Raw genomic sequence first — 57671 nt, 5'->3', positions numbered from 1 at the left:
ATAATATAAAAACGTACCGATTAAGGAAACCAGGCAACCACCAGCATCATTACTGCCCAAGCCGAATAATTTATCTCCTTCAATGGCTGCATCGTAAGGATCACGGGTATAACCAGAATTTGGCTTTACCGTATCATGATGGGAATTGAGCAACAGTGTTGGTTTCTTCGCATCAAAATGTTTGTTATATGCCCAAACATTATTCATTTTGCGGTGGGTTTTAACGCCCCGCTCATCCAAAAACTGCGCAATTAAATTAGCCGTTCTATCTTCTTCTTTACTAAAAGACTGGATACGAATCAATTGACGCAATAAATCCAGACTTTCCTTTTGTATATTTTCTAATGACATAGTATCAAGTAATGAGTATCAGGCATCAAGACAATTTTCATCTTAACATGCATGATACTTTTTATTTTGCTTTCAGCTTTAGTCTTTCTGCTTTTAGCTTTCCTTGGTATATAAATTCCCGGCTTTTAAGGCCGAAAGTTTAATTCCCTTTATTAATGATGAGCTAAAACCATTGTGTTCCATTTCGTTTAAACCGGCAATGGTACAACCTTTCGGCGAAGTTACTTTATCTATTTCTGATTCCGGGTGTGTACCATGCAATAAAAGTAAATCGGCCGCTCCTTTTGCCGTTTGAACAGCCATTTTAAGTGCTTCATCGGCATGGAAACCAATTTCTACGCCACCCTGCGATGCTGCCCGGATCGCCCTTAAAAAAAAGGCAATCCCACAGGCACAAAGTGCGGTAGCAGAAGTCATTAAATCTTCGTTTATTTTAACTACCGAGCCTACCGTTTCGAACATTTTGGTCACATCCGCAATATTTTCAGCCGAGGCATTATCACTGGCCATGCAAGTCATCGATTGTCCGATGGCAATTGCCGTGTTTGGCATTACACGAATCACTTCTACATCCTCACCCAGTTTCGCTCGAACCGCAGCACAGCTGACACCGGAAATTACAGAAATAACCAAATGTTTAGCCGAATCTATCGGCGCATTGATTTCATCTAAAACGGTGTTTAACTGTTGCGGCAAAACGGCGAGGATGACAACATCAGCTTTGGAAACAGCCTCTTTATTATTATTGCTCACTACAAATCCAGATTCGGCGAAAGATTTTAAATGATCAATATTTCTACGGGTAAGTGTAATATCGCCCGCTTGAGCAAAGTCGGCCTTTACCAAACCTTTGGCTAAAGATAAACCTATATTTCCGCTACCAATGATGGCTATTTTTTTTGTCATGATTCTTAATTTTCCTGCGGGTTGATTACACAGTGATTTGATTACACAGATTTATATATTTTTTGAAAAGCAATTTCAGCAATTCTATTGATGTTCAGTCCTGCTATTCGTTACAAGTCCCGATGAAAAATCGGGAGCTTTCCACTACTATCAGGTTTAAATGGCAAAAGCAGAATTCATCGGTTTCTTTTACTTTCTAATCCCAGAACCTTCAGCCTTTCTTCTCTACCTTTACTTCAGCATTTTGGTGCCAAACGTTCCATCAGCCAGTTCTGCTAATTCATCGGCTTTGCCAATATAAACGGCAGAAACACCTTTTTTAATGGCCTCGAAAGCATTGTGTAATTTTGGAATCATTCCGCCCTGCACAGTTCCATCAGCTTTAAGTCCTTCAAATTCATCTGCTTTGATTTCTCTAACTACAGAATCATCATCATTTACATCTTTCAACACACCTTTTTTCTCGAAGCAATATACCAAACGCGTTTCGTATAAAGCAGACATGGCTACCGCAACCGATGATGCAATGGTATCAGCGTTGGTATTTAACAGTTGGGTTTCTCCATCATGTGTAATGGCACATAAAACAGGAACCAATCCGGCTTGCAATAATTTACTTAAGGTTTCGGCAGAGACAGATTTTTCATCCAAATCACCTACAAAACCATAATCGATCTCTTTCACAGGACGTTTTTTTGCCTGAATGATATTTCCGTCCGCACCGGTTAAACCAATGGCATTGCTACCCTTGGCCTGCAACTGGGCAACCATATTTTTATTAATTAATCCTGCATAAACCATGGTAACAATTCGCAAGGTTTCAATATCGGTAATCCGGCGACCATCCACCATTTTCGCTTCGATGCCTAAACTTTCGCCCAGTTCTGTTGCGATTTTGCCACCACCATGAACCAGGATTTTATCGCCTGGCAAAGCGGTAAAATCCAGCAAAAACTGATGTAAGTTTGCGGAGTGATCGATGACGTTTCCACCAATTTTGATGATGGTCAGTTGCTTATTGTTCATTTCTATAAAAAATTTCAGAAAGTTGATGCAATTTTTCTGCGAGCAGTTTTTTATCAATCAACTTGGTTTCATAATCGGCAATGAGTGCTGGTTCTCTTCAATGCCTTTTGTTTTTGACAGTATTAACAGATGATGTGTCCAGTTTATTTTTAATAATATCCTTTTGCAAAAAGTAAAAATACTGCTTTCTAATTGTGTCACCACTGGTGACACTTTTAAGTTATGATCAGCTTGCAATTTTGTCAACAGTGTCGAAACAATTTGCTCATCGCTATACACTTCATAAAATTGTTTCATTCTATAAAGTCCGCGGCGGTTAAATCCCTTTAAGAGCGGTTGCTTTTCGGCGATATAATCTGCCAGATCATTTACTGTTCCATCACCCCAATTTCCAGCCAACACTTTTTCAGAAACAATTTTTCCAATATTAAAATACAACATTACCAACTCGGCGTTTGCCTTACTGTAGGCCCTGTTCCGTGCATCGTTGATCATGATAATCACCTGATGGAAATCGGATAAAGTACTTGTAATTGGCTTAGCCATGTATAAAAATAATTATAATTTTTATGATCGTAAGCTGTCTTCCTGATAAGTTGCAGGTTATAGGCCTTCAAATCGTAACAGATTATTTCAATTCTTCCAGCATCGATTTAATTACAGCTTGTGCGGCCCATAAACGGTTACCAGCTTCGTGAATGACTAATGAATTTGGTCCATCTAAGATTTCAGATGATAATTCCAAATCTCTGCGAACAGGTAAACAATGCATCACTTTCGCATCATTGGTGAATTTTAACTTTTCATTGTCCATCATCCAGCCTTCAGGATAATTTAATACTTGACCATATTCCTGATAGCTGCTCCAGTTTTTTACATATACATAATCTGCTCCGGCCAATGCCGCCTCTATATTATACTGAATATCGGCACCTTTGGTAAAATCTGCTGAAAGTTCATACCCTTCAGGTTGAGCAATGGTAAAATCGATCATTTCTTCTTCCTGTGCCTGACACATCCATTCAGCAAAAGAATTTGGCACAGCCTGTGGCAAGGCCTTTACATGAGGTGCCCAGGCTAAAACGACCTTTGGTTTACGTCCATCAGGTTTGTTCGTCCAGGTCTCGTGAATGGTAATGATATCAGCAAAGCTCTGTAGAGGATGGCGTGTAGCACTTTCTAAACTTACCACAGGAACTCCACAATATTTCACGAATTTATTAAAGAAATCTTCGCTATAATCTTCTTCACGATTATTTAGTTTAGGGAAAGATCGCAAGCCTAGAATATCGCAATATTGACCCATTACGGCAGCAGCTTCGCGGATGTGCTCCACGGTTGAGCCATTCATCACCACACCGTCCTGTGTTTCTAAAGCCCAGCCTTCTTTATCCAGATTCATCACCATCACATTCATCCCTAAATTTAAAGCAGCCTTTTGGGTACTTAAACGGGTGCGCAGACTTGGGTTCATGAAAACCAAACCCAGGGTCTTGTTTTTACCTAAATCCTGATGCGCATAAGGATTTGCCTTTAAGGCAAGCGCATCATTTACAAACTGCTTGATGCTTGGAACATCGTGCACGGAAGTGAAAAGTTTCATTTTAAAACGTTGTAAGTAGTAAGTTATACGTTATAAGTTTCGTATTCCTCATCCAAAATAATTTATAAATAGAGTCCTGTGTACTTAAAACGTACTACTTAGAACTTAAAACTAAAGCAAACGCTTCCAAAAATTCATCAGCATGTGCCTTGGTTAAATTCAAAGCCGGCAATAAGCGAATTACATTCGGCTTTGCTTCGCCGGTAAAAATATAGTGGGTGAATAATAACTCTTTTTTAACATGGGCAAGCTCGGCTGGCAATTCAATACCAATCATTAATCCACGACCGCGAACTTCAACTACCTGTTCAATTTTTTTTAATTCTGTAATTAAGTAATTTCCGATTTCTTCGGCGTTTTTCATGAGGTTATCTTGCTCCATCACCTCTAAAACGGCTAATGCTGCTGCACAGGCCAGGTGATTACCACCAAAAGTGGTACCTAATTCTCCATGCCATGGTTTAAACTTAGGGGCAATTGAAATTCCTGCTACCGGAAATCCATTACCCATTCCTTTGGCCATGGTGTAAACATCGGCTTCAACCCCGGCATAATCGTGTGAATAAAATAAACCAGTTCTGCCATAACCACACTGAACGGAATCGGCAATGTAAACCGAATTGTATTCATCACAAAGCGCACGGATTTTCTGCAAGAAACTTTTTGAAGCTTCCTTAATTCCACCTACACCCTGAATACCTTCAATAATTACGGCCGAAATTTCATTGCCTTGCGCTTTGAAAGTTTCTTCTAAAGCAACCTCGTTATTAAAAGGTAAAAAGATTACGTTTTCCGTCTGGTTAACCGGCGCAACAATTTTCGGATTATCAGTTACCGATACGGCCAATGATGTACGTCCGTGGAAAGCACCGGTGAAAGCAATCACTTTCTTTCTGCCGTTGTAAAATGAGGCTAATTTTAGCGCATTTTCGTTGGCTTCTGCTCCTGAATTTACCAAAAACAATTGGTAATCTTTCTTACCAGAAAGCTGACCCAATTTTTCTGCCAGCTGTACCTGTAAAGGAATTTTAACTGAATTGGAGTAAAAACCAACTTTGTTTAACTGCTCGGTTAAGCGATTAACATAATGCGGATGGGTGTGACCAATGGAAATCACGGCATGGCCACCATATAGATCTAAATATTTTTGTTCATTAGCATCCCAAACATTGCTGCCGGCTGCTTTGGTAATTTCTATATCGTTAAGAGGATAAACGTCGAATAAGTTCATTGTTTGAGTTATGAGTTGTACGTTTTAAGTTATAGGTTTTGGTGCTTAGTTCTAACTTTCAAAATTAAACTGATAAGCATTGCCTTAACTTCATTAATACTATTTGATAAAATTGTAAATTGTTCTTCAGCTAGGTAGTCTAAATCTTTAGATAAAATCAAAAAGTATTCAGTCTCATTTGCTGAACCTAGAGAAATATTTAAAAAATTTGCCAAATCTGCCTGTGAATTTTTCCCACAGCCTTCGGCAATATTAGCTGGTATTGATGCCGATGCCCGCCGGAGTTGATTGGTAAGACTATACACTTCTTCTTTTGGGAAGCTCGCACTAATCTTATAAATACTAAGTGTAAGCTGGTGGGCTTTATCCCATACTTTTAAATCTTTAAAATTTTGCATACACTTATTACTTAAAACTTATAACGTATCACTAAAAATAGGCCGCTTTCAATTTAAGCCCTGCTGTTTCTTCCAGTCCGAACATTAGGTTCATATTCTGAACCGCTTGTCCGCTGGCACCTTTTAAGAGGTTATCAATAATGCTGATGATAAATAATTTATCGCCGTGTTTCTCTACGTGGACCAGCGCTTTATTGGTATTAACAACCTGTTTTAAATCGATATTTCGCCGGCTTACATGCGTGAAAGGATGGCTACTGTAATATTCTTCAAAAATGCGTTGTGCTTCTTCCAAAGTTAAATCACTTTCCAGATACATGGAAGCTAAAATACCTCTGGTAAATGCACCACGTTGCGGAATAAAACTCAAAAGATCTGTTAGTGATGGCTGCAACTGCAACAAACTTTCACCAATCTCATTCAGGTGTTGATGCTCAAAAGCTTTGTAGATAGATAAATTATTATTTCTCCAGCTAAAGTGTGAAGTAGCATTTAAGCCTTGACCAGCGCCTGTTGAACCCGTAGTTGCATTGATATGAACTTCACTATTGATTAAACCTTTTGCAGCCAGAGGTAATAAACCTAACTGGATACAAGTGGCAAAACAGCCAGGATTTGCAATGTTTTTGGCAGATTTTATTGCTTCGCGATTAAGTTCGGGTAAACCGTATGTGAAGTCTTTAGTCGGGAGCCCGGAGTCTGGATTCGAAAAAATGGTATTTGCAGTTAATCTGAAATCCTGAGATAGATCAATGATTTTAATGCTTTCCTTGATTGGATTGGCTGCTAAAAACTTTTTTGCATCACCATGGCCAACACATAAAAACAATACGTCAATATCTTGTGGAATATCACTTACAAATTTTAGATCTGTATCTCCGATTAAATCAGTGTGTACATCAGAAACTAGGTTTCCGGCATTGCTGGTACTATTGACGAAAGCAATCTCAACATTTGGGTGGTTAACCAGAATACGAAGCATTTCACCACCAGTGTAACCCGCACCGCCAATTATTCCTGCTTTTATTTTCATATTTAAAAAGGTTTAGGGTTTGAGGCCTAAGGTTTAAGGTTTAAATGCTAATGTAGCCTTAAACCCTCTGCCTTGCGCCTTTGAGGCTACGCCTCGTTATTAACTTTATGCCAGATCATGACCTGGTTACCAAAGATTTTAGAGAAGCCTTTCACATCTTCTCCGCTCCAGGCATTGTTCATTTCGCCGTAGCTGCCAAATTTATTGCTCATTAAATCGTGGTTCGATTCGATACCAATAATCTGGAAACGGTAAGGCAACAACTCCACAAATACTTTGCCGCTTACTACCTTTTGCGTATCGGTTAAGAAAGCTTCAATATTCCGCATGATTGGATCGTGGAACTGACCTTCATGTAACCAATTGCCGTAAAAAGATGACAATTGCTCTTTCCAGCTTAACTGCCATTTGGTTAAAGTGTGTTTCTCTAAAGTGTGGTGAGCTTTAATAATTAATACCGGTGCCGCAGCTTCGAAACCCACACGGCCTTTAATCCCGATGATGGTATCGCCAACATGTATATCGCGACCAATTCCAAAGGGTTGAGCAATGGCCTGTAATTTTTGAATCGCGCTTACAGGTGCCAATGTTTCACCATCAATGGCAACCAGTTCACCTTTTTCGAAAGTTAATTCAATTTTGCGTGCTTCAGTTTCTGAAACCTGCGTTGGCCAGGCACTTTCGGGTAAAGTTTCGTGAGAGGTTAAAGTTTCCTTTCCACCTACAGAAGTGCCCCATAAACCTTTATTAATGGAATATCTGGCTTTTTCTGCACTGTATTCCACACCATGTTCTGCTAAATATTCTATTTCCGCTTCACGGGATAATTTTAAATCTCTAATGGGTGTAATGATTTCAACTCCAGGGATCAGGATATTAAAAATCATATCAAAACGTACCTGGTCATTACCTGCACCGGTACTTCCGTGCGCCACATAATCTGCACCCACTTTTTTAACATAGTTGGCAATTGCCGTAGCCTGACTTACACGTTCGGCACTTACGGAAAGCGGGTAAGTTGCATTTTTCAATACATTACCAAAAATCAGGTATTTAATGCAGTCGTTGTAATAACTTTCTGTTTCATCTACTACGGCATGTGAAGCAACACCTAAAGCATAAGCTCTTTTCTCAATCTCCTGCAATTCTTCCTCAGAAAAACCACCGGTATTTACAATAACTGAATGAACTTCCAAGCCACGATCCTGTGCTAAATAAATACAACAAAATGAGGTATCAAGACCTCCGCTAAAAGCTAAAACAACTTTCTTTTTCATTATTTATGAAATAATAGGGTAAATAAAAACATCAAGGCCTTGAACCCGGATTTGGGTTTCGGTTTTACAACTAAACGTTGCTTGATGCGCATGAAGCGCTCATATAATTTAGGTTTCTTTTGTAATTCTTCTGCAAATCTTTTGGCCGCATCATGTTTCTGCGTAGCAGGATCATATAACATGGCCGTGCACATGCAGTTTTTACGTTCCTTCATTTTCAGAATCTCAAAGTTCACGCAACTCTGACAGCCTTTCCAGAATTCCTCATCCTGTGTTAACTCAGAATAGGTAACCGGTTCGTAGCCCAGGTCGGAATTAATTTTCATTACGGCCAAACCTGTGGTTAACCCGAAAATTTTTGCTTTGGGATACAAACTTCTGGAAAGGTCAAAAACCTTTTCCTTAATGGCGTGCGCTAAACCTGCCTTCCTGAATTTAGGAGAAACAATTAACCCGGAGTTTGCCACAAACTGACCATGGCTCCACGTTTCTATATAGCAAAAGCCGGCCCATGTACCATCTTTATGGAAAGCGATCACGGCCTTGCCTTCGATCATTTTACCAGCAACATAGTCTGGAGAACGCTTGGCGATACCGGTGCCACGTGCTTTTGCAGACTCAGCCATCTCAGTTACAATTTCTTCTGCAAATACACGATGTTCAGGAAGTGCAACCTGCACTATAAATTCGTTAATATCCATTCGTTTTCTAACGAAAAATTATAAGTATTCTTGTTAATTGGGTTTTTAGAGAGGATCAATTCCTCATAACGTTTAGTGGAGGTACTAAATACGTGGCGTGAAATTTTGCCGGCTTGTGGGATAATAAAATACAGGCTGAAAACGATTAATAAACAAACTCTTTCCAAACGCCAGTTGCGCGGAGAAAGCAGAAAGTTTATGTAAAAATTGTTTAATCATTTCAGGCGTATTAAAACGGCTATAACTCTATTGAGGTGCAAAGGTTTAAATAATAATCGAGTTACACAATATTTTTTGAATTTTTTACAATAATTGTAAAAATTAAAGCCCCTGAGTTGGGGCCTTAATTTTATTTTTTTGTTAATCCGACTGAAACCCTTGTTCCATCTACGAAAAAATTTAGTTTTTTAGGTGAGGTGCCTGCAGGCAAGCTAAATTTCCATACGGCTTCTGATGAAGCCTCCGGCTCAGGTTCGGTATTACCGCTCTCTTTATTTCCGGGAACCGCTGTACCATTATCCAATTCAAGTCTGGCATCAGCGGCAGAAACAGAGAAATATTTCTTAGCATCAAGGGTACTTTTATTGGTAACCTGCAGTTTAACAGTAAGTTCAGCACCTGTAGATTTACCATCCGCATCCTGCAATTCTACTGCAGTTGCTTCAGTTACCTTAACCAATGCTTCCTTGCTTTTGCCTAAAACAGCACTATCAGGTGTGATACTAAAGCTACTGCCTGCCGGTGCATTTTCTTGCTTCTCCGGTACAGTTACAACCGTTTCTGTCTTGGTAATGGTGGTATCAGCAGGTTTGTCCTTTTGAGAACTTCCACATGAAGCCATCACCAGTGTACTTAAGCAGATGCAGATTAATTTTGAGCTGTTTTTAATCATTTTAATAAATTTAGTGGTTAAACAAAATTATAATTGACATTTAATATTAAGATTACTAAATAGTTAAGTAAACCTCAGTTGAACAACTAATCATTTATTTTGTTTTTGAAAGAAGCGAGCAATAAACTGCCTCAACATTTAATTTTACTAAATTTATTTTTACGGTTATTTAATTAGAAACCCCACTCATACAGAAAGGCAATTCCATATGAAATTGCCTTTCTGTTTAATTGAATTTACATACTATTTTTTTGTTACATCAGGAAATTTCACCTGTATTACATATGTTCCTTCAAGCTTTAATTGCCATGACCACCGGGGATTTACAGAGAATGTTCCGAGGGATGCAGGAAAACCATCAACGGTGACAAAGTTACTTGGTATCCTGTAATACATTAAAAAGCCCCAATCTGTTGTTGGCGTAACATATTTGGTCAGTGGGAAAGGCGCTACCTCAAAATCACAAATCATGGCTGTATCAGTCTTTATAACCGGATTAAACTTTGCATAATTTTCAAAAATCGGCCGATCTCCTCTTTGTATGATTTCGCCTGCCTTAGGGTTAAAAACCTTTCCATTTTTATCAACCATTTTTAATATTGCCCTTGCACCATTATTAGAGATTTTAGTACAGGTAATAATGGGATTTTTCATAGGCGTTGCCACACCTGTAACATCGTGAAATGCATTCGAAACATTATCCGTAACCACAAATAAATCATCGCCTTCAGGGTCTACAACATTTATCGTTGCCAATTTTGGAAAAAGCTTTGTTCCGGTAACGTTTGTCATTTCAACATCAAAAACATACTTGCCCAATGGTAAATTTGCTGAAGCCCTATTGAATGTGAGTTGTCCGCTGTTTTCGTTGAAATACATGGGTAATCTTTTAACCGTTTCTCTTTTCTTGTTCAACAAATCAACAGTCACATCCTTTTCTGCATCGAAACTGGTACCCTCTTTAAACACCAGAATTTCATAGGCTTTAGAAAATTCTACCGGTGCAGGAGAACCGTCTTCTTTTCTGAGGTTTACCATTTTATAGGTAAATGGCGGTGTAGAGCCATCTGCATTAATCCTGTCAGACTGAAAAAGTATCAGGCCTCGTTTAGCATAAATATCGTTGTCTTTATAGCGAATGGCATTACTTTGAAAACCTTTCTCAATTTTTGAGCAGGAATAAATACTCAGTAAAAACAGTATGCCTAAAATATATTTAATTTTCATGATTGAATATTTTATGGTTTAATTCCCTAACGATTGTCCATTAAAAAACAACCTATGATTTCCGTTTAAAACATGAACAATTCCTGTTTTTGTGATAATTCCGGAGGTCTGTACGTCTACCGCTTTGTCTTTTTGGTTATCCGGTATAGCATTCAGATCAGGTTCCGTATCATCGCGCGTACCTATCACTTTGGTATAGGTAACATAATCTATGTAATTCAAATACTGGGTATATTCCAAAGTAGATCGTCTAAACTTAATTAAATATTGGACATTTGGAATGGCACCTAACAAGCTATTGTACAGCTTCCCGGCAAGGCTAATCTGATCCCTGTTTATTTTACCTGCAAACAGGTAAGTTTTTAATGAATCACTAAGTTCCTGAGCCGGAATATCTTTGATTCCGAAATCAAAATTTTCTTTACCGAGTTGAAGGCTCTTTTGATATTTTTTCGCTTTTACATAATCTGCTATTCCATAATTTGTGGTAGCAAAGAAGGTAGCATCGCCATTTACAGCATCTTTCAAACCCGCCTTATCAATCACTTTCACCAATGAATCAAAATTACGATTGGATTTTAGGTAGTCATAAGTGGTCATATCAACAAAAGGACTACTCTGCCCCCCATCTCTTTTATAGTCGTCTTTTTTACATGCCGACATGGCCAGTAAAACAATCGACATATATATTAAAATAGTATTTTTCATGATTTTTAATATAAAAATTAATTATTTACACCTTACCCAACCAATATGTAGTTTGCTTTAAGAATGGATTGTTCCTAAACAAAGCGGGATCTACAGGCCAGTAAAAACCTTCTTTTTTAAATCTGTCTTCCGGTAGCCAGTCTACGATGAACCCATACCTTCTGGTGCGTAGCAAATCATAAAACAGGTGTCCTTCGAGATACATTTCCCGTCCGCGTTCGATAATGTATTCATCCATGACATCGCTTACAGACAAGCCGTTATCTACCAACACAGGATTGGGATCATTCCTTCTTCTGAATGTATTGATAATTGAAGTAGCCGTGGCGGCATCTCCCTTATACAGTGCGATTTCAGCTTTTAGCAATCTCATATCACCTAACCTGAAGATTATGATGTTATTGCTTAAATATGGATTTAACTTTTGCCCCGGATTTCTGTATGTCACATTGGAATATTTCAGACACACTGGCTTATCCGGCAGGGTTACATCAAAGCCTTTGGTGTATCTGATATCAGTAGTTGTAGAAAAATGATCTTTCAGATACCTGGGCACCACAAAGTACCTTGGATTATTACCGTTTCCTTTTACATAGCTTTCGTTTAAAAAGCCCCCACCTATTGAACTATTAGAACCTTCCAACGTATTCTCGCTTATATTAATTTCAAAAATACCTTCTGAAGAACGACCTATAAAAGTATTCTTATAATTGGCCGTATCAGTTAAAGTATAGCCACCACGATTGATTAGTGTGTTAATCGTAGTATCTGCGCTATTTACATCAACCAGGTTGGGCGTGTCTGAACTAACATTGGACATGGTGGCCCGCCATAAATACAAATGGGCTAAAAGTGCATATGCAGCTCCTTTGTTAGCTGTAACTTTCGCATCGCCACTGTTTTCATAAGTCCAGGTCAGCAAATTAATGGCTTTATGACAATCATCTTCAATAAGTTTCATTACCTCTGCCTTTGGCTTTCTGGGAAGTTGAGGTGCATTAAGTGGATCTTCATATGCTTCGGTAACAATTGGCAGATCGCCCCAAACCCTTACCATCATAAAATAACTTAATGCCCTTAAAAAATAAGCCTGGCCTAAAGTGTTATTTCTAAATGCAACAGCATCATTTTCCGCCGATAATTGGGCGTCGGTCATCGCCGCTACTTTTAACAATATGGTGTTCGACATCGCTATACTTTTATAGTAAAGCGTGTAATTGGCTAATGAGTTTAGGTTATACTGAAAGGTAAAATCGCCGGTTTGTATCCCCTCAAGCCCATCCCCACTATACTGAATGGTAAAATAATTTTTAGCAATTGCATCTCCATACATGTAATAGCGGTTATTTTTATTCGTAATTGCACCACGGAACAATGCGTAATTACCCGCCATGGCACTCCTTACATCTTTAGAAGTTTTCCAGAAAGTTTGCTCATATGGTGCATCTTTTGGTTCTTCATAAAGGAATTTTTTACAGGCACTGGTACTCAAGATCAAGGTTAGAGCACATAATATGCTGAGTTTTGTACGTAAATTTTTCATGTGAATGGTATTAAAATTGAACTTGAAGGCCTAATGTATATTTTCTAGGGATTGGGTATCCATTTCCATTATACTCGCCATATCCGTTTACAGCCTCCGCATCAGGCAGTTTTTTAGATTGCTGGAACATATGAACATTGTCAACTACCGCAAATATTTTAAGCTGGCTCAATCCCAATCTTTTTAAAGTCCTGGCATTCAGGTCGTAGCCGACATTGATGCTTCTTATCCTCAAATAACCACCCTTTTCTAAGAAAAAAGTTTGTGCCCCTGTATAATAATAGTGGTAACTACCCAAATCGTATTTAGCGTATTCAGCATTGTCGCCTGGATTTCTCCAGATATTAAGTCTGTCTAAATCAGGGGTGGAGAAATTTGCGAAATTTGATACAGCATCAATAGACGTTGAATTAGCAAAACGATCTGAATCAAATAAGTTCAGTACATCTCTTTTAAATGTAAATGTTGCAAAAATGCTCAACGAGAAATTTTTGTAGCTGAAATTATTGGTCCATCCACCTGTAAAACGCGGATTGGGATCGCCGACTGGCATTTTATCAGGATTAATTCCATCATTGAAAACATCAATAACACCATCTCCGTCAAGGTCAGCCAGATAAAATTCACCGGCTGCATAGGTACCACTCGTATTCTTGTACAATTCTCCCGTGAAAGGATTAACAGGGATATCACTTGTTCTCGAAAATACCCCATTTGTTCTATATAAGTAAAATGCGTTTATTGGGCTCCCGACAGAAAGGATATGGGATTTATCAAACCGGTCACCTCTCAATACAATGTCTCTGCCACCGTTAGGCAGGCTCATAATCTGGTTTTTGTTGTAGGATATATTAAATGAGGTATTCCATTTAATCTTTTTACTGATTGGAGTTGCGTTAAAGGTTAATTCCATACCAGAATTGCGCACAGAAAATGCATTGGTAAACGCGTTATCATAACCAGAAGTAACTGGCAAGTCTACATTAAACAATTTATCCTTTACCTCTTTATTGTACACATCAAACGAAAGTGCGTATTTTCCATTTTGGAATTCAAGATCAGTACCGATATTCCATTGCGTTGATTTTTCCCAGCTTAAATCTTTTTGTGCCACACCGTTAATAAAATTTGGAGTTATCGCTGTAACGCCGTTATATGAAGTTGCACCGGGGAGTCCATATTGAACACCATTAACAGCACCATTACCTTCAAACCCACCATTATTAACCAGGTATTTATTATACTGTACGTATGAATTCCTTAAATCTTCATTGCCGGTAGCACCGTAACTACCCCTGATTTTCACTAGTGTAAATGGATTATTAGTGATGTTTTTCATAAAATTTTCTTCGGATAATATCCAGCCTACCGATACCGAAGGGAAAACACCATATTTGTTGTTCTCGCCGAAACCAGATGAACCATCAGTCCTGAGTGTTCCGGATAACAAATATTTACTATCGTAATCATAGTTAAAACGACCATAATAGGCAATTAAACCATGTGCCCGATACTGCGACAAAGCAAAAATATTGGCTTGCTGAAATCCCGTTACCACTTGTATGTTATCAGAAGCACCACCAAATCCGGCAGCCTGTGTATTCTGATATTTATTGTATTCTATATCCTGCCCTACCACAGCACTAAAAGAATGCTTTCCAAGCGTACCATTGTAGTTTAGGTAATTAGAAGTTCTTAAACCAATACCACTGGAAGAAAAACTAGTCGCGCTGTTTCCAAAATTATTATTGAGCAGGCTACTTCTGCTGGCATCTCTCCTGGTATTGTCTGAAGTATATGAGGACTGCGAGTTTAGCGTAAAATGTTTATTAAACTCATAAGATAAATTCAAGTTGATGCCAAACTGATTACTGATGTTTTTATCGAGGTTCTCGCTGTTAGGACTTACAAAAAAATCTAGTTTCTCGGGTGACAAATTGATCAGTGACGAGGGCAGATTGCCAGCGCCAATTTTGGTTGGTTTGTTCGGATCATCTGGATCTTCATTTCCTCTCGCCCGATCAGCGCTTGAGTAGTAAAATTGTGGATTAATCATCAGCTTTTTATTCAAAGCCCTTGACGTTAAATTAATCCTCGAACTATACCTTTTAAATCCTGTTCCCTTTATAATTCCCTGCTCATTATAATAACCACCACTAAAACGGTAGGTCATTCCGTTGTCCGATCCACCGGTTATACTCAAGTTATTATCATTAATCTTACCCACCTGATAAAATAAATCCTGCCAATCTGTATTTCCGTTAAAAGCCGGATTTAAACTATCGGTAAGCAAATAGGGCAACTGTCTTCTTTGGTCGTAAGTAAGCTGACGCTGCAAAACTTCCATTTTTTGTCTGCGTTCTGTAGCGCCTATCGTTGCTTCCCTCAGATCTGGCCTTTGCACAAAACCCACATAACTACTTAAGGAAACCCTGGTTTCTCCGCTAACACCTTTTTTGGTTGTAATCAGAATTACACCATTTGCCGCTCTTGATCCATAAATAGCTGCAGCTGATGCATCTTTCAACACATCGATTGATTCAATGTCGTTCGGATTAATCCCTGCAAGATAGTTTGTACCAGTTCCTGTACCAGGTGGCACAAAGTCATCTGAAGATTGTGGCACCCCATCAACCACGTATAATGGCGTTCTTACGGTATTAAACTGATCGTAGCTCGTACTCGCTGTTGAGTTACCACGTACCGAAACAGTTGGTGACACCCCAGGCTGGCCGGTAAAATTTTGAACATTTACGCCCGAAAGTCTGCCCTGTAACAATTGGTCAAAACTTGCAGCAGGTAAATTAGCCAGCTCTTTTCCGGAAATACTGGAAATAGAGGCCGTTGATTTTTTTCTGGTAATTTTTTGATAACCAATCAGTACCACCTCATCAAGCATCTTATTGTCGTCTTGTAAAGAAAAGTTCAGTATGGCATTTGCCGTAACAGGTTTCTCTACCGTTAAGAAGCCCACAATCCTTGCCACAAGTATTGCTTTACTATTTTGTACAGTTAATACGAACTTTCCATCTCCATTTGTGGAAGTACCATTTTTTGTTCCCTTTTCCAATATAGATACCCCAGGAATGGGTTTATCGTTCTGATCTAAAACGGTTCCCTTTATTATTTGCTGGGCAAATGCCAGCCAGGGAATTAATAAATAAAAAAATGTTGCAGATAGAAATTTCAGATAGAAATGTCTTGTAAAAGTTTTTTCCATTGACGGTTAGTTAGTTATGTTTGATTTTTAATAAAAGTAATGGTATTATACCAGCGTCTTTTATTCCTTTTTACCCAACAAACACCATATTTTAACTAAAACCAATCATTAGCCTCATGCGCTAACTAAAAATATTACTCATCACCTAAAGAAACCCGTTTATAGCTCCTTATTCCGCATGATGATGTAGCTTCAAAGCCGTTTACCCATAAAACTGATGGCCTAAACATTATCATTTGAATGACTTAAACTTTGTATCAAACAGTGTTGAACATCCTCCTATTTATTTTTATTGAGCAGATTATTTCTACAGCATCCTAAAACTGTTAAAATCTGACAGTTATCATTAACATCACTTAACAAGATTTAACAATCACTGCTGATATTAAAACACAATATTTGTGCTATTGTAGCGCTTCCTAACCCGTCGCCGTTTAACCTTACACTACATTTATTAATCAAAATTTAAAAACCAATGAAAATGTTTACCCTTAAAAAACTGAGTTACTATTCCTTCTTAACCCTTATCATTTCAATGGGATTTATTTCCTGTAAAAAAACCGAAACTGTTGATCCAAACTTATCGAATTTAAGAGTAACTAACATTTCGCCTACACTGGGCACCTATAATGTATACCTGAATGAAACGCTACTGAATACCGCTGCATTACCATTTGCCGGATCAACCTCTTACACTACCAGAACCTCTGGCAACTATACCTTAAAATTTACAACGGCCACTTCAACTGAAGGTATACTCACTAAAGCCCTTAATTTAACCGCCAGTACTAATCAATCTTTTTACCTGATCAACAAACCTGCTGCATTAGAAGTGTTAGCCTTAACGGATGATTTAACTATATCCTCAACAGACAAGGCATACATTCGCTTCATCAATCTTGCTCCGGATGCTTCCGCTATGGATTTGGTAAAAACAGGCAGCACAAATAGCTATGCAACAGGCAAACCTTATAAAAGTGCCAGTGGTTTTATCGCTGTCGACCCCGGAACATTTACCCTGGATTTAAAAGAAACCAGTTCCGGAACGGTTAAAGCTGTTTCTGAAAACAGCTCCTTTGCCGCAGGATATCACTATGATGTTATTGCCGGAGGTTTGGTTTCGCCTGCCAATGATACAGAAAGACCACTTAGCTTGAGGGTAATCCAAATTAAATAAACTTTTTACCGTTGTTGGTTTTTTGGGTTTCAATCCTGTTATAACCCTGAAACCAACTTTTATCGGCTTCAGGGTTCATCATTTCCGAGTGATGAAATGTTAATCTCAGCTGAAAACAGCTTTTAAAATCTCGTTACCGGCAATTTAAAAGGCAAACATCTTTTTGAACGCTATTCTTATTTAGAATTATTACAAATTATTTGGATTATAATTATTTCTACCGTTATTTTGCAGCTGTTTAGAATTAATCCAAATAAATAAGCATGCTTAAACTTAGACTCTTCAATTTAATACTTCTACTTTTATCTTTTACTTCAGCAACTTTCGCTCAGCAAACATCAACCATCAGTGGAAAAGTAACCACTTCAGATGGTAAGCCTGCCCCTTATATTTCTGTTGGCCTTAAAGGAAAAGGGATCGGGAATACCACAGCCGAAGATGGTTCCTTTACTTTAGACCGTATTAAACCCGGCACTTACATCATTCGCACTTCAGGTGTGGGCTTAAGTTCTGAGGAAAAAAACATTACTGTAACTTCAGGTCAGCCACTCACCATAAATTTTGTACTGCGAGAAAATGCTGACCAGCTTAAAGAGGTGAACATTAGCAGTAATAAACGGAATAAATTTGCTACAAAACCAAGCAATTACGTGGCTAAGCTGCCTTTAAAAAACCTGGAAAACCCTCAGGTATATGTCACCATCAGTAAGGAATTAATGGAAGAACAAATCGCTACAGATTTTAACGCTGCCTTAAAAAATTCTCCCGGAATCGATAAACTATGGACCTCAACCGGCAGAGCTGGCGATGGTGCAGCTTATTATAACCTTCGTGGTTTTGTTACGCAGGTATCTATGATTGATGGTATTGCCGGACAAACCAACGGAGATCTTGACCCATCCAATATTGAAACGGTTGAAGTGATAAAGGGGCCAGCCGGCGCTTTATATGGCGGTGCACTCACCAGCTTTGGAGGCTTGATTAACGTAGTGACCAAAAAGCCGTTGGATACCACCGGTGGCGCTGTTTCCTATTATACCGGTAGCTTTGGTTTAAACAGGTTAACCGCCGACGTTTACAGCCCGGTGAATAAGGCTAAAAACCTACTGTTTAGGATGAACGCAGCATATAACAAGCAAAATAGCTGGCAGGATGCAGGTTTTAATAAATCAACTTTTTTTTCTCCGGCTTTAGAGTACAGGGTTAATGATAAATTAAAATTAAATTTAGCTGCCGATTTCTATAGCTACGAAGGCACCAACCCTTTAATGGTTTTCTTAAACAGAAGCAGACCATTGATTGCCCGCACCCCGGATGAATTAAACTTTGACTTTGGAAAATCTTATACCAGTAACGATTTAACTGTTAAAACACCTACTAACAATGTTCGCGGCCAGGTAACCTATAAAATTTCTGATGAGTGGGTCGCTCAAACAAACTTCTCTCAGAACACCCGTAAATCTGACGGATTTTATCAGTACATCATGTATCTGGGTGCTACTGATAACGTGCTTTCCAGGTATATAAACATCCAGAATTCAACCAGTAACGGGGCTAATATTCAACAAAATTTTATAGGAGATTTTAAAATCGGGGGTATCAGAAACCGGGTAGTTATCGGGTTGGATTATTTATCTCAAAAAACAAACAACAGCAATTCTCCATATGTATTGTTTGATTTAGTCAATAGTGTAGGTACACCCGCAAACTATGCCAGCATTACCCGCAGTGCTGTAGAAGCTAAAATTGCCGCAGCCTCAGGCCCGGCAAAATCATCTACTTTAAGTAAAGTATATAGTGCCTATGTATCAGATGTGGTAAACATCACTGATGAGTTGGGTGCAATGCTGAGTTTAAGGGTTGATCGGTTTGACAATAAAGGATCTTATGATATCTCGACTGGCATAACCACAGGTAAATATTTACAAACAGCGTTGTCGCCTAAGTTTGGTTTAACATATAATATTGTAAAAGATCAGGTAGCATTATTTGCCAATTACATGAATGGTTTTAAAAACCTGGCACCTGTTATTCAGCCATTGGCAGATATTAATGGCACGTTTAAACCTCAGCAAGCCAATCAGATTGAAGGTGGTGTTAAGGCTGATCTATTTCATAACAAGCTCAATATTACAGCCAGTTATTTCGACATCAAAGTGGATAACATTATCAGGGCTGAATCCATTAACAGAGGTGGAACCAATTATAACATCAGTGTTCAGGACGGAACGCAAAGAAATAAAGGTATTGAAATCAGCTTAAATGCCAATCCGGTAGCGGGCCTGAATGTAGTTGCCGGCTATAGCCATATCGACAGTAAGCTCACTAAAGCCGCTCCATCTGTAGAAGGCAGAAGACCTGTTGATGCGGGACCGGAAAACATGATTAACGGTTGGATCAGCTATACCCTTAGTAAAGGAAGCTTAACAGGGTTGGGTCTTGGTTTTGGTGGCAATTACAACAGCGCAAATATAATTACCAATAATGCCGTTACAGGGATTTTCACGCTGCCGTCATATACCGTTTTAAATACCACTGTTTTTTATAACAGGAATAAGTATCGACTCGGACTTAAGTTAGACAACATCACAGATAAGAGATATTATAAAGGCTGGACAACAATCGAACCTCAAATGCCTAGAAATCTGGTAGCAAACATCACTTACAAATTCTAATTTTTAATTCAATGAGATTATTAACACTAACAGCAGTGATGCTGATGATCAGTCTGATTACTGCTGCACAACAAGTGGCCACTATTAAAGGAAAAGTAAGCACTTCAAATGGTCGCCCTGCTCCCTTTATTACCATAGGTTTGAAGGATAAGGGTCAGGGTACCACTTCAGATGATGCCGGTAATTATACCATTCATCGCGTAAAACCAGGAACATATACCATTGTGGCCTCCGCCGTAGGCATTAAAGCATCAGAACAAACCATCACAATCACTGCCGGAGAAGATAAAGTGGTTAACTTTACACTGGTAGAAACTGATCAGGCCCTGGAAGAGATAACCATTGCCGGTAAAAATAACAGGTACAAAATAGGATTACCTTCCGCCTCCCTGCGTTTGAATGAACCTCTTTTAGAAGCGCCTCAAAATATACAAACCGTTAGTGATCAGGTGATCAAAGACCAGCAAATCATTAGCATGAGCGATGGTTTAATCAGAAATGTGAGTGGTGCTACCCGAATAGAGCATTGGGGTGATATGTACACCAACATTACCATGCGCGGATCCCAGATACAGGCAATGAGAAATGGTTTCAATGTCGTGTCATCATTCTGGGGACCCCTGACAGAAGACATGAGCTTTGTTGATCATATTGAATTTGTAAAAGGTCCGGCAGGTTTTATGCTTGGAAATGGTGATCCAAGTGGCATGTATAATGTAGTGACCAAAAAGCCAACAGGTTTTAACCGTGGGGAGGTTTCCTTTACCTTGGGGAGTTATGACCTGTACCGCACTGCAATTGATTTCGACCGCAAGTTAACGAATGATGGAAAACTATTGTTCAGGCTAAATGGTGCGGTACAAAATAAAGGATCTTTCAGGCCTTATGAGCAAAATGATCGCTATAGCATTGCTCCGGTATTAAGTTATCAGATTACAAACCGCACTAAATTAACCGCCGAATATACCTTTCAAAATGCAAAAATGACTGAGGTCGGATCATATTATATTTTCTCGCCGGATGGATATGCCACGCATCCACAGGAGCTTACCATGACGCAGCCTGGAGTTCCGCCAACACGTATCAAAGACCAGAGTATATTTTTAAACCTGCAGCACAATTTTGACGATAACTGGAAATTAACCGCACAGGCCGCCTATTTTAAGTATAACCAGGTAGGTTATAGTTCGTGGCCATCTGCCGTGAATGCCAATAGTACAGTCATTAGAAATGTGGCCATTTGGGATGCCGAAAGCAGCATGAAACTGGCTCAATTATTTATCAATGGAAAGGTGAAAACCGGTGGCATTAACCACCGCATTTTAGCAGGCTTTGACGGTGGAAAGAAAAATTATATGGCAGACTGGGGTCAATCGCATAATTTAGATTTACCAACTGCTCCATTTGATTTAAATAATCCAAACTATGGTTTCCCTTTAAATGGGTATCCGGTTTTTGATCGCACAACACCCTTAACACAAAGAGCCATCAACGCTGGCGGGTTAATGGATTCAAAATATTTAAGTGCCTACGCACAGGACGAACTTGGTTTCTTCAACAATAAAGTACGTTTAACATTAGCTGGCCGCTATACTTATGTGAATCAATCAGCCTGGGGCGGCGAAGCTTATTCAGCCAAAAAAGTTACACCACGAGTTGGTTTAAGTGTATCCATCGATAAAAATACGGCAGTTTATGCCGTTTATGATGAAGCCTTTACGCCGCAAAGTGGCTTAATCCGCAACGGTGGTAAGGTTGAACCCATTACCGGCACCAATAATGAAATTGGTATAAAGAAAGATTGGTTTGATGGGAAATGGAATACAACGCTATCAGTATATAGAATTCGTAAACAAAATGAACTGACTGCTGATCCTGCAAATGGTGTAATTAATAACCCAGCAGATCCGGCTAATCCGATAAGAGAGAACTTTAGTGTTGTTTTAGGCGAGAAGAGATCCCAGGGTATCGAGTTCGACTTAAGGGGTAAAATCACGGATGGTTTAACTTTAATTGCCAACTACGCCTACACAGATTCTAAAGTAACCGAAGTTACACCTGGTGTTACCGGTATTAATGTGGGCGATGTTGTTCCGGGTTTTGCTAAACATGTATCAAATGGATGGTTAACATATACCTTGCAAGATGGGGCATTAAAGGGTTCCGGAATTTCAGCGGGCTTTACCTATCTGGCCGGCCGCGCAACAGATACCTGGAGTGTGGGTTTACAAAAATTACCCAATTACTTTAAGTTAGATGGCGGATTGTTTTACGAACGCTCGAAATTTAGAATCACCGGAAATGTATTTAACATTCTGGATAAATATTTATACAGTGGTTCTTATTACCAATTTTTAAATGCTTACTACTACCAGGCAGAAGCACCAAGAAATTACAGAGTAAGTGTAGCCTATAAATTCTAATAAATCTGCGAGCAGAAATTGGTCAGATAGTTTCTGCTTGCTTTTACCTAAAACCGAAATACAATGAAAACGAAATTATCACTATTGTTTTTTTTCTTCACCTTCAGCCTTTCTCAGGCATTTTCACACGCTTTATGGATTGAAACTGCATCAACAGGGAAGAAAGGTCAAGCTCAGGAAGTAAAAATCTTTTTTGGAGAATACGAAGCCAATGAACCAGACTCTACCGCAAAATGGTTCAGCAATTTAAAGGATTTTAAACTGATGTTAATTGCACCAAACGGAACAACAAAAGTATTGACGGCTTCGCCAGATTTACATTTCTACAAAGCCAGTTTTACCCCGGATCAAAGCGGAACCTATAAATTAGCTGTGGTACACGAAGTGGCAGATATTTATGAAAAAGGCAAATTAATGTACTATGCATTTGCCGATGTTGCTATAGGTGGCAAGAAACTAAATAATGGTTTTCCGGCTAATGCAGCATTAACCATCAGGCCAGATCAACCTGTTCTAAAAGTTGGCGAATCATCTACTAATCAGCTTATTTACGACAAAAAGCCTTTTGCGAAACAAAAAATAACACTGGTTAATCCGGAAAGAAAAGTTATTCCGACAGAGACTGATGCTGACGGAAAATTCATCTTTAAGCCGGAAGCAAAAGGAAATTATTTCATTGAAGCATTTACTGAAGATAAAACTGCCGGAAAGCTGAATGGAAAAGATTATGAAAAAGTTTGGCACCTGGTTACTTATACTACCCAGATTAATTAAAAACCAACGCAACATTTACAACCCATTAGCAGCATAAAACCTGCAGTGGGTTAATTTATTACAATATTGATGGCACCAACCAAACCAGTCCAAAAAAAACCAGCAAAATCCCGGATTCGAAAAATCAGCGATTGGCTACACTTGTGGCTTGGAATTGCTTCGGGTTTGGTCGTTTTTCACCTGGGTATTACCGGATGCATTTTTGCTTTTCAAAAAGAAATCACCGAATGGATTCATCGGAAAGAAATTTTTGTTGATGTGCCTGCTAACAGGCAAACTGTTCCGCTTAGTGTTTTAAAACAAACAGCAGAGAAAGCTTTAGGTGGCAACAAACAAATTTCCTTTATTTCTACTTACCAGGAAGCAGATCGTGCCTGGGAATTTGGCACTTTTAAAGCAGGAGACCCCAAAGCTTTCTGGTATTTTGATTCAATAGACTATTACGATCTGGTACTGGTTAATCCTTATACCGGAAAGGTAACAATGGTTGCCGATCACAAATATGAATTCTTTGCCATCGTTAAAATGCTCCATTGGAGTTTTCTAATGAATCATCCCATTGGTCAGCAGATTATTGGTTGGGCTACCTTCATCTTTGTATTTCTTCTGATTTCCGGAATGGTGATGTGGTGGCCCAAAAACCTTAAAAAATCTAATTTTGATAAAAGTTTCAAAATCAAATGGCGTGCAAAGTTTAAAAGGGTAAATTATGATTTACATAACGTACTGGGTTTTTATGTGATGATCATTTGCCTGATGCTGGCGTTTACCGGCATGGTTTGGGCTTTTAAATGGTTCCAAACCACGGTATATGTGGTTGCTTCCAGAAGCATTACCCCTCCGGTACAGGCTGATGTGAAGTCGGATGCTACAAAAAAAATCACAGCAAATCCATTCGATATCGCTTTTGAAAAAGCAAAACAGACGTTTAAAGACTTTGACCGGATCGGTATGTCGCCTGCAGTGCCAGGCGGAACCAACACCATTTATGCCACCGGATATCATGGTACTGAAACGTATTGGAATTTTGATGTTTTACAGTTTGATCAGTATACAGGAAAATTGTTGCATCGCAAAAACCAACGTGATAAAAATGCCGGCGAAGCACTCATCGGAATGAATTACGATATCCACGTGGGTGCAATATTGGGCTTGCCTGGAAAAATCATGGCCTTTTTTGCCAGCTTCATTGCCGCAAGTTTACCCATTACAGGTTTCATCATCTGGTGGGGGAAAAAGAAAAAAAAGAAAAATCCCGCCCTGGCGGATCAGTAAACCTTAACCTTTATAAAATGAAAAATCTAAATTTCTTAGCCGTATTGATTGTACTCATAACAGCTAATGTCCAGGCTCAGGATAAATTTGAGCAAGATAGAAAAGCCATTAAATCACTAGCAGGTTTCTATAAGGTAAATTTCAATTATGCAGAAATTACTGCCCCAAACACGGAATATCAGTTTAGCAAGCCTTACCGGAGCCATGGAAATGAATGGGCAGAAATCATTGTTGATGAGCCTAAACGCATCGTGATTCAACATATGTTAGCCATTAATGATTCTACGGTAATTAAACACTGGCGCCAGGACTGGACCTATGAGGATACTGATATTATGCTTTATACACAGGATAATTCCTGGAAGAAAACAACCTTAACGCCTGCTCAGGTAAAAGGGAAATGGACGCAAAAGGTTTACCAGGTAGATGATAGTCCACGTTACCAGGGTTATGGAACCTGGAGCCATGTTGGCGGTCATGATGCCTGGCAAAGCGAAACAGATTCGCCACTTCCAAGAAGGGAATCAACCGTTCGGAATGACTATAATGTTTTAAATCGTGGCAGCAGAATTTATATTACAAAAGAGGGCTGGATGTTTGAGCAAGACAATAAAAAAGTTTTGCGTACGCCGAAAGGTGACCAGTTGCTGGCTATAGAAAAAGGATATGAAGAATTTACTAAAATCGATCCAAAGAAATTTGAATATGCCCAGAAATGGTGGGATAACCAAAAAACATATTGGGCTGATGTTCGTGAGGTATGGACAGATTTAACTAAAACCTCGCCAGCTGATTTCAAAGTTAAAACCAAAGTAAATGACAAATTATTATATGAAGTACTATTTGCATTAGGTGATCAATCCATTACAGATAAATGGACTTCAGTTCAAAATAAAGAAAAGATAAAAGTGGCACTGCAACCCTATTTAGCAAAGTAGCATGGCTAAAACCATATTTACAAAAGCCATTCGATTTCAAAATTGAATGGCTTTTTGCATGGATTTTGTTTAGCATTTAAAAAGCATATTTAACGAATTTATCATTTAACAACAATTTCCGCTTAGCTTTACACTTCATCCTTTTTTATGAAAAAGATCTTCACGCTGTTTTTAATGCTGTCCAACATCGCCTGCTTCGCACAGGATTCTCTTTACGTGCGTAAGATGGTTAACACCTTAGCATCTGCGTCCTTCTGGGGGCGTGGCTATACCAAAGATGGCATGAAGAAAACTGCAGATTTCTTATCAGCAGCATATAAAAACATAGGCTTGGTACCTATGGGAACAGACTTTAAGCAGGAATTCGCTTATCCCGTAAATACTTTTCCTGGTAAAATGTTTGTAGCCATTAACGGTAAAAAGCTTATGCCTGGCAGAGACTTTATCGTTAACAATGAAAGTGCCGGCGTCAAACAAAAAGGAAGTTTGGAAAAAGTTGACAGCTTAAATTTCATCGCACATCCAAACCTGCGTATTCAATTAAAAGATAAGTTAACCTGGTCTGTAGCCACAACTGTTGCGCAGGAAACAACCATCGAGATCAATCGTAAAAATTTCAAAGAAATACCAAAGGAGATCAGTGTTGATATAGAAAACAAATTTATTGAAAACTTCAGGGCATCCAATATTTGCGGATGGATTAAAGGAACCAAACAACCCGATTCCATGTTGATCATCACGGCACATTATGATCACCTTGGTGGAATGGGTGCTGATACCTATTTTCCAGGAGCCAATGATAATGCTGCAGGTGTGGCTACTTTACTAAGCCTAGCAAAATATTACAAAGCACATCCACAGCCCTACTCCATAGGGTTTATCTGTTTTGCAGGTGAAGAAGCCGGTTTGCTTGGTTCGCGCTACTTCGTTGAAAACCCACCAATTCCCTTAAGCAAAATTAAGTTTCTGATTAACCTGGATTTAGTTGGAACAGGAGAAAGCGGAATGACTGTCGTAAATGCAAGTGTTTATCCTAAAGCATTTTCTTGGTTAAATGAAATTAATCAGGAGCAAAAATTAATCAGCAAAATTAATTCAAGAGGAAAAGCGGCAAACAGCGATCATTACTTTTTCACTGAAAAAGGTGTTCCGGCCTTCTTCATTTACACACAGGGTGGTCCTTCGGCTTATCATGATATTTTCGACAGAGCTGAAACCTTACCCTTAACTGAATACCATGATTTATTTAAGCTGATTGTTGGGTTCAATCAAAGGATTATGGAATAAGAAAATGCGCAGGTTCAACTTCGTATATCCATTAAAATAAGTCAGCCTAAAGATTTTTCTAAACTGAAAATCAGTATATAAAAGGAGAATATCATACACAACGCATCTGTAACTTTTTTGCGCCATTTCAAATCTGTTCGGGATTAATCTTATGTTTAACTAAATTTATAGTTGTTTTGTTGATTGTATTCATTTTTAACATGTAAAGCAAAAATGCTGGTTTTGGATGTCCGTCACATTTTATAAGACCTTCATCACATTTTTTAAAGTGGCATCAATACCATACATAACTTCAGACTTCCTAATCAGCTATTACATGAAGATATTCCTACTTTCAGCAATTTTATGTTTTACATTTCTTAACCTGGCTGCTCAAAAAAACGGCAGTATAACAGGTATATTGGCAGATAGCGCCAACCACAATAGCACCTTAAATTATGCTACAGTTTCTGTGTATAAGGCCGGAGACAGCATTTTAACGACGTATAAACTTTCTGACGATCATGGCGTATTTAAAATTAATGGCTTGGCAACGGGATTAAAATACCGACTGATCATAACAGCCTGGCAATATGGAATTTACAGAAAGAATGTAGAACTTACCGCAGATAAACCCATTTTAGATTTGGGCACACTTTATCTCTCCACAAAATCTAACGATCTCAATGAAGTGATCATTACGGCAGAAAGGCCTCCTGTGATTGTCCGGAAGGATACGATTGAATTTAATGCAGCATCATTTAAAACACTTCCATCGGCTGTAGTGGAAGATTTGTTAAAAAAATTGCCTGGTGTACAAATCGCTGCTGATGGTTCCATCATGGTGAATGGTAAAACGGTTAGTAAAATCCTGGTGGATGGAAAGGAATTTTTTGGTGGAGACCAGCAAATTGCCACCAAGAATTTGCCTGCCAATATGATAGACAAAGTTCAGGTGGTTGATGATAAACAGGCAAAAAGACGTAATCCTGATTTAACGGCTGCTGAAATTCCGCAGGTAATTAACCTGAAACTAAAAAAAGCCATTAAAAAAGGTGCATTTGGAAAATTATATGCAGGTGCTGGCACTAAAAACCTGTATCAGGCTGGTGGCTTAATGAACTTTTTCAGAGATACTACACAGGTAAGTGTATTGGCCTACGGAAACAATATCAATCAACCTGGTTTTAATCCGAATGATGTGCAAAGAATTGGCGGTTTCAACCGAAGTGGTGTAAATTCCATGATGATGAGCTCTGGTGGATATTTCGAATTTAACGGAATTAGCTTTGGCGGAAGTTACAGCGGAATTCAAACCTCATCAGGAGGAGGTTTCAACTTCAATACATTAACCAAGAAAGGAATAAAGATAAATACACAGTATTTCTTCGGCAGAAATGATAATCTGCTGGAAAGATTAACCAATACCAATCAAACCCTTGGAGAGGATAGGTTAGTCACCAATGCAAATGAAAATACCAGTTCACTAACATTGAAACATAATATTGCCGGGAAAATTGATTGGCAGATAGACTCACTAACCCAGTTAACCATTGAGCCCTTTCTGGTATTGAACTCCAATAATTCCGTAAGTACAAATTATTCAACCAATACCAATGCCGCGGGGCAGTTGCTCAATACCCTTCAAAACTTAAATAACATCAATTCAGCTAATAATAAGTATCAGCTGTTGGCCGATCTGAGTAAAGATTTTAAGAAAGCCGGAAGATCATTTAATATCGGATTTGACATATCAACTAAACCCAATCCTGGCTTAAACTATAATCAAAGCAGCAATACCACCTTTCTAACGCCTTCTACAACTGAAATAGATCAATTAAGAAATAATCAAATTGAAAATTTCAGAACGTATATCTATACGAATTACAGCGAACCCATTAATAAAAAACTTAACTTCAAGATTGATTTAAGCGGCAATATCATCAATAATGAGAATGCCCTCAGCACTTTTTATAAAAACCAGGCCAATCAGTTGTATGATATTGTCATTCCGAATCTAAGCCAGACGGTTGAACAAACAGGCTTTAAAACAAACATGAATGTGAGCTTGAATTATAAAATCACCAAAGATTTTAACTTGCAGCCGGGAGTGGTACACAATTATATTTCACTTAACAACCGTTTTAGCAATGCAAACAACCTTAACCAGCGCTATCATTTCATTTGGCCAACATTTCAGTTAAAGTATAAAATATTCCGAATCAATTATTCGGCGCAGTTTACAGAACCAAATGTAAGCTATTTACAGCCCGTAGCCGATAATACAAATGCCTTGTATATCCGCAATGGTAATCCAAATTTATTACCTGCCCGAACACAAAATGTAAGTTTAAATATGTATAAATATGATCCGCAAAACCTGATCAATTATAATTTATACGGTTATGGAAACTTTACTAAAAACGGAATTGTAACCACCGTAAACATCAGCAACGGTGTACAAACGGTAACCCCGATTAATGCAAGCGGAATATACAGCTTTAATGGTGGAGCCAATGGTGCTAAAGATTTCAAATTCAACAAAACAAGCTTAAAGCTAGGGCTAGGTTTCTGGGCGAACTTCAATCACCTGCCAGTTATTGTAAATAATATCAGGAGTAATGCCAATGTATTTTATGTAGGGCCAAATGGAAGCATTCGCCTTAATCTGAATGATGTGGTAGAAATCAACCAATCGTATGCTATTAATTTAAACCGCAGTCGCTACCAGGATAATTTCTACACAAATTTAAGCTACAATACACAAAACAGCACTTCTGAATTGATAATCAGATACCCTAAAAAAGTTGTTTTTGAAACCAATTTTGCACTGACTGCAAACACGCAGCAAATTGTAGGCTATAACAATAACATTAAACTTTGGAATGCAGCCATAACCTATCTTTTTATGAAGAATGACAAACTTCAGCTGAAACTGGCAGTGAATGATATTTTACAAAGTAACGTGCGCCGTTCTATTGAAATTACAGGAAACAGTGTGTTGGATTATCAAACGAATAATCTGGGCAGATACGGCATGTTAACCCTAACGTATAACATCCAGAACTTTGGGCAGAAAGTTGGTGGCAGGCAAACGATGTTTAGTTTTTAAATTGTCAGATCGTCCTTGCCGAGGCACGAAGCAATCTCATTTGCGAATAAGATTGCTTCATGCCTCGTATTGACAGATTTATGCTAATGTTAATTTCACCAGGTACTGGTCTTCACCATCATCAAAAATCATTTCGCAATTCCAGCCGGTATCCGCAGCAATTGCTTTGATGCTTTCTTCGTCAATATAAACCCAATTGAACCAATCACCTTTTTTGCCTTGATATTCGTATTGATAGGAAACTTCACCATAATACTGGTTTTGAGGCTTTAACTGGTCCTCATACAAATACGAAATATCAGACGAATCGAAAATCACTTGTCCGCCGGGGTTAAGCAAATCTTTTATTTTGATCAGAAATTCTTTAAAGCCAGAAAGTGTTCCGGTTAGGCCAATACCATTCATCAGCATTAAAATGGTATCAAACTTTTCCTGGTAAGTAAAAACATCCTGAAGTAAGGCTTTTTTTACGCCACGATCTTTCATAATATCAACCGCAGCTGCTGATACATCAATAGCCGTTACATCAATATTAAAGGCTTGTAAAAGTAAAGCATGACTTCCTACGCCTGCACCAATATCTAAAACTTTTCCAGTACACATATGCAATGCCTGTAACTCCAAAACCGGCATTTCTTCATCGTCACGAAAGAAAAATTCGAGAGGCATTTCTTCCGGTTCGCCGTAAGAATTGTGTAACCAAAGTGTATCGGCTTCGCCGGTTTTATAAATATCAGTAAGTGCCTCACCAAAAACATCCATATTACAAAGATAGCGAGGAATGGCGAAATAGTAAAGAATAAGGAACAAAGAGCAAGGAACAAAGAAAAATTTAATTTATGAAATCTACCTTAAGTTAGCCGATAGATGAAAAACGCCTATCGAATAAAATCTTTAAACATGCAATCAAACATCTCTATGTACCATGTCCGAAGGTCATTCATCAACTAAATCTCAAACTCCTGATGATATTCGGGAATGGCAACATGCTTAAATCCATGATCCTTTAAACGTGTAGCAAAGTGTTGCTGCACTTCATATTCTCCATGAACCAGAAACAATTGTTTTACCAGTGCAGGATCCTGACAGGAAAGAAATTTTAATAAATCTTCATAATCACCGTGCGCACTCATCGATTTGATGGATTGAATTTCTGCTTTTACATCATACTCATCCCTGAAAATTTCTACCACTTTTTTACCTGCAATTAATTGTCCACCCAGTGAATTGGGTTCGCAGTAGCCTACCATTAAAATGGTGTTTTTTTGGTTTCCTATATTGTTTCTGATGTGATGCTTTACTCGTCCGGCATCAGCCATACCTGAAGCAGAAATAATCACGCAAGGTCTTGGGTCTTCATTTAAGGCTTTAGATTCCGCTACACTTTCAATAAACCGCAATCCTTTGAAACCAAAAATATCATGATCTACTCTTAAAATCTCTTTTACCCCATTATTATACACTTCGGGATGGTTCCTTAAAATTTCAGTTGCTTTTGACGATAATGGGCTATCTACATAATAAGGAACATCTGGTAATTTGCCTTTTAATTCCAAACCATTCAATGCGTAAAGCAATTCCTGCGTTCTTCCTACGGCGAAAGCAGGAATAATGACTTTCCCTTTTTTAACCTCGCAGGTGTTCTGGATAATGTCCAGGAGCATATTTTCAATTGGATCGAGGTCTTTATGCAAAGAATCGCCATAAGTAGATTCCATTAAAATATAGTCTGCCTGATCAAAATGCTGTGGACTTTTTAACAACAAATCGCCATAACGACCTACATCACCAGAAAAAGTTAGACGTGTAGATTTATCATTCTCTTGGATGGTTAAATGAACAGCAGCACTTCCTAAGATATGGCCGGCGTCAGTCAATCGAAGGTGAATGTTTTCATCAATTTCAAAATCCTCTTCGTAGTCTACAATCCTCATCAGGCTTAATGTTTTTGCAACATCTTCATCTGTATAAAGTGCTTCTTCCATTTCTTCCCCTTCCCGGCGATGGCGATTAGAAAATTCAGCATCCTGCATTTGAATCTTCGCAGAATCCATCATTAAAATACGCCCTAAATCCATGGTAGCAGCCGTACAGAAAATTTTTCCATTAAAGCCATCTGCTACCAGTTTAGGCAATAAACCACAATGGTCTATATGTGCATGAGATAGAATTACATAGGTAACTGCTTTAACATCGAAACCAAAAAAGTCATTTAACTTTTCGGTCACATGGCCCATTCCCTGAAACAGGCCACAATCTAATAGTATTTGGGTATTATTATCTAATGTAATAAGGTGCTTACTACCTGTAACTGTACGGGCAGCACCATGAAAAGCAATCTTCATTAAGGTATGGTTAGAAATACAAAAAGAAAATGCCGGAATATCCGGCATTTCAATATTAAGCTTTTACCTCTGCTATTTTATCTTTCACCTTATCAGCCACATCTGATGCTCGATCAGCTAAACCAGCCAATTTATCTTTTGAGGAGTCTAACAGATCAGCAAAAAAGTCTGATAATTTACCTTTAAGATCATTTGAAGAATCTGAAGATAATGCCAATGCAATTGTTGCGCCTAATGCTGCTCCTGCTAACACGCCTACTATGATTTTCGTCTCTTTTTTCATGGTTTTAGTTATTTATCTAGTTAAACATATTTTAGTATAAGGTGTTTTATTTTTTTTATCTTACAAAAACCAATCCACAATGAAGCAAATATTTTTTATCGATCTGGATAATACCATATACTTTACAAAACCCAATGAAAAGCAGTTGATGGGTGGCTTATATCAATTTTTAGATGAACAGCATCTGGGCATCACAGCTGAACAATACCAGGCGGCAAAAAGTGAAATGCTGCGCACACCTTTTTTAAAAGTTGCCGAAAAATATGGCTTCAGAAAAGAAGCGATGGAAAACATTATCGATTATTTAAATTCGAGATCAGTAACGGAACCCTTAAAACCTTCGGATGATTATCATTTTATCAAAGCATTAAAAGGAAGAAAATTTATTGTCACAGCTGGCTTTTACAAGCAGCAGACTTCTAAAGTTAAAATGCTGGGAATTGCAGCTGATTTTGAAGAAATTTGTGTGGTTGATGTTTCAATTTCCAATAAAAAAGAGGCTTTTCAGAAACTGATTGATCAGCATCAGTTCAAAACAGATGACATTCTGATCATTGGTGATGATGCGACATCTGAGATTAAATTCGGGCTGGAACTGGGGATAGAGACTTTCCTGCTAGATCCTGAAAACCGTTATCCGAATGCTGAAACAACCCACAAAGGGACTACCCTGAGCAGCTTAAAATCCGCAGCCGGACAATAACATAAAAAGGTCCCGATTTTCACCGGGACCTGTAAAATTTATCCTCTGCCTCCTCTGGATGGTCTTCCTGCTTCACCACCTCCTCTTTGTGGTGGTGGAGCAGATTCTGTTCTTCTTTGCTCTTGTCTTTGTTGCATTTGTTGCGAACGTTGTTGTTCCATCTGCTGGTTACGTTGTTGCTGCATTTGCTCGTTACGCTGAGCCCTTTGTTGTTCCAACTGCTGTGAACGTTGCTGTTCTACCTGCTGGTTACGTTGTTGCTGCATTTGCTCGTTACGCTGGGCCCTTTGTTGCTCCATCTGTTGTGAACGTTGCTGTTCTGCCTGCTGGTTACGTTGTTGTTGCATCTGTTCATTACGCTGGGCCCTTTGTTGCTCCATCTGCTGTGAACGTTGCTGTTCTACCTGCTGGTTACGTTGTTGTTGCATCTGTTCATTACGCTGGGCCCTTTGTTGCTCCATCTGTTGTGAACGTTGCTGTTGCTCAAGCTGACCGCGTTGTTGCTGAACCTGAATATCACGTTGCGCACGTTGCTGATCTATACTCATCCGATCTTGTTGCGCACGTTGCTGGCGCATTTGATCCACTTGTTGCTGACCCTGACCTCTGCTTATATTTTCGGGTGTATTTCTTTGATCAAAGCCATTGGTATTTCCACGCCCGATTCTGCCATTGGTATTTTTATCATAAGCTTCACCTCTATTAGGTTGATTTATGGTATTCCCCGGGCCAGCATCATTACCACGATTTGGTCTTCCATTGCGATTATCAGTAACCCCAACACGGTTATTTCCATTCTGGTTATTAACTGTTCCTCCACGCGGATCGCGGTTAGCTAAGCCATCGTTCCTTCCGCCGCGGCCAATTCCGGCATTACCCTGTTCAAATCTTCTCGGTGCCGCATTGCGGTTGTCTACCGCATTACGCTCTGGTCTTGGCCTGTAAATCGACACTTCCCTGCCCCCAATTCTACTGGCTCCTGGTCTGCTACTCTGATCAAAACGATAAACGGTTACGTCACGATTAGTGGCACGTCTGATATCTTCTACCCTCGGGCCGCCATAATAACTTCTTCTGTTATACACGTAAGTATTATTGATGATCGTAGTGTTTCGGATATACACGTTATTTCTGCCATAATCATATCTTGGAAAAGTATTAATATAGATGTTGCGTTGCGGAATAAAATTCCAGCAAAATTCTGGCACTGAATACCTACGGCCAAAGCTTAAATTAATATTAATGCTTGGTGCCATTGGTGCCCAACCATAATAACCATCCCCACTTCTCCAGTCTACCCATGCCGGTCCCCAATTGGTATCTGGTAACCAAATCCACTGGCGATAGCTATTAATTACCCAACGGCCGTAGTGGAAAGGCGCCCAGCCCCAATCATAATTGGAAACCCAGGTATTGCCATACTCTGTCATGGCCCAGCGTCCATTGGTATAATAAGGTCGAAATTCATTCTGATCTACATCCGGCCGCCAAACATAACCATATTGCGGATCCTGAATCCAGGTTCCATAAGGCGTCAGTTCGTCGTAAAAGGTTTGCAAAGAAACGTTACCAGTGCTATAACCATCATTCTGGTAATCATTTTGATAGTCCTGTGCCCTGACTAAGGTGGTGGTTCCGGCGAGGAGCGTGAAAAGCCCCAGCACAATTGCCGATTTTTTCAGTGTTTTCATTTGTGTGTTTATTTAATAACCTAATTTGTGTGTATCAATTAGAGCACCAAAAATGCCCAGGGTTTAATATGCATGCATAGTTTCATGCAATTAATAGGAATACGCCTGTTTAAGCTGTATTTAACTCTTATTTAACGTTTTAAGCGCGACATAATTGTGCTAAAAAGCAGTCGTTGTGAAATAAAATTTGCTACACCTTTACTTATAAAAAAGATTATACCGTAGTGACCGTAAACTTTAGAACTTAAATCCTATTTATTGTAAGTATTTTTGTACCATGCAAAACGGCACCTTATATCTTATTCCTGTTCCTCTGGCAGAAGAGGCAGCACATAAAACTTTTACACCCTATCTGGTAGAGACCATTAACCAGATTGATACCTATATTGTAGAAAATAGCAAAACAGCCCGCCGGTTCTTAAAGGAAGCTGGTTTGAAAACACCCCAGAAAGATTTAATCGTTCATGATTATGGAAAACATAACCGTACCGATTTGGGTCAGTTTTTTGTAGAGCTTGCTGCAGGTAAAGATGTGGGTTTAATGAGTGAAGCAGGTTGCCCCGGCATTGCAGATCCGGGAGCAGACATTGTAGCTGAAGCACATAAACGTGGAATTAAAGTAGTGCCTTTGGTTGGCCCCAGTTCTATATTACTGGCTTTAATGGCTTCTGGTTTTAATGGACAGAGCTTTGCTTTCTGGGGATATTTACCTATTGATAAGGAACAGCGTACCAAGCGCATCAAAGATCTGGATTTATCTGCCAGCCGTTATAAACAAACACAGATTTTTATTGAAACACCTTTTCGCAATAACCAGTTATTTGAAGAAGTGCTTAAAAGCTGCAAACCAAACACGCAGGTTTGTGTGGCAAGCAATTTAACTTCTGAAGATGAATACATCAAAACTCAAAGCGTTTACAACTGGCGCAAGGAGGAAATTGACCTTCATAAAAAACCGACCATATTCTTGTTGTATTAAATCATTAATGGTCTGTGTCACACAGACCATTTTTATTTCATTAAAGTTAATATAGACTGTAAACCAAAGCATTCATGTATAATCGATTTATACACTTTGCAACCATAAATGACCACAAAGATTAAGCGACTTAAACTGGATTGAAGATAACATTCGCAAAAAAGCAAGAGCAACTATAAATGCGATCAGTTGCTAATCAAAAAAGATAAGTATACTAAAAATTTTCCCACATTTTTCGGTGGAAAACTTAATTCCAAAAATCCTTGAATCCCGTAAATCCTGTTTAGCTTTGCTCCTTTAATATTGAGATCAATATATGTTAGCCCATCATAAAATAATTGCTGCAGAATTAAACATTGCAGAAAAACAGGTAACCGCCACCATTAACTTACTGGATGAAGGTGCAACAGTGCCTTTTATTTCACGATACCGTAAAGAATTAACCGGAAGCCTGGATGAGGTTGAAGTAGCAGCTGTTCGCGATAGGGCCTTGCAACTGCGGGACCTGGACAAACGTCGTGAAGCGATTTTAAAATCAATGACCGAGCTCGGGAAGTTAACACCTGAACTTGAAAAAAAAATCAACGAAGCAGCAACCATTTCACTTTTAGAAGACATTTATCTGCCTTTCAAACCTAAACGTAAAACCCGTGCTTCAGTAGCCAGGGAAAAAGGTCTGGAACCTTTGGCCTTACAAATTCTTGATCAGAAAAAATTTGATCTGAATGCAGAAGCCAACAAATTTATTGATGCGGAAAAGGGTGTGAATACGCTTGATGAAGCATTGGCCGGAGCCAGAGATATTATCGCTGAAATCATTTCTGAAAATGTGGATACCAGGACTAAAATGCGTAGCTATTTCCAGGAGAAATCTGTTTTCAAAACGGAAGTGATAAAAGGAAAGGAAGAAGAAGGCATTAAGTATAAAGATTATTTTAACTGGACTGAACCTGCTAAAACAGCTGCTTCTCACCGGGTTTTAGCCATGCGGCGTGGTGAAAAAGAATTAATTTTAAGATTAGATGCTTTGCCACCTGCTGAAGATGCCATAGCAATCCTTGAAAATCAGTTCATTACCAGCCAGAATGTCGCTTCACAGCAAGTACGGCAGGCATTGGAAGATGGTTACAAACGCCTGCTTGAGCCGGCCATGGAAACCGAACTTCGGGTGCTAACCAAACAAAAAGCCGATGAAGAAGCCATTAAAGTTTTTGCGGAAAATGCCCGCCAACTCCTGCTGGCAGCCCCAATGGGACAAAAAAATGTATTGGCCATTGACCCTGGGTTTCGTACCGGCTGTAAGGTGGTGTGTCTGGATAAACAAGGTCAGCTTTTAGAAAATACAGCTATTTATCCGCATACCGGACAAGGTAATGTAAAAAATGCCGAAGCCACGATAAAACAGCTTTGCGAAAAATACCATATTGAAGCCATTGCCATTGGAAACGGAACCGCAGGCAGGGAAACGGAATCATTTATTCGCGGTTTAAACCTTCCAAAAGTGACCATTGTAATGGTAAATGAGAGCGGTGCGTCCATTTATTCTGCATCGGAAGTAGCCAGAGCAGAATTCCCTACCCAGGATATTACGGTGCGGGGTGCAGTTTCCATTGGTCGCCGTTTGATGGATCCATTGGCTGAACTGGTCAAAATTGATCCAAAATCGATTGGTGTAGGCCAGTACCAGCATGATGTAGATCAGAGTAAGTTACAGGCCAGCTTAGATGATACCGTAATCAGTGCCGTAAATGCGGTTGGTGTGGAATTAAATACAGCATCTAAACAAATCCTGGCTTATGTTTCCGGCCTCGGACCAACATTAGCGCAGAATATTGTAGATTATAGAAACGCAAATGGTGCTTTTAAGAACCGGGCAAGTTTGAAAAAAGTTCCTCGTTTGGGCGATAAAGCTTATGAACAGGCAGCAGGGTTTCTCCGTATCCGCAATGCCGAAAATGTTTTGGATACCAGTGGCGTTCATCCTGAACGTTACAGTGTTGTAGACCAGATGGCGAAGGATTTAGGTACAACTGTTTCGGCTTTAATCAAAGATACGCAATTACAGAAACAGATTAAGCCACAACAATATGTAACGGATGAAATCGGTTTACCTACTTTGAATGATATTTTAAAGGAATTGGCAAAACCGGGCCGTGACCCACGTGAAGCTTTTGAAGCATTCAGCTTTACAGATGGCATCAATGAAATTGCTGACTTAAGGGCAGGCATGAAGCTGCCGGGAATTGTAACCAACATTACTAATTTCGGTGCTTTTGTTGATATTGGTGTCCATCAGGATGGCTTGGTACATACCAGTCAATTGGCGAATCGTTTTGTGGCTAACCCAAATGACATCGTTAAAGTTCATCAAAAAGTAGAAGTAACGGTAGTGGAAGTTGATGCGGCACGTAAACGGATCTCTTTATCGATGAAAACGGAGCTTAGTCCTAAGCCACATGGACTAAAGAGCAAGGAACAAGGAGCAAATAGTAAGGAGCAAGGAGCACGTAACTTTGCTCAAAAACCACAACCGAAAATAAAAGATGCTGATGGTGATTTGCAGGAGAAACTGGCGAAGCTGAAGGGGATGTTTAAATAATAGATCTATAAAAGGAAAACAAAATTAAGCACAAATGCATTAAAAAAGGCTTTCTTGATAAAACAAGAAAGCCTTTTGTGCATAAATTTATTTTAAAATTTAATTATTGAAATACATAAGTTGAAGTAATATCCGTTAAGGTATTTCCACTACCAGATTTCTTATCAACACTCTTACCGTCAACTAAAATCTCACATTCAATTGTACCGCCAGTGTTTGACGTTCCACTGATTAATAAGGCATCAAATTGTTTAACAGTCATATCAAACTTATAAGAATAAGGAAGTACTTGATCACTAAACAATTCTGTTGCTCCTGTTGCATTTCTTCTTACAATGCTATATAAACTTGTAAGGCCAGACGGCGAAGTGATTCTATATTCTACAGATACTTTTCTGGGATAGGTATTTTGATCAGTTGGTGTAGTTTCGTCTTTTTTACAAGAGAACAAAAATGTTGTTACTAAAATTAGGGAAAGGGATAGCAGCAGTTTAAATTTTTTCATAGATTTTTTAGTTTTTAATTTCTTAAAACACCAATCCAAATTAAATGCCAAAAGCTCATTTCAACCCAAAATATACCAGTTTACAGGTAGTTAAAATCATACTTTCCGAACATTTCTTGCCTTTTTTCGAAATCTATCAATTTAACCGCTTAAAAAAGCATACACAAATGTTTTACACATGGCCGATATAAATTCAAGATTGCATTGCAAGTCAAAAACCTTTCTATAAATCTTTTCTATAGAAAAGTTTATTCTCATTAGAATTGAGAATATTTTTACCCAAGAAATATCTTAGACTCTGAAGATTCTATAAACCTGCAAATTTATCTTTGTACTCCAGCCTTGTTTTTGGTAAACTTTCAGGATAGTTATTTTGGATGAAAGTTATCATTGCTTCCCTAACATTACAGCGTAAATCAAAAGCCCTTGAAGAATTTGAGGCACTCATTAAAAACCTGATTTCGATGGAACCATCTTTATTGGTATCCGTTACCTGAACCACATTTACCCTTTTATCCCAAAGCGGATTGCTGGTTAAAAGCCTGGTCAGTTCTTGCCGAAGTGGTTCAATTGGAATCGTATAATCCATATACAGGAAAACCGTTCCAAGCAAATCAGCTGATACCCGGGTCCAGTTTTGAAAGGGCTTTTCAATAAAATAAGTGATGGGCAAAATCAACCTCCTTTGATCCCAGATACTTACGACCACGTAAGTCAACGTTATTTCTTCCACTCGTCCCCATTCACCCTCCACAATTAAAACATCATCAATACGTATGGGTTGTGTAAATGCAATCTGGAAACCAGCCAGTAAATTCCCTAAAGATTTTTGTGCGGCGAAACCGATGATAATACCACCAATTCCTACACCTGTAAGTAAACCAGCACCTATTTTACGCATACTTTCGAAACTCAACAAGATGATGGCGGCGGTAACGATAATGATCAGTGAAACAATAAATTTCCTGATAAATTGTAATTGCGTACGAATCTTTCTTTCCTTTAAGTTATTCTCCTTGTTAAGATCATATTTTAAAAATAAAAAATCTTCGAGTACATTAATTAATCGGATTAGAATGAGGGAAAATGTTACCGTAAGTGCCATTTCGAGCATTTTTTCAACCGGCACCCTGACTTTGGCAGGCATTACCATTAAATCCAGCGAAAAATTGAGCAACAATAAAGGTATAAATACCGCTACCGGCCTTTTAAGGTGTTTGATGGTAGATTTAATGACAATAGAATCCCACCAGCGTGAAAGTAGAATGAAGGTTTTACTGATTATAAATTTTATAATGATTCCCAATAAAATGGCAATACAACCAATAATCACATTTTTTAATAACAAAGGGATGGAGTAACCAAAAAAGTGGTCGAGATACTGCATAAACGAAATTTGTTGGTTAAATATTAGAGCTTATTCCTCTATCTAACAACAGCGTTTAATGATTGTTTGGAAAGCCATTCTTATACATAAAAGTGCCACAGATTCATAGATTAAAAATAATTTATGAAAATCTGTGGCATAAAGCTTAGCAGCATTAAATCTGTGCTATAAATTCTTTTATTGCAGCTCCGGGATCGGAAGTTTTCATGAAATTTTCGCCAATCAAAAAACCATGGAAACCGGCAGCCTTTAAAGCACTGATGGTTTTCGGATCGCTGATGGCACTTTCTGAAATCTTTAAAAATTCATTAGGGATTTTGTTCACCAGATTAAAAGAAGTTTGAATATCAACTGTAAAATCGGTCAGGTTCCGGTTATTTACACCAATGGCATCCAGGTTCGGACAAATGCTTCGTTCTAATTCTTCGAGGTTATGCACTTCCAACAAAACATTTAAACCCAGATCATGTGCAAATTTTCCAAAATCATTAATCTGTTTTGGCGTTAAAATCGCCGCAATTAGTAAAATGATATCGGCACCCCAGGCTTTTGCTTCCAGTATCTGATATTCATCAATCATAAAATCCTTCCGCAGAATAGGAATATCATTTGCAGCCCTGGCCGCCAGTATATCATCGGTTTTACCACCGAAAAAGTCTACATCAGTTAACACAGAAAGTGCAGAGGCACCTGCCCGATTATAAGCCTGCGTAACTTCAGCCACATCAGCAACGCCGTTAATTAAGCCTTTAGACGGCGAACGGCGCTTAAACTCTGCAATAATTCCTGTACGATCTTCAGCCAGCAAAAATTCTTTGAATGAATGAGGAGTCCTTTTAAAATGAACTACCTTTTCTAAATCCTGTACAGAAATTAACTGCTTTGCATCAGCAATTTCTTCTTTTTTTCGTAATACGATTTTATCTAAAATATTCATTTTTTTTTAAATTTTAGTTGTCATTACGAGATACAAACAATGACAAAGCCCTTTTAAGAAGTCAACCAATTCTCCATCATTTGTTTACCATGCTCTGTTAATACACTTTCAGGATGAAACTGTACTCCCCGCACATCTAACGTTTCATGTCTTAACGCCATTATTTCACTTTTATGATCCCTGGCCGTAATTTTTAAACACGACGGAAAGTTTTCTTTGCTCACCACCCAACTGTGGTAACGGCCAACATTAATTGTTTGGGGACATTCCCAGAACAAAGGTTCATCACCATCTACCACTGTTACAGGTGTTGCAATGCCGTGCATGGGCCTGCCCAGATTCAGCAAGGTACCTCCAAATGCCTCTGCAATTGCCTGTTGCCCCAAACATACGCCAAAAATACTTTTTGTTGGTGCATAGGTTTTGATTACATCCAGCAGCAACCCGGCTTCTTCAGGTATCCCTGGTCCCGGAGAAAGCAAAATCTTATCGTACCTAGCAACATCTGCCAGATCGAATTTATCATTTCGCCATACTACAGCTTCATAGCCCACCTCATTGATCAAATGAACCAGATTATAAGTAAAACTATCATAGTTATCAATGACCAGTACGGTTTTTTTATCTATATTTTCCATTGTAATTTCTTCTTTCACTCCAAACTAGATACCTGCTGCCATCTCAATTGCTTTCCGCAAGGCTGCAATTTTATTATTCACTTCCTGCATTTCTGTTTCAGGAACAGAATCTGCCACAATGCCTGCACCTGCACGGTAATGCAGTTCATTGTTTTTACTCATAAAAGTTCTGATCATGATGGCATGGTTAAAATCTTCATTAAAACCCATAAAGCCAATGGCACCGGCGTAAAAATTCCGCCCCAATTTTTCATTTTCGTCAATCAGCTGCATGGCTTTGTACTTTGGTGCACCACTTAACGTTCCGGCCGGGTAAGTATCTGCAACGACTTTAAAAGCACTTACATTTTCCTGTAAATGCCCGCTTACCTTACTCACCAGGTGGATCAGGTGCGAATAATATTGAACTTCTTTAAAAGACTTCACCTCCACCCGATTACAGTGCCTGCTCAAATCATTGCGGGCCAGGTCAACCAGCATCACATGTTCGGCACTTTCCTTCGGATCCTGCTCTAATTTTCTCGCTTGTTCTGCATCTTCAATATCGTTTCCGCTACGTTTAAAGGTTCCTGCGATGGGGAAAATGTTAGCTGAATTGTTTTTGATGGTAATCTGTGCCTCCGGTGAAGAACCGAACAGCTTAAAATTCCCGTAATCAAAATAAAACAAGTAAGGCGATGGATTGATGGAGCGCAGGCAGCGATATACATTAAATTCATCACCAGAAAAAGCCTGTTTGAATGCTCTTGAAGGCACGATCTGAAATACATCACCGCGGTAAATATGCTTTTGAAGTTTCTCTACCAAATCCATAAATCCCTGATCGGTCAGGTTTGAAGACTCTTCCCCCCTGATCTGGAACTTATATTCAGGGTAATTTTTATTCTGGATGAGGTATTCCATTTTTTCAAGGCCACCCTCTTCTTCCTCATCAAATGTATTTTTAAATAAGGTAATTTCGTTCTTAAAATGATCAATAGCGATCAGGTACCGATACAAATGATATTGCATTTCCGGAATTTCTTCGCCGTCCGGTGTTTCAGAAACAAATTTAATATCTTCAAAATGCTGAACAGCATTCCAGGTAAAATAGCCAAACAAACCACTCGAAATAAATTTAATTTCAGGCAATTCTGTTTCCTTAAACTTGCCTTTAAAATCCGCTATTTCATCAATCAGGTTCTTGCTTTCGGTAATTTCAACCGTCCCATCAGGAAAATAAGTTTCCAGTCGCGAACCTTTTAAAATGATACCAGCAACAGGATCGGCGCAAACAAAACTCATGGAATTTTCTCTACTGTGGTAATCTGAACTTTCCAACAAGATACTGTTCGGGTACACATCACGTAAGCGTAAATAAATGCTCACAGGCGTAGTGGTATCGGCAAGCATTTTTTTGTAAGTCGTATTTATTTTATACATGATAAAGGTAAAATGGTGTAAGGCTTATGGTTTGCATTCTGGTATTTTTTTCAACAATAAAAAGCCCGGCGTGTGGTTCTACGCCGGGCTTTAATGGTTCTTTAATAAGGTTTAGGTTGATAAACTATATTTTGTTCATACGCAGCCAGCGCAATTCGTTCGAATTACTTTGCCAAAGCCATGTATGTATATTTTTGATCATGAGGAGCAAAAATATAAAGAATTTTGAAAAACGGAAATTTTTATGAAAATAAATTAAAAATAGATTTAAAAATGAAGTTCACCAAGATCATTAAGCATGATAACATTTAACCGCAAAGGGCGGGAACAACAAACTCAAAGAACCCCAAGCTGGTATTTTAAATGATAACCAAGGAGCAAATGGAGTTAAATTACAAAGGGCACCAAGCCTTTTGCTTTATGCCCTTTGTAAATATATAGTTGCGCTGTGGTTAAACCTTTGCGCTACTTTGCGAAAAGCTTAGCGTTTCTTGGCGGTTAAAACCAACTAAGAAACCCCGAAAAATGTTCTGCCCGGAATACTCTTAGTCATCATTAAGATCGATACGATAATAATAACCAACGCCAGGCCAAAGAAAATAGCGATGGTGCGGTGTTTTGCAAGAGCATCAGCCACTTTTTTTGATTTAGCATTACCTACTGTAATTAAAATAATAGCAATAAGCATCATAGAAGTATGCTCTGCTTTGAAATACCTACCAATGGTATCACTCATTGGCAATTTAGTTAAAGGGCTTAAAAAGAAAAGCACTAGTCCTAATAAAAATTGGATGTGTGCACTAATGAGTGTAAATACATTCAACTTACGATTACCTTCAGTATACGTTTTTTTACCAAACCAGCCAGATAATGCATTGATAACAGCCACCAATAATAAAATTAATACGATGTAGCGCCATCCGGAGTGCGCAGATTTTAAGATACTATACATTTTAATTCAAATATGTTTCCTCAAAAATAGACATTAATTGTAAAAAATAGGTTATTGAACATATTCAACGCTTATTTATATTAGTTTTAAACAAAATTAAACCCCTAAACTTATTATGAAGAAAATTTTACTCGCCATTGGGCTGGTATTTTCTACTACATTCGTATTTGCTCAGCAAACTACCTTTCCTGTAAATGGTTCATATGATACCAGGCCTGGAATGTTTGCTTTTACCAACGCAACAATCGTAGTTAATGCCAACCAAACTTTAACAAATGCTACACTTTTAATTAAAGGCCAGACTATTCAGGCGGTGGGCGCCGGATTATCGGTACCAAAAGGATACGTGATCGTAGATTTGAAAGGAAAATTTATCTACCCTTCTTTAATTGATGCCTTTACTAGTTATGGCATTACAGAAGCGGCTGTTCAACCACGCGGATTTGGTGCACAAAGACAATCGATATTTGTTTCAACTAAAAAAGGGGCTTATGGCTGGAATGAAGCCATCAAACCTGAAACTTATGTTAAGAATGTTTTTTCTGCTGACAGCAAAAAAGCTGATGAATTACGTAAAGTAGGCTTCGGCAGTGTTAACGTCATTAACCGGGATGGGATTGCCAGAGGTGTTTCTGCAGCCGTAACCTTAAATGAAGATGCGGACAACAGCTTAATTCTAAAAGATCAAACTGCAGCAAATTATTCCTTCAATAAAGGAACGTCATCAAATGATTATCCAACATCTTTAATGGGTTCAATTGCATTACTGCGCCAAACCTATTATGATGCCCAGTGGTATAGCAAGCAAAAAGCGGAATATAATATATCTTTAGATGAGTTTGCTAAACAACAAGCACTTCCACAAATATTTGAGGTAGATGGTTGGGCAAACGTACTCCGTGCAGATAAAATCGGCAAAGAATTTAGCAAAAAGTACATCATCAAATCCGGAGGAGACGAATATCAGCGCATTAATGAGGTTAAAGCAACAGGTGCAAGCTTAATTATTCCATTGGCCTTCCCAAAAGCTTATGATGTGGAAGATCCTGCTGAAGCCAGAAATTTAACTCTAGCCCAAATGAAGGGCTGGGAACTGGCACCCACTAATCCGGCAGTTTTAGAAAAAGCGGGCGTTAAATTTGCCTTAACAGCATTTGGATTAGAAAGTAGCAGAGATTTCTGGGCGAATATCCGCACAGCAATTGAAAATGGCTTAACTGAAAAACAAGCCCTACTAGCAGTCACCACTATTCCTGCAGAACTTTTAGGCATCAATGATAAGGTTGGCTCATTAGAAAAAGGCAAAGTGGCCAACTTCCTGATTTCATCAGATAACCTTTTCAAAAACGGAAACATCATTTTCGAAAACTGGGTACAGGGCAAACGTTTCATTGTAAATAAAATGGACGTAAGTGATGTTCGTGGAACCTATAATCTGAATGTTGATGGTGTGGGTGCCTTAACCTTAAAAATTACCGGAACTGGTGGTGGGTCAACCGCAGCCATCGAGAGAACTGGTACAGATAGTGTTAAAACTACAGCCACTTTCACCAGAAATGGCGATTGGGTCAGCATTAATTTTAATTTAAAGAAAAATCCTAAAGGTGATGTTCGTTTAAGCGGCTACATTACTTCTGCAAATCCAATTACCATTAAAGGTGAATCTGCATTGGCTGATGGATCAACAGGAAAATTTACGGCGACTTATAGAGAGGCGGGCAAAGAGACGCCAAAGAAAGACGAGCCTAAACCAAGCCTTGCAGCTGGATCGGTAATTTACCCTTTTGGTGCCTTTGGTGCTACAGAATTACCAAAACAGGAAACTGTTTTAATTAAGAATGGTACCGTTTGGACCAATGAAAAAGACGGTATTCTTCAAAATGCCGATGTACTTTTAGAAAACGGAAAAATCAAGGCAGTAGGTAAAAACCTTTCGGCTGGTGGTGCAAAAGTAATCGATGCCACAGGCAAACACATCACTGCCGGCATTATTGATGAACACTCGCATATTGCGGGTAGTGGTGGCATTAATGAAGGGGCACAATCGGTATCTGCAGAAGTTCGGATTGCCGACATCATCAACTCTGAGGATGTGAATATTTATCGCCAGCTGGCTGGTGGTGTAACCACTTCACATATCTTGCATGGTTCTGCAAACCCGGTTGGTGGTCAGTCGCAATTAATTAAACTGCGTTGGGGTAAATCACCGGAAGAACTGAAATTTGCCGGTGCTGATGGATTCATCAAATTCGCTTTGGGTGAAAACGTAAAGCAAAGTAACTTCGGTACCGGTGCCCGTTTCCCGGTAACGCGGATGGGGGTAGAACAGACTTTTGTGGATGAGTTTACGCGCGCCAAAGAATATGCAAAAGCCATGTCGGTTAAAGGCAATAGCGTTCGCAGAGATTTGGAATTGGATGCGATTGTAGAAATATTGAACAACAAACGTTTTATTACCTGTCACTCTTACGTACAAAGCGAAATTAATATGTTAATTCATGTTGCCGATAGCTTAGGATTCAAAATCAACACATTTACGCACATTTTGGAAGGTTATAAAGTAGCCGACAAAATGAAGGCACACGGTATTGCCGGCTCCACCTTCTCAGATTGGTGGGCTTATAAAAATGAGGTGGCTGAAGCCATTCCTTACAACGGAAAAATTATGCACAATGTGGGTGTAACTACCGCTTTCAACTCTGATGATGCAGAGATGGCACGTCACTTAAATCAGGAAGCCGGAAAATCAGTTTTATACGGTAACGTTCCGGAAGAAGATGCTTTGAAATTTGTAACGTTGAACCCGGCTAAAATGCTTCACATAGCTGATCAGGTAGGCAGCTTAAAGGCAGGCAAAGATGCAGATGTAGTGATCTGGACGGCTAATCCACTTTCTATTTATGCCAAAGCAGAGAAGACTTTTGTTGATGGGATTGCTTACTGGGACATTGAAAAAGATGCGCAGCTGATTAAATCTCAACAAGCAGAAAAAGCACGTTTAATCCAGAAAATGCTGGAAAGTAAAAGTAAAGGTGGAAAAATGCAACGCCCCACAGGCGATGCTCCTCGCTTATATAATTGCGAAACATTAGAAAATTATTCAGCAGAACTAACCGAGAACGAACATGCACACTAATATGAAAACCTATTTATTAAGTCTGGCTTTTTCGGCAACAAGCCTGATGTGTATTGCGCAGGCAAACATTTCGCCAGCTAAAAAACAAAGCAAAACCATTGCTATTTCAGGTGCAACCGTTCATGTTGGCAATGGTACCATCATCGAAAACGGCACCATTATTTTTAGTAATGGAAAGATTGTCTCTGTCACAGCCAACGGGCAAGTACCACAAGGTGATGTCGCCCAGATTTCTGCCAACGGAAAACATATATATCCAGGTTTTATCGCTGCTACCACCAATTTAGGATTAACAGAAATTGAAGCGGTGAAAGCAACCCTCGATTTTCAGGAGATCGGTGATTTCAACGCTCACATCCGCTCCATTGTGGCTTATAATACCGATTCAAAGGTACCTGCAACTTTAAGGAGTAATGGTGTTTTAATGGCACAACCTACTCCGCAAGGCGGAATCATTTCCGGAAGTTCATCAGTGGTACAATTGGATGCCTGGAACTGGGAAGATGCAGCGCTGAGAAAAGATGATGCCATGCACATGACCTGGCCGGTTACGCCACGTTTTAGAGGTGGTTTCGGAGGGTTTGGCAGACCGCAATTGTCGCCAGAAGCATTGGCCGAAAGAACAGCAAGTTCCATTAATCAGTTAAATTCTTTCTTTGCTGAAGCAAAGGCTTATGCTGATTTGGGCAAACCTGAAGTGATTAATACCCGTTTCGAAGCCATGAAAAGAGTATTTTCAGGTGAGGAAAAATTATTTATTACAGCTGATAGTCAGAAGGATATTGTTGCGGCAGTTAACTTTGCCAAGAAATATGGGATTACGCCTGTAATCACGGGTGCTGATGAAGCTTACCTGGTGATCGATTTTTTAAAAGAGAACAATATCAGTTTAGTGGTTAAACAACCTCATGCCCTGCCAAACAATAACGATGATGATGTGAACATGCCTTATAAAAATGCAGCTATTTTGGCTAATGCAGGTTTAAATGTTTCATTAAGCATTGATGGTTACTGGCAACAACGCAACCTGCCTTTTATGGCGGGTACCGTTACCGCCTGGGGATTAGATAAAGAAAAGGCATTATCTACCATCACCTTAAACGCCGCAAAAGTAATGGGCGTTGATAAAACCACCGGAAGCATTGAAACAGGCAAAGACGCCACATTCTTTATTTCTGCAGGTGATGCGCTAGATATGAGAACCAACAAAGTAGAACAGGCTTTTATTCAGGGCAGGGATATTAATCTGGATAATTTGCACAAGCAGCTGGATAAGAAGTTTAGCGACAAATATGCAGCTGAGAAAAAGTAAATTAAATAGTTTAATAGTAAACGGCCAATATTAATTTATTGGCCGTTTTTGTTTAAATCTAATTTAAAAAACCGATCACTAAAAGGAAATTACTTTATAAACTATAATACCATTTTTAAATGCAATTTTTAATCCAAATTGTAATGGATATTCATTTTTAGAAGCATAAATATGTCTTTCAGTTTCGTCAAATCTTGAAACAGGCGTAAAATCATAGGGGATGCTCGCATCACCGTACAAAACCTCAACACTTTCAATATCATTTGCTATCGATGGATTAATTACCAATGAATTAGCGAAAAAATTAGAAGGAAAATTTACTTGTCTATAAAAACCATCATAAACTTTTCCTATCGGTTGGTGTCTCACCAACCGAAATATTAACCTGAAAAATCCTATATTGCTTTTATTTTCCCTCTAATCTAAAAAAGTATTATGAGTATTTTTCACAAAAGACAGGGACAAATGGATTATAATTATCCTTATTTCTACACAGACACTATCTGCCATTTTGATCACTTACTGGCAGATGATCATTTTAAGATGATTGTTATTAATTCTCTTCAGTATCTAACTCAACAGAAATTAATAGAGATTTATGGTTATGTTATTATGCCTAATCATATCCATCTCATCTGGAAGATGTTAAAGCTAAATGGGAAAGAAAGTCCTGCAGCAAGTTTCACAAAATTTACCGCCCATCAATTTAGAAAACATTTAATAACTCATTCGCCAAATTTACTTAAGAAATATAGATCAATAAAAGAAGACCGTAACTACCAGTTTTGGAAGCGAGACCCTTTGGCTATCCCCTTAAGTTCTGAAGGTATATTAATTCAGAAATTAGATTATATACATGAAAATCCAACTAAGGAAAAATGGAATTTATGCGAATCTATAGAAGATTATACTTGGAGTAGTGCTGGTTTTTATGAAAACGGGATTGATAATTTTAAAATACTTACTCATTTTAGAGATTAGTTGAAGCGGTGTCAGGTTTCGGTTGGTGAGACACCAACCGATAATCTAATAGTTTTTTTTCTACGATTTATGTTAAGTTAGAAAATAACAATTGGGGAAGCAAATATCCATTAATCATGAATGACTTATACAACGATTGTATTAACAAAAATAATATTGATGAGTTTAAAGAAGAAATATCAAAGTTAAGGCAAGAATTGAAAGAACTGCATCCAGACCAAATCGTATGGAATTTTGAGGATTTGAGTGAAATTCCTCTATGGGGTTCTGAAATTACCAGTATGGAAAATTATTTTGTAACAAATGAGGGATATAAATTGATAGATGCAATAGAAAAATCAATAGTAGCCTCAGAAGAGATTGAAGAAGATATCTGCATCAAAGATATATAAAACATTTTTAACCAATTACTTTCCCCTATCGGTTGGTGTCTCACCAACCGATAAAATCTAACTTTAATTATGTAAACTTTAAATAGCCTGGTAGAAGTTTATCAATTAGCATGATGATTAATTTTTAATTCCTGAACAAATACAATGTATCAAGCAAATCTTCATGAAATAATTTTTAGAGTTAATGAAGCAGTTATAACCACATTAAACCCTATCGATTATAAAACCTATAAGGTTTGTGAACTAAACCGTGCACCGATTACCTGCTCACACAATCCAAAAGATAAAGTCATGCCATTACCACCTAAACCATTAATGATGGTTACCCCTGGTGCTACTGCCATAACCAGTTCGGTTTCGCCGTTTTTCATTTTCGGATAAATGCCATTCCAGGTTTGGATGATGCTGTTATCTTTAAAATGAGTAAAGGTTTTTAAATATTTTATAATCAGCTGGTTGATAAAATCCTTGTCGAAAGGATTTTATCAACCTGGCCATACTCATGCGAATCGCCAATGGTAATTTCTCCGGTGTGGTTTTGGGCGGCCATTCCCCTATCGGTTGGTGTCTCACCAACCGAAACATCCAACTCCCCATTCGTGAGACACCCACAGAAATATCTACCTACCTGTTCATAAGATATCAACAAAAATATTGATAAATCAGAAATCTTTAATTTAACATCTATTCAAAAATTGAATAATTTCTAAACCATTTCATAATATAAAATCATCATCAGCTTAACACTACAATAACACCTTTGCGGTCAGATAACAAATCAAAAACTGATCATGATTAAAAATTTACTAATTGCAGTGATGCTGTTTCTATGCTATACCACTAACTCGGTAATGGCACAAACCACACAAGCATCAATTTCCGGAATTGTGACGGATGAACAAAAGAAACCAATCCCAGGCGTTTCTGTACAAATTAAAAACAACTCTACTGGTTTTACCACCAGAACATCTACTAATGCCCAGGGAGAATATACATTTAAAGAATTACCATTAGGCGGACCTTATACGGTTAAAGCAGTTTATGTTGGTTTTGGAGAGCAAAACAGAAATGGTTATATGCTTAATCTTGGCGATGTGGTTAAGGTTGATGTTGCCATGCAAGAAGCCTCACAAAATTTGGAAGCTGTACAAGTTGTAGCATCAGGCTTAAGAAATAAGGTTCAGAATTTTGGCGCTTCCACAGAGATTTCAGCTAAAACCATGAATCAATTACCTGTAAATGGTCGCAATTTCTCTAATTTAATGGATTTATCTCCATTGAGTCGAGGTGGAAATATTTCAGGCCAGCTAGGTTCATCAACCAACTACACAATTGATGGTATGAATGCTAAAAACCCAACTTCAGCAGGGGCCACAACAAGCCGTAGTGGTGCGCCATATTCTATCTCTATCGAAGCTGTCCGTGAGTTTAAGGTAGTCACTAATCAATATGATGTTACTTTAGGCAGAGCAGGTGGGGGTACCGTAACTGCAGTAACTAAATCAGGTACAAACACCGTAAGCGGAAGTGCATTCATGTATGGAAGAGCAGACTGGTTATCCTCTCGTTATGATATCAGAGGTGTAAAGCGTGATAACGACTTCTCTACTTACCAATATGGTTTTACTTTAGGCGGTCCGATTATCAAAGATAAATTACATTATTTTGTGGGTTGGGATCACCAGAGAGATGCTCGTCCGTTAATTATTGCTGATGTAAATGGCCCTGAAGATGAAGCTAGGTTTAGAATTACAAATAGCACACTTGAACAATTTCTTGGTATTGCACGTGCAAAATATGGTGTAGCCAATACGCCTCAGTATGGAACTTTCGATAAAAAACGTGGTTCTGATGCCGCATTCGCACGTTTGGATTGGCAAATTAATGAGAAAAATTTATTAACCATTCGTAATAACTATACCAATGATAGAAATCCGCTTGGTTTGGCAGATAATACGGCTATCACATTTTTTGAAAGTTATGGAACTGATAAAAATGTTGATAATAGCTTATTGGCGACTTTACGTTCAACCATTAATAGTAAGGTAACCAATGAACTGAAGGTTCAACATTTGTACACTTACCAGGCCAGCACACAAAATAGCGAATTAAATGGTGCAATCCCTAGAGCCCAGGTGTATAATATACCGTCTACACTTTCTAATGGCGCTTCTGTTGGAACTGATATTCAAATAGGTGGTCACCGCTTTGGACAGGAAGGCTTTACCAATAACGTTTTACAGTTGGTAGATAATTTTTATTATAACACGGATAAGATCAAATATACTTTTGGTGTTGATGTGATGTACACAAATGCAAAATCACTTTATGGTAGTGAGGTAAATGGTCGTTTTGAATACCGTAACACAGGAACAACGATTAGCTCTCTACAAAACTTTGATAACTTAATCCCTAATAGATATTACCGTGAAGTGCCATTGATGGCAGATCCTACGGTTAAAGCTGGAATATGGAACACAGCTTTATATGGTCAAATGCAAACTAACCTAGCTAAAGGCTTAGAATTTGTAGGTGGTTTACGTGTTGATTATAGTTCTTACCCTACATCACCATTGAATCAACAATTGTTCGATGCAATCGGAATCAGAACAGATCATAAATTAAAACAATTCTTAATTCAGCCAAGAATTCAATTTAATTGGGACATTAATGAAAACAGAACAGACTTCGTACGTTTTGGTGCTGGTATCTTTGGATCAGATATTAATAATTACATGACTATTAACAACCTTACTTTTGATGGTAAGCACTTCGCTACAGTTGATGTATTTAATGAACTTGTTCCAACTCCTAATTTTATAGGATATAGAAATGGCACCGTTGCAACCCCAACTTTAGTTTCCCAACAATTACCAACGATCAACACATATGCTGAAGATGCAAAGGTTCCTGTAGTTTATAAAGCCAACTTATCATACAGTAAATTAATTACTGATAAATTTAAAGTTGGGATTACAGGTTATGCAACTTTAGGCCGTAATAACTATATGTATGTTGATCGGAACATGGTAGCTAATCCATATTTTACATTAGCTAATGAAGGAAACAGAGGTGTTTTTGTACCAACCGTAAATGCAAGCAACGGTGTTGCAGATTGGAAATTAGGTCGCTTAACTAACCAATTTGGTCGTGTGCTGGAAATGAACAGCAAAGGGAAAGTAAACCAGTTTGCTGTTGTATTAGATGCTACTTGGAATTATTTTAGAGATGGAGAAATCTCTGCAAGTTTTACTTATAATGATGCTAAGGATAATACTTCATATAACGGTAATGTAGCTAATACCGCGACACTTTCACTTCCAGTAAAAGATGATCCGAGAGATTTAAGTAAGATGTCATACTCAGATGGTCAGTTTCGTAATAAAGTAGTGGTTTACGGAACATTACCTACATTCTACGGTATAACTATTGGTATACGTTATTCAGGAATTGGCGGTACGCGTTATAGTTTATTATCCGGTGGAAATATCAATGGTGATTTCGTAGCTACAAATGATTTAGCTTTTGTTTTCGACAGAAATAATTCAAATGTTCCTGCCAGTGTTCGTACTGGATTGCAAACCCTCCTGGATAATCCACTTGCAAGCCAAAGCTTAAAAGATTATATAAATAAATATTCAGGTCAAATTGCGGAGCGTAATGGTGGTGTTAACAGTTTCTATGGCATTGTTGATTTACGTATAGCCAAGAAAATTAAAATCTATAAAACACATAATATTGAAATTTCCGGAGATATCTTCAACTTTGGAAATTTATTAAACAAGAAATGGGGTGTTAACGAAACTTTAGGATCCCAAGCTTTATATGCTGTAACAGGATTTGACAATGCTGCAAAAGCATATTCATACAGGGTAAATAACACCGGTATTGTAACTCCATCGGGTAACCCTTGGCAGGCGCAAATCGGTTTGAGATACGGATTTTAGTCACTGAAAGATACCCTGTATCTTTCCAAAAAGTCATAAAAAAAGGGAATGGATTTTAATCCGTTCCCTTTTTTTATGTTTGTACAATAAACAACAAAACTTTAATGGGATTATTATTAGACTACCTGAAAAACCACAAGTGGATTGTGGCTTTGGCTTTATTGCTGGCGGGTTTCAATATTGGCTTTTCACTTTTAGATCCATATATCACCGGAAGAATTCTGGACCGTTTCATTAATCAAAAAGACAAATTAACCTATGCCCAATACCTTTGGGGCTCACTGGGCTTAATTGGTTTAGCCATTGGTGCAGCCATGGTTTCACGGATAGCCAAGAACTTTCAGGATTACTTTACAAGCGTAATTGTACAGAAAGTGGGTGCTAAAATGTATGCTGACGGTTTGCAGCACTCTTTAAAATTACCTTACCAGGTTTTTGAAGATCAGCGCAGTGGCGAAACTTTGGGCATTTTACAGAAAGTCCGCTTAGATTCTGAAAAGTTTATCACCTCTTTCATCAGTATCTTATTTGTAAGCTTAATCGGGATGATCTTTGTAATCGTTTATTCCGTTTCTATCAGTTATAAGGTTACTTTGGTTTATTTTACAGCTATCCCAATTATTAGTTTTGTCAGCTGGTTTTTAAGTCGGAAAATTAAAACCATTCAACGTTCTATTGTTGGTGAAACAACCGCTTTGGCAGGTTCTACTACAGAATCATTAAGAAATATTGAACTGGTTAAAAGTTTGGGCCTGGCCAACCAGGAAATTGAACGGTTAAACAAAACCACTTATAAAATTTTAGGCCTTGAACTCAAAAAAGTGAAATATGTCCGCAGTATGAGTTTTGTTCAGGGTACCACAGTTAACCTGGTTAGAAGCACCATGATTCTGGTCCTGCTACTACTTATTTTCGATAATGCTATCACTGCTGGCCAGTATTTAACATTCCTTTTTTACTCTTTCTTCCTTTTCGGACCATTGCAGGAGCTCGGAAATGTGATTTTAGCCTGGCGCGAGGCGGAAGTGTCTTTAGGAAACTTTAAAAAAATTCTGAGCACGCCAATTGATAAAAAACCTGAAAACCCGATCTCCATTCAAAAAATTAAAGATTTAACGTTTAGCACTGTCGGTTTTAAACATCAAACGGCCAATAGAAATGCTTTGGAAAATATTTCCTTCAAAACCCATAACGGTCAAACCATAGCCTTTGTTGGTCCTTCGGGTTCGGGAAAAACAACTTTAGTAAAACTTTTAGTAGGTTTATATCAGCCTAAAGAAGGAGAAATTTTATATAACGGAATACCAAGCAAAGAGATTGATCTTGACGCTTTGCGTGAGAAAATCGGTTTTGTAACGCAAGACACACAACTGTTCTCAGGCACCATCAGAGAGAACTTACTTTTTGTAAATCCGAATGCAACCGACGAACAATGTTTTCAGGTATTGAATCAGGCAGCTTGTCAAACTTTACTGGCCAGGGCTGACAAAGGCTTAGATTCATTGATTGGTGAAGGTGGTGTGAAGGTTTCAGGCGGAGAAAAGCAGCGTTTATCAATTGCCAGGGCATTGTTGCGCCAACCCGATATTTTAGTCTTTGATGAAGCCACTTCTTCATTGGATTCTATTACAGAAGAGGAAATAACCAAAACCATTCGTTCCGTTTCGAATTTAACTGATCACATTACTATTTTAATTGCACACCGTTTATCAACCATTAAACATGCTGATGTGATTTACGTTTTAGAGAAAGGCCATATCATTGAACAAGGCAAACATGAAGCTTTAATTGCACAAAATGGTTTGTATCAGGCCATGTGGCGCCAACAAATTGGCGAAAGGATTGTTGAAGCTTAATAAATCTTCGTCATATGTTATTAGCACAAGTAGAAAGCAATCAAATTGCGATCATTATCATTATTGCCGCAATACTATGGCTGGCATTTATAATCATAACCTTATATCACTTATCAAGAAATACCAATATGCTTTTTCCGGTTAAAGCACTTTGGTTTATTATTATCCTGTTCGCCCCATTTATAGGATCAATCGCTTATTTGGTTTGGGGTAAGAATAGAAAGTTTTAAACTTTTTTTGCAATTGATTTTAAGAGGCTGGTATTATTAATTGAAATGTTATACCGGGCCAGTTGAAGAACTTATAACAGTATTTTGACAGGCTATCATTGACGTAATTGCTGAAATAAATTATCCCTCAACGTGATAAGTCTAGATATAATACAGCTTTTCAAAAACTAAACCGCATTCGCAGTTTGTTCATTAATATCCTGCAAGCTTAGCTTCGTTAACGATTTAGTTTTTAACCAGGTAACAAATGCAATTCCAATCGTCATGCTGCCACCAAAAACAACTGCAGGAACCAGGGTTAATAATTTAGCAGACAAACCTGATTCAAACTCTCCAATTTCATTAGATGAACCGATAAACATACTGTTTACGGCAGAAACCCGCCCACGCATTTCATCAGGTGTAAGCAATTGCATGATGGTTTGACGGATGATCACACTAACGCTATCAAATGATCCTTCCAAAAACAAGAAGAATAGGGTGAAGTAAAAGTTTCTTGAAAGCCCATAACAAATAATACTGAGCCCAAATCCGGTAACCGCAATTAATAAATTACGCCAGGGTTTTCCCATAGGCGAAAATCTGGTCATCAGCAGCATGGTGATTACAGCACCTGAAGATGCTGCTCCACGCATCATCCCTAAGCCAAATGATCCCAAATGAAATACATCTTTTGCAAAGATGGGCAATAGTGCTACAGCACCACCAAAAAAGACAGAGAAGAGGTCAAGGCTCATTGCCCAGACCATCATCTTGGTTTTAAATACAAATTGAATTCCTTCTTTTAAACTATGAAAGATATTTTCCTTTGGAACATATTTTGAAGGGTGTTTTTTTAATGTGAAGATGCAAATTAAGGAGATAGAAACCAGGATAACAATCACACTATAAGCTGCAGTAATACCCCATAACCAATTGACCAAACCTCCTGTTAAAGGGCCGATAATGGTGGCTAACTGCCAGGTACTACTGCTCCAGGTACTGGAATTGGGGTATAATTCCTTAGGTACAATTTCGGCCATTAATGAGAATGTTGCCGGACCAAAAAAACCACGTGCAATACCAATACAAAAGACTAGGCTATACATCACGAGTACGATCAAATCTTCTTTAAGGTGAAGATACCGGCTGGTAATGATCAGCATTAAAACCGAAGCCAGCCAAACACCAGAGAAAATTTTAATCAGTAAGCCACGCTTTTCACTTTTATCAGCAATGTAACCGCCATAAAGTGCAATTCCGATAGCAGGAATAGCTTCACATAGTCCTACCAACCCCAACTTTAGCGGATCATGAGTTAAATCATAAATATGATAACCGATAACAACTGCCTGCATCTGGTAAGCCAGTGTAAAAAAAAATCGCATACCCAGAAAGGACCGAAATTCTTTATAACGCAATGCGGCGAATGGATCTGGTTTAACGATTACGAAGTTAGAATTTGAATCTGACACGGAGAAGAGTTTATCTGCAAAATTAAGCTTTGAAATGGAATTATTGGAATAGATAAATACTTAAAATAGATTATTTTGCAGATAAGTTGGTGAGGCGTAGCACAGGTTAGCTGGTAAATTAAATGCCTAAACATGCAACCTTCCTAAATTCCCGCCTTACCTAAAT

Annotated in this window: 46 protein-coding genes and 1 pseudogene (1 of these 47 running past the window's edge); 18 read left to right on the top strand and 29 right to left on the bottom strand. The window is 38.5% G+C overall.

All coding sequences use genetic code 11. The features are described from left to right. From OQ267_RS04055 to OQ267_RS03985, 15 genes are all read right to left on the bottom strand, one after another. Nucleotides 1–351 carry the beginning of a M20 family metallo-hydrolase gene (locus OQ267_RS04055; protein WP_265835000.1) on the bottom strand. The gene continues 717 nt to the left of window position 1, outside the view, so only the first 351 of its 1068 coding nucleotides appear in the window; it begins with the start codon at nt 349–351; the stop codon falls past the left edge of the window. 93 nt (nt 352–444) lie between these two features. After that, complete coding sequence (proC, locus tag OQ267_RS04050; RefSeq protein WP_265834999.1) at nt 445–1257, bottom strand: pyrroline-5-carboxylate reductase; 813 nt, start codon at nt 1255–1257, stop codon at nt 445–447. 231 nt (nt 1258–1488) lie between these two features. Next, the gene (argB, locus tag OQ267_RS04045) at nt 1489–2283 is read right to left on the bottom strand and encodes an acetylglutamate kinase (protein WP_088302604.1); all 795 of its coding nucleotides are present in this window, start codon (nt 2281–2283) and stop codon (nt 1489–1491) included. A gap of 57 nt (nt 2284–2340) precedes the next feature. Continuing rightward, nucleotides 2341–2829 (bottom strand): DUF1016 N-terminal domain-containing protein, encoded by a 489-nt coding sequence (locus tag OQ267_RS04040; RefSeq protein ID WP_265820277.1) that lies wholly within the window; start codon nt 2827–2829, stop codon nt 2341–2343. A gap of 82 nt (nt 2830–2911) precedes the next feature. Next, nucleotides 2912–3886 carry an acetylornithine carbamoyltransferase gene (locus tag OQ267_RS04035; protein WP_265820278.1) on the bottom strand — a complete coding sequence of 325 codons (975 nt, stop codon included), beginning with the start codon at nt 3884–3886 and terminating at the stop codon, nt 2912–2914. A gap of 94 nt (nt 3887–3980) precedes the next feature. Then, nucleotides 3981–5117 (bottom strand): aspartate aminotransferase family protein, encoded by a 1137-nt coding sequence (locus OQ267_RS04030; protein WP_265834998.1) that lies wholly within the window; start codon nt 5115–5117, stop codon nt 3981–3983. Nucleotides 5118–5146: 29 nt separating this feature from the next. Continuing rightward, a complete protein-coding gene (locus OQ267_RS04025; RefSeq protein WP_265834997.1) occupies nt 5147–5515 on the bottom strand; it encodes a four helix bundle protein in 369 nt (122 codons plus the stop codon). Nucleotides 5516–5546: 31 nt separating this feature from the next. Further along, nucleotides 5547–6548, bottom strand: a complete 1002-nt coding sequence (argC, locus tag OQ267_RS04020; protein WP_265834996.1) for an N-acetyl-gamma-glutamyl-phosphate reductase — start codon at nt 6546–6548, stop codon at nt 5547–5549. 86 nt (nt 6549–6634) lie between these two features. Next, the gene (gene argG / locus OQ267_RS04015) at nt 6635–7825 is read right to left on the bottom strand and encodes an argininosuccinate synthase (RefSeq protein WP_265834995.1); all 1191 of its coding nucleotides are present in this window, start codon (nt 7823–7825) and stop codon (nt 6635–6637) included. Then, nucleotides 7825–8526 (bottom strand): N-acetyltransferase, encoded by a 702-nt coding sequence (locus OQ267_RS04010; protein WP_088302539.1) that lies wholly within the window; start codon nt 8524–8526, stop codon nt 7825–7827. The genes argG and OQ267_RS04010 overlap by 1 nt, the downstream gene beginning before the upstream one ends. 349 nt (nt 8527–8875) lie before the next feature. Beyond that, entirely contained in the window at nt 8876–9418 is a 543-nt protein-coding gene (locus OQ267_RS04005; RefSeq protein ID WP_265834994.1) for a hypothetical protein, read from the bottom strand. Nucleotides 9419–9661: 243 nt separating this feature from the next. Further along, nucleotides 9662–10645, bottom strand: coding sequence for a DUF5007 domain-containing protein (locus OQ267_RS04000; RefSeq protein WP_088302537.1), 984 nt, complete (start codon nt 10643–10645; stop codon nt 9662–9664). A gap of 18 nt (nt 10646–10663) precedes the next feature. Continuing rightward, on the bottom strand, nt 10664–11353 hold the full coding sequence (locus OQ267_RS03995; RefSeq protein ID WP_140418703.1) for a hypothetical protein: 690 nt from the start codon (nt 11351–11353) through the stop codon (nt 10664–10666). Between the two features lie 25 nt (nt 11354–11378). Further along, nucleotides 11379–12896 carry a RagB/SusD family nutrient uptake outer membrane protein gene (locus OQ267_RS03990; RefSeq protein ID WP_088302535.1) on the bottom strand — a complete coding sequence of 506 codons (1518 nt, stop codon included), beginning with the start codon at nt 12894–12896 and terminating at the stop codon, nt 11379–11381. 10 nt (nt 12897–12906) lie between these two features. Further along, on the bottom strand, nt 12907–16116 hold the full coding sequence (locus OQ267_RS03985) for a SusC/RagA family TonB-linked outer membrane protein (protein ID WP_265834993.1): 3210 nt from the start codon (nt 16114–16116) through the stop codon (nt 12907–12909). A 475-nt stretch (nt 16117–16591) separates the two neighbouring features. On the opposite strand from OQ267_RS03985, the gene OQ267_RS03980 reads away from it, so the two are divergent. From OQ267_RS03980 to OQ267_RS03945, 8 genes are all read left to right on the top strand, one after another. Further along, on the top strand, nt 16592–17293 hold the full coding sequence (locus OQ267_RS03980) for a DUF4397 domain-containing protein (RefSeq protein ID WP_265834992.1): 702 nt from the start codon (nt 16592–16594) through the stop codon (nt 17291–17293). A gap of 263 nt (nt 17294–17556) precedes the next feature. Further along, nucleotides 17557–19968, top strand: coding sequence for a TonB-dependent receptor (locus OQ267_RS03975; RefSeq protein ID WP_265834991.1), 2412 nt, complete (start codon nt 17557–17559; stop codon nt 19966–19968). Between the two features lie 11 nt (nt 19969–19979). Beyond that, a complete protein-coding gene (locus tag OQ267_RS03970; RefSeq protein WP_265834990.1) occupies nt 19980–22391 on the top strand; it encodes a TonB-dependent receptor in 2412 nt (803 codons plus the stop codon). 63 nt (nt 22392–22454) lie between these two features. After that, nucleotides 22455–23165, top strand: a complete 711-nt coding sequence (locus tag OQ267_RS03965; RefSeq protein ID WP_088302530.1) for a DUF4198 domain-containing protein — start codon at nt 22455–22457, stop codon at nt 23163–23165. Between the two features lie 69 nt (nt 23166–23234). Further along, the gene (locus OQ267_RS03960) at nt 23235–24440 is read left to right on the top strand and encodes a PepSY-associated TM helix domain-containing protein (protein ID WP_265834989.1); all 1206 of its coding nucleotides are present in this window, start codon (nt 23235–23237) and stop codon (nt 24438–24440) included. A gap of 17 nt (nt 24441–24457) precedes the next feature. Beyond that, nucleotides 24458–25378, top strand: coding sequence for a DUF6607 family protein (locus tag OQ267_RS03955; RefSeq protein WP_140418702.1), 921 nt, complete (start codon nt 24458–24460; stop codon nt 25376–25378). A 147-nt stretch (nt 25379–25525) separates the two neighbouring features. Further along, nucleotides 25526–26665 carry a M28 family metallopeptidase gene (locus tag OQ267_RS03950; protein ID WP_265834988.1) on the top strand — a complete coding sequence of 380 codons (1140 nt, stop codon included), beginning with the start codon at nt 25526–25528 and terminating at the stop codon, nt 26663–26665. A 316-nt stretch (nt 26666–26981) separates the two neighbouring features. Continuing rightward, nucleotides 26982–29756: an outer membrane beta-barrel protein gene (locus OQ267_RS03945; protein WP_265834987.1), complete on the top strand. Its 2775-nt coding sequence runs from the start codon at nt 26982–26984 to the stop codon at nt 29754–29756. Between the two features lie 78 nt (nt 29757–29834). Here the strand turns inward: OQ267_RS03945 and OQ267_RS03940 are convergent, their stop codons facing one another. The 3 genes from OQ267_RS03940 to OQ267_RS03930 all read right to left on the bottom strand — a co-directional run bounded on the left by OQ267_RS03940 (nt 29835) and on the right by OQ267_RS03930 (nt 32384). Beyond that, nucleotides 29835–30566 carry a class I SAM-dependent methyltransferase gene (locus OQ267_RS03940; protein WP_322974749.1) on the bottom strand — a complete coding sequence of 244 codons (732 nt, stop codon included), beginning with the start codon at nt 30564–30566 and terminating at the stop codon, nt 29835–29837. A 137-nt stretch (nt 30567–30703) separates the two neighbouring features. Further along, on the bottom strand, nt 30704–32101 hold the full coding sequence (locus tag OQ267_RS03935) for an MBL fold metallo-hydrolase RNA specificity domain-containing protein (protein ID WP_265834986.1): 1398 nt from the start codon (nt 32099–32101) through the stop codon (nt 30704–30706). A gap of 55 nt (nt 32102–32156) precedes the next feature. Further along, nucleotides 32157–32384 (bottom strand): YtxH domain-containing protein, encoded by a 228-nt coding sequence (locus OQ267_RS03930; RefSeq protein WP_088302524.1) that lies wholly within the window; start codon nt 32382–32384, stop codon nt 32157–32159. Between the two features lie 79 nt (nt 32385–32463). Between OQ267_RS03930 and OQ267_RS03925 the strand changes: the two genes are divergently transcribed. After that, the gene (locus tag OQ267_RS03925) at nt 32464–33087 is read left to right on the top strand and encodes an HAD family hydrolase (RefSeq protein ID WP_265834985.1); all 624 of its coding nucleotides are present in this window, start codon (nt 32464–32466) and stop codon (nt 33085–33087) included. Nucleotides 33088–33125: 38 nt separating this feature from the next. On the opposite strand, the gene OQ267_RS03920 is transcribed toward OQ267_RS03925, so the two are convergent. Beyond that, the gene (locus OQ267_RS03920; protein ID WP_265834984.1) at nt 33126–34778 is read right to left on the bottom strand and encodes a DUF6600 domain-containing protein; all 1653 of its coding nucleotides are present in this window, start codon (nt 34776–34778) and stop codon (nt 33126–33128) included. A gap of 277 nt (nt 34779–35055) precedes the next feature. Between OQ267_RS03920 and OQ267_RS03915 the strand changes: the two genes are divergently transcribed. Both OQ267_RS03915 and OQ267_RS03910 read left to right on the top strand, forming a co-directional pair. Next, on the top strand, nt 35056–35757 hold the full coding sequence (locus tag OQ267_RS03915) for an SAM-dependent methyltransferase (RefSeq protein ID WP_088302521.1): 702 nt from the start codon (nt 35056–35058) through the stop codon (nt 35755–35757). Between the two features lie 316 nt (nt 35758–36073). Further along, nucleotides 36074–38356 carry a Tex family protein gene (locus OQ267_RS03910; protein WP_265834983.1) on the top strand — a complete coding sequence of 761 codons (2283 nt, stop codon included), beginning with the start codon at nt 36074–36076 and terminating at the stop codon, nt 38354–38356. A 103-nt stretch (nt 38357–38459) separates the two neighbouring features. On the opposite strand, the gene OQ267_RS03905 is transcribed toward OQ267_RS03910, so the two are convergent. The 6 genes from OQ267_RS03905 to OQ267_RS03880 all read right to left on the bottom strand — a co-directional run bounded on the left by OQ267_RS03905 (nt 38460) and on the right by OQ267_RS03880 (nt 44197). Next, entirely contained in the window at nt 38460–38861 is a 402-nt protein-coding gene (locus OQ267_RS03905; RefSeq protein WP_265834982.1) for a hypothetical protein, read from the bottom strand. 307 nt (nt 38862–39168) lie between these two features. Then, on the bottom strand, nt 39169–40248 hold the full coding sequence (locus OQ267_RS03900; RefSeq protein ID WP_265834981.1) for a mechanosensitive ion channel family protein: 1080 nt from the start codon (nt 40246–40248) through the stop codon (nt 39169–39171). Nucleotides 40249–40402: 154 nt separating this feature from the next. After that, nucleotides 40403–41185: an indole-3-glycerol phosphate synthase TrpC gene (gene trpC / locus OQ267_RS03895; protein ID WP_265834980.1), complete on the bottom strand. Its 783-nt coding sequence runs from the start codon at nt 41183–41185 to the stop codon at nt 40403–40405. Between the two features lie 53 nt (nt 41186–41238). Further along, entirely contained in the window at nt 41239–41823 is a 585-nt protein-coding gene (locus OQ267_RS03890) for an anthranilate synthase component II (protein ID WP_088302515.1), read from the bottom strand. A gap of 24 nt (nt 41824–41847) precedes the next feature. Beyond that, on the bottom strand, nt 41848–43245 hold the full coding sequence (locus OQ267_RS03885; protein ID WP_265834979.1) for an anthranilate synthase component I family protein: 1398 nt from the start codon (nt 43243–43245) through the stop codon (nt 41848–41850). Between the two features lie 508 nt (nt 43246–43753). Further along, nucleotides 43754–44197 (bottom strand): cytochrome B, encoded by a 444-nt coding sequence (locus tag OQ267_RS03880; protein WP_088302513.1) that lies wholly within the window; start codon nt 44195–44197, stop codon nt 43754–43756. 115 nt (nt 44198–44312) lie between these two features. Here OQ267_RS03880 and OQ267_RS03875 point away from each other — a divergent pair, with 115 nt between their 5' ends. Both OQ267_RS03875 and OQ267_RS03870 read left to right on the top strand, forming a co-directional pair. After that, nucleotides 44313–47333: an amidohydrolase family protein gene (locus OQ267_RS03875; RefSeq protein WP_265834978.1), complete on the top strand. Its 3021-nt coding sequence runs from the start codon at nt 44313–44315 to the stop codon at nt 47331–47333. A 1-nt stretch (nt 47334) separates the two neighbouring features. Then, entirely contained in the window at nt 47335–48645 is a 1311-nt protein-coding gene (locus tag OQ267_RS03870; protein WP_265834977.1) for an amidohydrolase family protein, read from the top strand. 78 nt (nt 48646–48723) lie between these two features. Here the strand turns inward: OQ267_RS03870 and OQ267_RS03865 are convergent, their stop codons facing one another. After that, complete coding sequence (locus OQ267_RS03865; RefSeq protein ID WP_265834976.1) at nt 48724–49014, bottom strand: hypothetical protein; 291 nt, start codon at nt 49012–49014, stop codon at nt 48724–48726. Nucleotides 49015–49080: 66 nt separating this feature from the next. Between OQ267_RS03865 and OQ267_RS03860 the strand changes: the two genes are divergently transcribed. Continuing rightward, nucleotides 49081–49626 (top strand): transposase, encoded by a 546-nt coding sequence (locus OQ267_RS03860; protein WP_265834975.1) that lies wholly within the window; start codon nt 49081–49083, stop codon nt 49624–49626. Nucleotides 49627–49685: 59 nt separating this feature from the next. Beyond that, a pseudogene (locus OQ267_RS03855) lies at nt 49686–50018 on the top strand (Imm70 family immunity protein); the annotation flags it as partial. 227 nt (nt 50019–50245) lie between these two features. Here OQ267_RS03855 and OQ267_RS03850 read toward each other — a convergent pair. Together OQ267_RS03850 and OQ267_RS03845 are read right to left on the bottom strand one after the other, a co-directional pair. Continuing rightward, nucleotides 50246–50389: a hypothetical protein gene (locus OQ267_RS03850; protein WP_265834974.1), complete on the bottom strand. Its 144-nt coding sequence runs from the start codon at nt 50387–50389 to the stop codon at nt 50246–50248. A gap of 77 nt (nt 50390–50466) precedes the next feature. Then, complete coding sequence (locus tag OQ267_RS03845; protein WP_265834973.1) at nt 50467–50667, bottom strand: hypothetical protein; 201 nt, start codon at nt 50665–50667, stop codon at nt 50467–50469. A gap of 142 nt (nt 50668–50809) precedes the next feature. Here OQ267_RS03845 and OQ267_RS03840 point away from each other — a divergent pair, with 142 nt between their 5' ends. The 3 genes from OQ267_RS03840 (at nt 50810) to OQ267_RS03830 (ending at nt 56051) form a co-directional block, all read left to right on the top strand. After that, nucleotides 50810–53965, top strand: coding sequence for a TonB-dependent receptor (locus OQ267_RS03840; RefSeq protein ID WP_265834972.1), 3156 nt, complete (start codon nt 50810–50812; stop codon nt 53963–53965). Between the two features lie 104 nt (nt 53966–54069). Further along, nucleotides 54070–55821: an ABC transporter ATP-binding protein gene (locus OQ267_RS03835; RefSeq protein WP_088299541.1), complete on the top strand. Its 1752-nt coding sequence runs from the start codon at nt 54070–54072 to the stop codon at nt 55819–55821. Nucleotides 55822–55835: 14 nt separating this feature from the next. Continuing rightward, on the top strand, nt 55836–56051 hold the full coding sequence (locus OQ267_RS03830) for a PLDc N-terminal domain-containing protein (RefSeq protein WP_088299542.1): 216 nt from the start codon (nt 55836–55838) through the stop codon (nt 56049–56051). A gap of 167 nt (nt 56052–56218) precedes the next feature. Here OQ267_RS03830 and OQ267_RS03825 read toward each other — a convergent pair whose 3' ends face one another. Continuing rightward, the gene (locus OQ267_RS03825; protein ID WP_265834971.1) at nt 56219–57505 is read right to left on the bottom strand and encodes an MFS transporter; all 1287 of its coding nucleotides are present in this window, start codon (nt 57503–57505) and stop codon (nt 56219–56221) included. Nucleotides 57506–57671: the final 166 nt, after the last annotated feature.

Source organism: Pedobacter sp. MR22-3 (assembly GCF_026240075.1).
Lineage (GTDB): Bacteria > Bacteroidota > Bacteroidia > Sphingobacteriales > Sphingobacteriaceae > Pedobacter.
Note: the sequence above shows the minus strand (reverse complement) of the source record. Positions and strands in the feature narration are given on the sequence as shown.

Coding starts and splice junctions, on each gene's coding strand:
- OQ267_RS03965 (WP_088302530.1), top strand. CDS start 22,455: ATGAAAACGAAATTATCACTATTGTTTTTTTTCTTCACCTTCAGCCTT.
- OQ267_RS03960 (WP_265834989.1), top strand. CDS start 23,235: ATGGCACCAACCAAACCAGTCCAAAAAAAACCAGCAAAATCCCGGATT.
- OQ267_RS03885 (WP_265834979.1), bottom strand. CDS start 43,245: ATGTATAAAATAAATACGACTTACAAAAAAATGCTTGCCGATACCACT.
- OQ267_RS03900 (WP_265834981.1), bottom strand. CDS start 40,248: ATGCAGTATCTCGACCACTTTTTTGGTTACTCCATCCCTTTGTTATTA.
- OQ267_RS03835 (WP_088299541.1), top strand. CDS start 54,070: ATGGGATTATTATTAGACTACCTGAAAAACCACAAGTGGATTGTGGCT.
- OQ267_RS03985 (WP_265834993.1), bottom strand. CDS start 16,116: ATGGAAAAAACTTTTACAAGACATTTCTATCTGAAATTTCTATCTGCA.
- OQ267_RS03870 (WP_265834977.1), top strand. CDS start 47,335: ATGAAAACCTATTTATTAAGTCTGGCTTTTTCGGCAACAAGCCTGATG.
- OQ267_RS04010 (WP_088302539.1), bottom strand. CDS start 8,526: ATGGATATTAACGAATTTATAGTGCAGGTTGCACTTCCTGAACATCGT.
- OQ267_RS03880 (WP_088302513.1), bottom strand. CDS start 44,197: ATGTATAGTATCTTAAAATCTGCGCACTCCGGATGGCGCTACATCGTA.
- OQ267_RS03995 (WP_140418703.1), bottom strand. CDS start 11,353: ATGAAAAATACTATTTTAATATATATGTCGATTGTTTTACTGGCCATG.
- OQ267_RS03935 (WP_265834986.1), bottom strand. CDS start 32,101: ATGAAGATTGCTTTTCATGGTGCTGCCCGTACAGTTACAGGTAGTAAG.
- OQ267_RS03905 (WP_265834982.1), bottom strand. CDS start 38,861: ATGAAAAAATTTAAACTGCTGCTATCCCTTTCCCTAATTTTAGTAACA.
- argC (WP_265834996.1), bottom strand. CDS start 6,548: ATGAAAATAAAAGCAGGAATAATTGGCGGTGCGGGTTACACTGGTGGT.
- OQ267_RS03850 (WP_265834974.1), bottom strand. CDS start 50,389: ATGAAAAACGGCGAAACCGAACTGGTTATGGCAGTAGCACCAGGGGTA.
- OQ267_RS03910 (WP_265834983.1), top strand. CDS start 36,074: ATGTTAGCCCATCATAAAATAATTGCTGCAGAATTAAACATTGCAGAA.
- OQ267_RS03840 (WP_265834972.1), top strand. CDS start 50,810: ATGATTAAAAATTTACTAATTGCAGTGATGCTGTTTCTATGCTATACC.
- OQ267_RS03875 (WP_265834978.1), top strand. CDS start 44,313: ATGAAGAAAATTTTACTCGCCATTGGGCTGGTATTTTCTACTACATTC.
- argB (WP_088302604.1), bottom strand. CDS start 2,283: ATGAACAATAAGCAACTGACCATCATCAAAATTGGTGGAAACGTCATC.
- OQ267_RS03925 (WP_265834985.1), top strand. CDS start 32,464: ATGAAGCAAATATTTTTTATCGATCTGGATAATACCATATACTTTACA.
- OQ267_RS04040 (WP_265820277.1), bottom strand. CDS start 2,829: ATGGCTAAGCCAATTACAAGTACTTTATCCGATTTCCATCAGGTGATT.
- OQ267_RS03915 (WP_088302521.1), top strand. CDS start 35,056: ATGCAAAACGGCACCTTATATCTTATTCCTGTTCCTCTGGCAGAAGAG.
- OQ267_RS03890 (WP_088302515.1), bottom strand. CDS start 41,823: ATGGAAAATATAGATAAAAAAACCGTACTGGTCATTGATAACTATGAT.
- OQ267_RS03920 (WP_265834984.1), bottom strand. CDS start 34,778: ATGAAAACACTGAAAAAATCGGCAATTGTGCTGGGGCTTTTCACGCTC.
- OQ267_RS04030 (WP_265834998.1), bottom strand. CDS start 5,117: ATGAACTTATTCGACGTTTATCCTCTTAACGATATAGAAATTACCAAA.
- OQ267_RS03950 (WP_265834988.1), top strand. CDS start 25,526: ATGAAAAAGATCTTCACGCTGTTTTTAATGCTGTCCAACATCGCCTGC.
- OQ267_RS04000 (WP_088302537.1), bottom strand. CDS start 10,645: ATGAAAATTAAATATATTTTAGGCATACTGTTTTTACTGAGTATTTAT.
- OQ267_RS03990 (WP_088302535.1), bottom strand. CDS start 12,896: ATGAAAAATTTACGTACAAAACTCAGCATATTATGTGCTCTAACCTTG.
- OQ267_RS04035 (WP_265820278.1), bottom strand. CDS start 3,886: ATGAAACTTTTCACTTCCGTGCACGATGTTCCAAGCATCAAGCAGTTT.
- OQ267_RS03980 (WP_265834992.1), top strand. CDS start 16,592: ATGAAAATGTTTACCCTTAAAAAACTGAGTTACTATTCCTTCTTAACC.
- trpC (WP_265834980.1), bottom strand. CDS start 41,185: ATGAATATTTTAGATAAAATCGTATTACGAAAAAAAGAAGAAATTGCT.
- OQ267_RS03970 (WP_265834990.1), top strand. CDS start 19,980: ATGAGATTATTAACACTAACAGCAGTGATGCTGATGATCAGTCTGATT.
- OQ267_RS04005 (WP_265834994.1), bottom strand. CDS start 9,418: ATGATTAAAAACAGCTCAAAATTAATCTGCATCTGCTTAAGTACACTG.
- OQ267_RS03945 (WP_265834987.1), top strand. CDS start 26,982: ATGAAGATATTCCTACTTTCAGCAATTTTATGTTTTACATTTCTTAAC.
- OQ267_RS04025 (WP_265834997.1), bottom strand. CDS start 5,515: ATGCAAAATTTTAAAGATTTAAAAGTATGGGATAAAGCCCACCAGCTT.
- OQ267_RS03975 (WP_265834991.1), top strand. CDS start 17,557: ATGCTTAAACTTAGACTCTTCAATTTAATACTTCTACTTTTATCTTTT.
- OQ267_RS03955 (WP_140418702.1), top strand. CDS start 24,458: ATGAAAAATCTAAATTTCTTAGCCGTATTGATTGTACTCATAACAGCT.
- OQ267_RS03930 (WP_088302524.1), bottom strand. CDS start 32,384: ATGAAAAAAGAGACGAAAATCATAGTAGGCGTGTTAGCAGGAGCAGCA.
- OQ267_RS03860 (WP_265834975.1), top strand. CDS start 49,081: ATGAGTATTTTTCACAAAAGACAGGGACAAATGGATTATAATTATCCT.
- OQ267_RS03830 (WP_088299542.1), top strand. CDS start 55,836: ATGTTATTAGCACAAGTAGAAAGCAATCAAATTGCGATCATTATCATT.
- argG (WP_265834995.1), bottom strand. CDS start 7,825: ATGAAAAAGAAAGTTGTTTTAGCTTTTAGCGGAGGTCTTGATACCTCA.
- proC (WP_265834999.1), bottom strand. CDS start 1,257: ATGACAAAAAAAATAGCCATCATTGGTAGCGGAAATATAGGTTTATCT.